This is a genomic window from Betaproteobacteria bacterium, from assembly GCA_016194905.1.
GTDB lineage: Bacteria > Pseudomonadota > Gammaproteobacteria > Burkholderiales > JACQAP01 > JACQAP01.
Genome location: JACQAP010000012.1, coordinates 57672 through 114925, shown reverse-complemented (window position 1 = coordinate 114925; position 57254 = coordinate 57672). Strand labels below are relative to the sequence as shown.

Here is a 57254-nt window from a genome sequence, read left to right as displayed (position 1 = left end):
GCTTGGCCTCGACGGGCAGATACACATCCACGCGGGAACCGAAGCGAATGAAGCCGAAACGTTGTCCGCGCTTCAACCGGTCCTTCGTCTGCACATAACAGAGGATGCGGCGCGCGATCAGCCCGGCGACCTGCACGCAGGTCACTTCCGCGCCGCTATCGGTATGGATCCACAATGCGTTGCGCTCGTTTTCGAGTGAAGCCTTGTCGAGCGCGGCATTGAGGAACCGGCCGCCGAAATACCAGCCCTTCCTGACCTCGCCATCGACCGGGCTGCGATTCGAATGCACGTTGAACACGTTCATGAACACGCTGATCTTCAGCGCATTGCGATCCAGGTACGGGTCCCTCGCCTTATCCACGGCGACGACGCGTCCGTCGGCCGGCGAGATCACTGCGTCCGCATCGGCGGGCGCGGATCGCGGCGGATCGCGGAAAAATTGCAGGATGAAAAGCGTTGCCAGCCAGAATGGAATCGACCACCAGCCCCAGCCGCCGGTGACGACTATCGAGAGGACGAGCGCAACCCCGAGGAATGGCCAGCCCTCTTTGGCAATGATGGGGTGGGGATAGTCAGTTCTCACGGCGTAAGGGGCGAGGGGCGAGCGGGAAAAAACGCATTTCTCTTCATCCCTTTTCCTATGACCCCACTCACTAGTTTTTGGACTGGTCGACCAGGCGGTTGGCCTTGATCCAGGGCATCATTTCGCGCAGCTTGCCGCCGACGATTTCGATCTGGTGTTCGCGACCGATGCGGCGCATGGCGCCCAGCTTGGTGGCGCCGGTCTTGTTCTCAAGCAGGAATTCCTGGGCGTATTGCCCGGTCTGGATTTCCTTGAGGATCTTGCGCATCTCCTTGCGCGTGTCCTCGGTGATGATGCGCGAACCGCGGGTGAAGTCGCCGTACTCGGCGTTGTTCGAGATCGAATAACGCATGTTGGCTATGCCTCCCTCGTAAATCAGGTCGACGATCAGCTTGAGTTCGTGCAGGCATTCGAAGTATGCCATTTCCGGAGCGTACCCCGCTTCGACCAGCGTCTCGAAGCCCGCCTGGATCAGCGCCGTGGTACCGCCGCACAGCACGACTTGTTCGCCGAACAGATCGGTCTCGGTCTCTTCGCGGAAATTGGTTTCGATGATGCCGGCCTTGCCGCCGCCGATTGCCGCGGCATAGGACAGCGCCAGATCGCGCGCCTTTTTCGAGGGATTCTGGTGGATTGCAATCAGCATGGGCACCCCACCTCCCTGGGCATACGTTGAACGCACCGTATGTCCCGGCGCCTTTGGCGCCACCATCACGACATCGAGATCGGCGCGTGGCGTAACCTGGCCGAAATGGATGTTGAATCCGTGCGCGAAGGCCAGCGCGGCTGCCTTTTTGATGCTGCTTTCGATTTCGCGATACACCTCGCCGATATGTTCGTCCGGCAGCAGAATCATCACGAAGTCCGCGTTCTTCACGGCGTCGGCCAATTCCTTGACTTCCAACCCGGCCTTTTTCGCCTTGTCCCAGGACGCGCCGCCCTTGCGCAGGCCGACCGTAACCTTGACGCCGGAATCCTTCAGATTGAGCGCGTGGGCATGCCCTTGCGAGCCGTAGCCGAGGATGGTGACTTTCTTGCTCTTGATCAGACGCAGGTCTGCGTCCTTGTCGTAGAAAACTTTCATGTTCGCCTCTTGTGGTAAATGCGTGAAGGGGTGAGGGTAAGGGATGAGGGATCAAAACGCTGTTTTCCTCCTCACTCCTCCCCCTCACTCCTCACTCAGACTTTAAGGATGCGCTCGCCCCGGCCGATACCCGAGGCGCCCGTTCGCACCGTTTCCAGGATGACGCCCTGTTCGAGCGCTCCCAGAAAGGCATCGAGCTTGCTGCCGGTGCCGGTGAGCTCGATGGTGTATGCCTTGTCCGTTACATCGACGATGCGGCCGCGAAAGATGTCCGCCATGCGCTTCATTTCTTCGCGGTCCTTGCCCGAGGCACGCACCTTGACCAGCATCAGCTCGCGCTCGATGTGATCGCCGCCGGACAAATCCACGACCTTCACGATGTCGACCAGCTTGTTCAGTTGCTTGGTTATCTGCTCGATCACATCGTCGGAGCCGGAGGTGACGACAGTCATGCGCGACAACGACGGATCCTCGGTGGGAGCAACGGTCAGCGACTCGATGTTGTAGCCGCGCGCGGAGAACAGGCCGGCCACGCGCGACAGCGCACCCGGCTCGTTCTCCATGAGTAGGGAGATGATGTGACGCATGTTGGGTTAAACCAGGATCATTTCCGACAGGCCTTTGCCACCCGGCACCATCGGAAAAACGTTCTCGGTCTGATCGGTGATGAAGTCCATGAACACGAGGTCGTTCTTGCGGCTGAACGCCTCCCTGAGCGCCGGCTCCACGTCCTCCGGCTTGTCGATGCGCATACCCACGTGGCCGTAGGACTCGGTGAGTTTGACGAAGTCGGGCAATGCGTCCATGTAGGATTCCGCGTAGCGGTTGCCGTGAAAGAATTCCTGCCACTGGCGAACCATGCCCATATAACGGTTGTTCAGGTTCACGATCTTGACCGGCAGGCGATACTGCTTCGCCGTGGACAGTTCCTGGATGCACATTTGAATGCTCGCCTCGCCGGTGACACAGGCGACGGTTGCATCCGGATGCGCAAGCTGGACACCCAGCGCGTAAGGCAGACCGACCCCCATGGTGCCCAGGCCACCCGAATTGATCCAGCGCCGCGGCTTGTTGAACTTGTAGAACTGCGCGGCCCACATCTGATGCTGGCCGACGTCCGAGGTCACGTACATGTCCATGTCCTTGGTCAGTTCGTAAAGCTTCTCGACCACGGACTGCGGCTTGATGATTTTCGAGTTGCGGTCGTACTTCAGGCAATCGCGGCCTTTCCATACGCCGATCTGATCCCACCAAGTCTTGACCGCCACCGGGTCCGGCCGCTCCTTGCCCGCGGCCAGTTGGCGGTTCATTTCCTGCAGAACTTCCCTGACATCGCCGACGATGGGCACGTCCACTCGCACGCGCTTGGAAATCGAGGAGGGATCGATGTCGACGTGGATGATCTTGCGATCTTCCTGGAAGAAATGCTTCGGGTTGCCGATCACGCGGTCATCGAAGCGCGCGCCGATGGCAAGCAACACGTCGCAGTTCTGCATCGCCATGTTGGCCTCAAAGGTGCCGTGCATGCCAAGCATGCCGACGAACTGCGGATCGGTGGCCGGATAGCCGCCCAGTCCCATCAAGGTATTGGTGCAGGGAAAGCCCAACGCATGGACCAGATGAAGGAGTTCCGCCGCCGCGTTGCCGAGCACGACGCCACCGCCGGTGTAGATCATCGGGCGCTTGGCTTCCAGCAACAGCTGCAACGCCTTCCTGATCTGGCCGCTGTGGCCCTTGACCACCGGGTTGTAGGAGCGCATCGACACCGATTGCGGATAGAAAAAGTTCGTCTTCGCGGTCTGCACGTCTTTGGGGATATCGACCAGCACCGGACCGGGACGGCCGGTGGCGGCGAGGTAGAACGCCTTCTTCATCGTGACCGCGAGGTCCTTGACGTCCTTGACCAGGAAATTGTGTTTGACACAGGGACGCGTCACACCGACGGCGTCCACTTCCTGGAATGCATCCTGACCGATGGCGTGAGTCGGCACCTGTCCGCTGATGATGACGACCGGGATGGAATCCATGTACGCGGTCGCGATTCCGGTGACCGCGTTGGTAACGCCGGGGCCGGATGTCACCAGCACGGCCCCTACCTTCTCGGTCGAGCGCGCGTAGGCATCGGCGGCATGCACCGCCGCTTGTTCGTGGCGTACCAGGATGTGTTTTACCTTCTCCTGCTTGAAGATTTCGTCGTACAGGGGCAGGACCGCACCGCCGGGATAGCCGAACAGGAATTCGACGCCTTCTGCCTGAAGACATCGCATCGTGATCTCGGCACCGGACAACTCGGTGGTAACGCCGGCAGTCAATTCCATGGAAACACCCGAAAAAAACAACTAGTTGAGATTGTGCTGCGAAAACTTGGCAAGATACCGGCATCGGGAATGTCGGTCAAGGAAAGGTCCGGCGGCGCAACACCAGCGGCTTTGGCCGATCGGCCGCCGGGCTACTGGCGGGCGCGGATCCAGCGCTTCCAGGCGTCGAACAACCGGGCTTCGCGCGCTGCAATGGCCGAACGCTTCCACAGCGTGTCCGCCCAGAAATCGTCCTGGTCGAGGGTGCACATGAAGCCGCCGGCTTCTTCCAGGATCAACGAACCGGCAGCGTAGTCCCACAATTTCTGTCCGCCATGCAGGTAGACGTCGAAGCGCCCCGCCGCGACATAACACCATTCCAGGGTACTGGCGCCGAAATTGCGCTGGGACGAATAGGGCGGCTCAGCCACCAGTTCGCGCGCAAGCCCGGGCGGGAGACGCTTGAAGTCGATCTGCGCCATGGCATTGCGCAGATGCGGCACATGCTCCTTGATCGGCAGGCGCTCGCCGTTGAGAAAGGCCCCGCCGGCCTTTTCGGCGTAGAACACCTCGTCGGCGATCGGGTCGTAGACCACACCGAGCACGCTACGCCCGTTGATCATCAGCGCCACCGAGACGGCGAAGTACGGCAGTCCGTTGACGAAGTTCGACGTTCCGTCGATCGGATCCACGCACCACAGCCCTTCCGTGCCGGCCAGCCAGTACTCCGCCTGCTGCTCCGGCGTCATTTCCTCGGCCACGATCGGACCGGAATAGATCTTCGGCAGGACGCGCGACAAAGCTTCCTGCGCGGCCAGATCCGCCTCGGTAAACAGACTGCCATCGGATTTGCGTTGTTGCGCCACCTTCAGGTAGCGCGGCATGACTTCCTTCGCCGCAACTTCCCGCACGCAGGCGATGACCTGCTCCAGCATGCCCCGGATGGGCCGGACTACCGCTTCCATTTGATGGAGCATCCCTGGCTTGGAATCTGCCCGGCCGGACCGCTGCCGGTTTCGGCAATCGTCTTCATGGCCTCGAACAGGTCGCGTCTGGCATTCGCCACCGGCGTAGTCTTCGACGCATCCAGGCGGCCTCGATACTGCAATTCGAGGTTCCTGTTGAAGCCAAAAAAGTCCGGCGTGCACACCGCGTCGTAGGCGCGCGCGACTTCCTGGGTTTCATCGAAAAGATAAGGGAAAGGAAATTTGAAATCGCGGGCCACGTGCTGCATGTTCTCGAACGAATCTTCCGGATAATCGTCAGGATCGTTGGAGCTGATCGCAATGGCATTGACGCCGAGGGCCTCGAGTTCGGCGCAATCGCGGATCAGGCGCTCGCGTATGGCTTTGAGGTACGGGCAATGATTGCAGATGAACATCACCAGCAACCCATTGGGCCCGCTCGCGTTCTCCAGTGTGTACCGCTTGCCATTCGTAGCGGGCAGATCGAACACACGCGCCTTCCAGCCGAAATTGCAGACTGGCGGTTGAGCCCCCATTCGTCAGGCCCCCGGGCCGCTTGAAGGCCCTGCAGAAGCGCTTGAAGCCCTTTTATAAACTCTAAGACAGACCCGATTGTGCATGGCAAAATCTTAGCATGGATAAAGACTTAGATAGAAAACTCACGGCAAAATCGGGGGCTCGGTTCCATTTTGAGGGCAAGCTCGGCAATGGCTCGGAAGTGCGCCTGCACCCGGCCGCGGCCCATCATGCGGTGCGTGTGTTGCGGCTCGCCGTGGGCGAGCCTGTGGTGATGTTCGACGGGCTGGGCGGCGAATTCGAGGCGCGCATTACGCGCATAGACCGAGGCGATGTATCGGTCAAGACCGGCGCACATCTTGACGTCGAGCGCGAATCCCGGTTGCACGTCCGGCTGGTGCAGGGACTGTCGAGCGGCGATCGCATGGACATTACATTGCAGAAAGCGGTCGAACTCGGCGTGGCGGCAATCCAGCCCGTCGCCACCGAGCGCAGCGTCGTAAAACTCAAGGATGAACGCGCGCAACGCCGCGTCGAGCACTGGCAGAACCTGGTGATCTCGGCGTGCGAACAATGCGGCCGCAATCGCGTGCCGGAAGTCTCGCCATTGATGAGCCTGCCTGACTGGCTGGCGCAACTCGATATGCCCGCAGCCGATGACGAAGCGAGATTGCTGCTATCTCCGACGGCCTCCGTCCCGCTGAAGGCCCTTGCGCCGAAGGCACGCATGACACTGTTGATCGGTCCCGAAGGCGGCCTGTCGCCGGTGGAAAACCAGCTTGCCCAGTCGCGTTGGTTCAGACAGGTTCGGCTCGGCCCGCGCATCCTGCGCACGGAGACAGCGGCGCTGGCCGCGCTATCTGCAATCCAGGCGCTGTGGGGCGACTTCTAGAGAGGCGCTGCTATACTTCGCGTCCAATTTCCCCAAAAGACCGGACGCTCGAACCCGGACGCATAAACATGGAAATCAAGAACAGCACCTTCATCGTCACCGGCGGCAGTTCCGGCCTCGGTGCGGCCACAGTCGAAATGGTGGTCGCAGCCGGCGGCAACGCGATCATCGCCGACGTCAACAAGGCGCAGGGCGAGGCATTGGCAGCCAAGCTCGGCAGGCACGCGCGTTATGTCGAGTGCGACGTGACACGCGAGGATCACGGCAAAGCCGTTGTGGCCGCTGCGCTGAAGGAGTTCGGCGGTCTGCAGGCGCTGGTGAACTGCGCGGGTATCGCCATCGGCGAAAAAACCGTCGGCAAGGAAGGTCCGCATTCGCTGGAAAAATTCGCCAGGGTCATCAACATCAATCTGATCGGCAGTTTCAACATGATCCGCCTGGCCGTGGACGCGATGTCGAAACTGCAGCCCAACGCGGCTGGCGAGCGCGGCGTGATCGTCAACACGGCTTCGGTCGCCGCCTTCGACGGACAGATCGGCCAGGCGGCCTACTCGGCGTCCAAGGGTGGGATCGTCGGCATGACGCTGCCGATCGCGCGCGACCTGTCGCGCAGCGGTATCCGCGTCATGACCATCGCGCCGGGCATATTCGAAACGCCGATGCTCATGGGCATGCCGCAGGAAGTGCAGGACGCACTCGGCAGGATGGTGCCGTTCCCGCCGCGCCTGGGTCGTCCCGCCGAATACGCGCAACTCGTCAGGCAGATCGCCGAGAATGAAATGCTGAACGGCGAAGTGATCCGGATCGACGGCGCCATCCGCATGCAACCGAGGTAGCGAATTCGGGAGCCGACATGCAAGCCGCCCAGCAAGCCAACTTCGTACGCTGGTTCCGCGCTGCCGCGCCGTACATCCACGCGTTCGGCGGACGCACCTTCGTCATCGCCTTCGGTGGCGAAGTCGTGGCGGACGGGTCGTTCGTCGCGCTCACGCACGACCTGAATCTGCTCGCCAGCCTCGGGGTACGTCTGGTGCTGGTGCACGGTGCGCGGCCGCAGATCGAAGCGCAGCTGCGCTCGGCCGGCCTGAAAACGCAGTACGTAAGGGGAATCCGCGTCACGGATGAACAGGCGCTTGCCGGCGTGAAACAGGCGAGCGGACAAGTGCGCGTGGAGATCGAGGCGTTGCTGTCGATGGGACTGCCGAACTCGCCGATGGCGAATGCCGACATCCGGGTTGCGTCGGGCAACTTCGTCACCGCGCGGCCGCGCGGGGTCGTGGACGGGGTGGACATGTGCCACACCGGCGAAGTGCGTAAAGTCGACGCGGATGCGATCAACATTCGCCTCGACGATGGCGAACTGGTGCTGCTGTCCCCGCTCGGCTACTCCCCTACCGGCGAAATTTTCAACGTGACGCTGGAAGACGTCGCCGCGGAAACCGCCATCGCGCTGGGTGCGGAAAAACTCGTGTTCCTGATGAACGAGCCGGGGCTGAAGGGCAAAAGCGGGCGACTGCTGCGCGAACTCACGGTTTCCGACGCCGAGAAACTGCTGCGCAAGGAAGAGTCGCTGTCGGACGATGCCAGGCTGTATCTGCCGCTTGCGATCAAGGCCTCCAAAGGCGGGGCGGCCCGCGTGCACATGATCAGCCGCCATGCCGATGGTGCGCTGCTGCTGGAATTGTTCACCCATGACGGCATCGGCAGCATGGTCACGCGCGATCCGCTCGAGCAGCTGCGCGACGCGACCATCGAGGACGTCGGCGGTGTCCTGCGGTTGATCGAACCACTCGAGGCCGACGGAACGTTGGTCAAACGCTCGCGCGAACTGCTCGAGATCGAAATATCGCGGTTCAGCGTGCTCGAACACGACAAGGTCATCGTCGGCTGTGCCGCGCTCTACCCTTTTCCGAACGAAAAGTCGGCGGAGCTCGCCTGCGTGGCCGTGGATCCCGACTATCGCGACTTCGGGGCCGGGGAACAGCTGCTGAAGTGGATCGAGGAAAAGGCGAAGAAGCAGCGCGTCAAGCGGCTGTTCGTGCTGACCACGCGCGCCGCCCACTGGTTCATCGAGCATGGCTTCGTCGAGACCGGCGTGGGCAGCCTGCCGAAGCAGAAACAGGCTCTCTACAACTTTCAGCGCCGCTCCAAGGTCTTGATCAAGTCGATCTAGCGCCGTGCTGCCGCAACACATCGACCGGCCTATAATCGTCCGAGAATTTCCGCGGTTGCCGCTTGTCACAAAGATGTAACCAAATCGCGACGAATTCAATCTAACCTGTTGAACCATAAAAAATGGCAAGAACGGTGAAGTGTGTAAAGCTTGGCCGGGACGCGGAGGGGCTGGATTTTCCTCCCTTCCCCGGGGAACTGGGCAAGCGTGTATTCGAGAACGTTTCCAAAGAGGCCTGGAAGGGCTGGCTCGAGCACCAGAAAATGCTGGTCAACGAGAACCGCCTCAGCCTCGCGGATCCCAAGGCACGCAAATACCTTCTGCAACAGACCGAGAAGTATTTCTTCGGTCAGGGGGTCGATGCGGCTACGGGCTATGTTCCGCCACCGAAGGGCTAGCTCAAGTCACTAGTCGCGCCGGCCGGCATGTCCGGCGCCGCCCTTCTCCGTTTGCCTGTCAGACCGGGGAGCTGAAAATTACCAAAGCGGGTCACACCAAGGCGGAGTCGGCCGACCGCGCAGCTACGCTCGCGCCGGAGAAGGCCGCCCGCAAGCGGGCCGCACTCGTTGCCGACAAATCGGGCAAGGTCAGGCGATCCAATCCCCAGCTCTATCTCAACCGGGAATTCGCCCAACTCGAATTCAACCGCAGGGTGCTGGCCCAGGCTAAAGATGCCGAGGTACCGCTGCTCGAGCGGCTACGCTTCCTGTGCATTGTGAGCAACAACCTCGACGAGTTCTTCGAGATCCGCGTGGCCGGCCTGAAGGCTCAGATCGAACTCGGCGCCGATTTCACGGGCCCGGACGGCGCCTCGCCCTCGCAGGTATTCCGTGAAGTGTCGCTGCGGGCGCACGTGCTGGTCGCGCGCCAGTATCAACTGTGGAACGAGGAACTCCTGCCGCAGCTCGCGCGCGAGGGCATCCGCTTCCTGCGACGGCACGACTGGGGCGACGCACAGAAAGCATGGATCAAGGCTTTCTTCCTGAAGGAGATCATGCCGGTGATGACGCCGATCGGCCTCGACCCGGCGCATCCTTTTCCGCGCATCCTCAACAAAAGCCTGAACTTCGCGGTCCAGCTTTCGGGCAAGGACGCATTCGGCCGCAACTCCGGTTTCGCGCTGGTGCAGGCTCCGCGCGTGCTGCCGCGAGTGATCATGCTCCCGCGCGAAATCGCCGGCACCGACCACGGTTTCGTGTTCCTGTCGTCGATCATTCATGCGCATGTCGACGAGCTGTTCGCCGGAATGGAGGTGCAGGGCTGCTATCAGTTTCGCGTCACCCGCAACAGCGACCTGTTCGTAGACGAAGAAGAAGTGAAGAACCTGCGCCTTGCATTGCAAGGCGAATTGCCGCAGCGGCATTTCGGCGACGCGGTTCGGCTCGAGGTCGCCGACCTGTGTTCGCCGGTGATTTCGGATTTCCTGCTGCAGCAGTTCAATTTGACCGCCGATGATCTCTATCGGGTGACCGGGCCGGTCAACCTGGTCCGTCTCATGCAGGTGCCCGACTGGTTGGATCGGCCGGACCTCAAGTTCCCGCCTTTCGCACCGGGCGTTCCTGCCGCACTCACCAAAGTGCCGGACATCTTCGCCGTCATCCGCAAGAGTGACATCCTGCTGCATCATCCTTTTCAGTCGTTCAAACCGGTAATCGGTTTCATCCAGCAGGCGGCCATCGATCCCAACGTCGTCGCCATCAAGCAGACTGTTTATCGCACCGGCGCCAATTCCGAACTGATGCAGGCGCTGCTCGAAGCCGCCCGCAACGGCAAGGAAGTCACCGTCGTGGTCGAACTCATGGCGCGCTTCGACGAAGAGGCCAATATCAACTGGGCCGCGAAGCTGGAGGAAGTCGGCGCCCATGTGATCTACGGCGTCGTCGGGCACAAAACCCACGCCAAGATGTCGATGGTATTGCGCCGCGAAGAGGACGGGCTGCGGCGTTATGTGCATCTGGGCACCGGCAACTATCACGCCCGCACCGCCATGTCCTATACGGACTTCGGCCTGTTCAGCTGCCACGAAGAGATCGGCGCCGACGTGAACGATATATTCATGCAGCTCACGGGACTGGGCAAGGCAGGCAAGCTCAAGCACCTGTGGCAATCGCCCTTCACGCTGCATTCGCAGATCCTGGCGGCAATCCGCCAGGAAGCGGAGCACGCCAGGGCGGGAAAGGAAGCCGGGATCATCGCCAAGATGAACGCACTGCTCGAGCCCGAGATCATTTCCGCATTGTACGAAGCATCGATGGCCGGCGTGCAAGTCGATCTCATCATCCGCGGCGTGTGTGCGCTGCGGCCCGGCATCCCCGGGCTTTCGGATAACATCCGCGTGCGTTCGATCATCGGTCGTTTTCTCGAACATCACCGCGTGTTCTATTTCAAGAGTGCCGAAAGGGTGCTGCTGTCGAGCGCGGACTGGATGGATCGCAATTTCTTTCGCCGCGTCGAAGTATGCTTTCCGGTGCTCGACGACAGGCTCAAGAAGCGTGTGATCGACGAGTCGCTGAAAACCTACCTCGCCGACATTGGCGAGGCATGGGAGATGAACGGCGACGGTCGCTACGAGCGCAAGAAGTCCGCGCACGGCAAGCGTGCGGCAGCCCAGGCGGCATTGCTCGCCAAGCTTTCGTCCGGCCCGGCGCCGGCCTGAGTTGCGTGCGTTGATTTCGCTCCAAATGGCTCAGGAGATCGAAATCAAATTGTCGGTGGAACCGGAGCACGCACGGCGCCTGTGGGGCGTACTGAAACGGCACCCTCATCGCAAGCCCGCATCCCGCCGGCTGTTCTCGGCTTACTACGACACTCCGGATCGCCGCCTGCAAAGCGGCGGCGTGGCGCTGCGGCTGCGGCGCGAGGGAAAACGCTGGATCCAGACCGTCAAGAGTGCCGGGATTGCCGCCGGAGGCCTGCACCGACGCGCCGAACACGAGACCGAAGTGCCGGCACAACTACCGAACTTTCCGGCGATGATCGAAGCCGGCTTCGGCAAACTGGTGGCCGACAAGCAAACGCGTGAAGCACTCCAGGTCGCGTTCACAACCGAATTCAGACGTAGCTCGACGCTGATACGGCCACGCGCCGGAACGATCATCGAAGTCAGTCTGGATCGCGGCGCAATAGCCGCAGGCGGGCGACGCGACCCGATTTGCGAAGTCGAACTCGAACTCAAGGCGGGAGAAACCGATGCATTGTTCGATCTGGCGCTCGAGATTGCTCGGGGGTTGCCGGTAAGACTCGACAATCGCAGCAAGGCGCAACGCGGTTACGCGCTTGCGGCGCGCATCGAATCCTCGCCGATGAAAGCGTCGACGCCACCATTGTCCACGGACATGTCGGTCGACGACGCCTTCGTCGCCGTCGCATTCCATTGTCTCGCACATCTGCAGGATAACGAGATCGGCCTCCTCGCCGGTCGCAACCCGGAGTATTTTCACCAGGCACGCGTCGCGTTGCGGCGTCTGCGCTCGGCATTTCGCGTGTTCGATGCGGCGATACCCAGGTCGCATTTCGCGCGAACATTGGATGAACTGAAGTCCGTAGCGCGATTGCTGGGCGATGCTCGCGATCTGGACGTCTTTGCCGTCGAAACGCTGCCGCATGCGGGGTCCGGGCGGCATGGCGGTGTCGCGGCGTTGCGCCAGCGGACCCAGAATGCCCGGCAGCGGGCCGCTCGTGCCGTGCGCACGGCGGTCGCGGCACCGGAATACACGGCGATGCTGCTGCGGTTGACGCAGGCGCTTTGGGTCGGACAATGGCGTGGCGAGACGGCCCGGCCGGTCGCCGCGAACAGGACGCTGCTGAAGTTTGCGGCGAAAATTGTGTCGCGCAGATACGCGGGCGTGAAGAAGCGCGGACGCCCTATTTCGCAACTCGGCTTCGCGGATCTTCACCGACTGCGCATCCAGGTCAAGCGCCTGCGCTATGCGATCGAATTCTTTCTGCCACTGTTCGAAGACAAGGCGGCGGGCACGCTGCGGGCACTGGTTGATCTGCAGGAATCGCTCGGACAGCTCAACGACGATGCTACCGCGTGGAAATTGCTTGACGCCCTGGCAGCCGAAGATTCGTCAACGGATTACCAGCAGGCCGTGGGCTTTCTGCGCGGCTGGTGCGCGCGCGATGGGGAGCAATGCCACGACCAGCTCGAAGATATCTGGAAACGCTTCGACGAATTGCATCCATGGTGGGAGTCTCTTTGATCGGCACGGATTTCCCGGGAGGATGGTGGCATGGATTTGATCTTATGGCGTCATGCAGAAGCCGTCGACGGCACGCCCGATCCGGCGCGGAAACTGACCGCCAAGGGCGTGAAGCAGGCGCAGGAACTCGCACACTGGCTGCGTCCCAGACTGCCGAAACGCACGCGCATTATCGTCAGCCCGGCCGAGCGCGCCCTGCAAACCGCGAAGGCGTTGACGGAGAATTTCGAAATCGTGCGCGACCTCGCCCCCGGCGCATCGCCGGCCGCGGTGCTCGCCGCTGCGGGCTGGCCGGAGCACAAGGGTGCGGTATTGGTGGTCGGCCATCAACCCACGCTTGGGCTGCTGGCTTCACTGCTGATCGCCGGCGAACCGATGCCCTGGAGCATCAAGAAAGGCGCAGTCTGGTGGCTCTCGCACCGGGAGCGCGACGAACAGCCGCAAGTGGTGCTACGCGCGGTGATCGGTCCTGATTTCATCTAAGGGGGTTTCGATGTTCGAATCGGCGGAACTGGGGCACGCGATCACCAAGCAGACTTATGCGCGCCAGGTACCGAAGCTGCGCGAATCCCTGCTCGATGCGCAATACGATCTGTTCGAGGACGGGCGCTTCCCGGTCATCGTCCTGATCGGCGGCATGGACGGCGCCGGCAAGGGCGAGACCGTCAATCTGCTGAACGAATGGATGGATCCGCGCCATATGCGCACCGTGGCCTTCGGAGAACCGTCCGACGAAGAGCGGGAGCGGCCGCCGATGTGGCGTTACTGGCAGGCGCTGCCGCCCAAAGGGAAAATCGGCATTCTGTTCGGCCATTGGTATACGCAACCGATCCTGGACCGCGTCAAAGGCGAGGCCAGGCACCCGCAACTGGTCCAGCGCATCGAGGACATCGTGCGCTTCGAGAGAATGCTCGGCGACGAAGGTGCGCTGATCCTCAAATTCTGGTTTCACTTGTCCAAGGCCGCACAGAAAAAGCGCCTGAAGTCGCTGCAAAAGGACCCGAAGACGCGCTGGAAGGTCAGCGACACGGAATGGGCGGATTTCAAACTCTACGACAAATTCCGCAAGGTGTCGGAGTTCACGCTGCGCCAGACCAGCAGCGCGACCGCGCCCTGGATCGTAGTCGAAGGCGTCGATGCGTGTTATCGCAGCCTCACGGCCGGCCGCACGCTGCTCGCGGCGATGCGCGAACGCCTCGACCGGAAGCCGGCCAAGGTAAAGGAAGACCGCATTGCGCCGCTTCCGCCAGCGATAGACCACCGAAACATCGTGAGATCCCTGGACCTGAATCTGAAGCTCGAGCGCAGCAAATACGAAAAGCTCCTCGATGATTATCGGACCAGGCTCAACCTGCTTTCGCGTCATCCCCGATTCAGGAATCGCTCGGTCGTCCTCGCGTTCGAAGGCAACGATGCCGCCGGAAAAGGCAGTGCCATCCGGCGTGTAGCGCAGGCGCTGGATGCGCGCCAATACCGTATCGTGCCGGTCGCAGCGCCGACGGAAGAAGAACGCGCGCAACCTTATTTGTGGCGTTTCTGGCGTCAGGTGCCCAGGCACGGGCGCTTCGCGATCTTCGATCGCTCCTGGTATGGCCGCGTACTGGTCGAGCGCGTGGAAGGGTTTGCTTCCGAATTCGACTGGATGCGCGCTTATCCGGAGATCAACGACTTCGAACAGCAGCTCGAGGACAACGGTGCGATCGTGATCAAGTTCTGGCTGGCGATCAGCAAGGAAGAACAATACCGGCGCTTCAAGGAACGCCAGAAAACCGCGTTCAAGCGCTTCAAGATCACGCCCGAGGACTGGCGCAACCGCAAGAAGTGGGACGCCTATGAAAAGGCCGTGTGCGATATGGTCGATCGCACCTCGACCGACATCGCGCCGTGGACACTGGTGGAAGCCAACGACAAACTCCACGCCCGGGCCAAAGTGCTGAGAACGATCTGCGACCGGATGGAAGCCGTCCTGAAGCGGCCCTGGTGAGTTTCAGTCGGTCGCCAGCATTTCCGAGGACTCGACTTCCGCCAGTTGCGGGACCGATAGTTCGACGCCGAGCCCGTTCCAGTCCTTGATCTCGTCGCGCAGCTCGGCTACGGTGAGTGGATTGGCGGCCAGCCATTTCGCGTCCACCTCGACGGTGAACGTGGATTTTTTCCGGAATGTGCGGATCGCCGGCAGGCGGACATCCGACCGGCTGCGATGCAACAGCGCCGCCAGCCGCAGCGCGACCAGCAACGACCAGTCGTAGTCCGCTCTGACGAGGCCATGCAGCTTGCCGAGCGAACCGCGATGCGCCAGGACCAGCATGGAAAGCTGCGCCTGCTCCATCTTGGAAAAACCCGGCATGTCGGCGTTGGCGACGATATAAGACGAATGCTTGTGATAGCCGCTGTGTGCCACCGTCAGGCCGATCTCCTGCAAACGCGCGGCCCACGACAACATGTGCATCGGGTACTCGTACTCTTCCTTGCCGCTTTCGACCAGTTGTTCGTACAGCTTGAGCGCCAATCGCTCGACCCGGTGCGCCTGGCCGGCGTCCACGTGGTAGCGCTTCATGAACTGGCGCACGGTCAGTTCGCGCATGTCGCGCCGGTGCGCGCGGCCGATCATGTCCCACAAGATGCCCTGGCGCATGGCGCCGGTCGCGAGCGCCAGGTGCTCGACGTCGAGTTCCGCAAAAATCGCGCTCATGATGGCGAAGCCGCCGGGCAGTACGGCGGTGCGGTCGTCTTTCAATCCCGGCAGGTCCAGCTTTGCCGTATCGCCTGCCTTCAGCAGGGCCTGCCGCAGACGCTCCAGCCCCTCGCGAGTGATGCCTGAAGTGCTCCAGCCGCTGGCCTCGACGATGTCTGCTATCGCGCGTGCGGTGCCGGAGGAGCCGACTGCCTGTTGCCAGTGCTTGCGCGAGAACTGCTTCTTGATGGTCTCCAGCTCGATGCGTGCGGCGGTTTCGGCGTGCTTCATGCTGGACTTGGCAAGCTTGCCATCGGCAAAGAACTTCAGGCTGTAGCTCACGCAACCCATGTACAGGCTTTCCAGCCGGTGCGGCTGGTTGCCGGCCCCGACGATGAACTCGGTGGACCCGCCACCGATATCCACTACCAGGCGTATCTCCGGGCTGGCGGGCAGGCTGTGCGCGACGCCGAGATAGATCAACCGCGCTTCCTCCCGTCCGGCGACAACTTCGATCGGAAATCCGAGCGCAGCCTCGAATTGCGGCACGAATTCGCGCGCGTTCTTGGCCACCCTCAGCGTATTGGTGCCGACCGCGCGCACCGCGCCGGCCGGCAATCCGCGCAGGCGCTCGCCGAAGCGCTTCAGACACTCGATAGCGCGGCTCTGTGCCGCGTCGTCGAGATGCTTGTCCGCGGTCAGCCCGGCGGCGAGCCGCACCGGCTCGCGCAACGAATCGAGGGGATAGATCTGATCATCGACCACGCGGCCGACCTGGAGCCGGAAGGAGTTGGAGCCGAGGTCAACGGCCGCAATGGTGGAGAAAGTTTCCATTGCGGTCATTTTGCCTCAAAACTCCTGCGGATCTTAAGTCGCTTACCGCAAGGACGCGGAGGACGCAGAGGACGCAGAGGAAAATCAAAGGGAGAAGACATTCGGCAGAGAACTCCGATGTCCGCTGCCATTGGCTCAAAGAGGGAATTCTGCCTCCTTTTCGCCCTTGCACTTCCTTTGCGTCCTCTGCGCCTTAAGGTGAAACACTTACGGCTGAAGCTGCTGCGGTGAGAGTGTTGGTGGAAGGCGTGAGGTGGGATCAACCCATGACTTCGCGCTCGATCTCCTCGAGCGTGACATGGCGTACGTCCTTGCCCTTTACCATATAGATGACGTACTCGGAGATGTTCTTGGCGTGGTCGCCGATGCGCTCGATCGCCTTGGCGATGAACAGGATTTCGATGGAAACCGAAATGGTGCGCGGGTCTTCCATCATGAATGTGATCAACTGGCGCAGCACGCCGCGGAATTCCTCATCGACGTGCTGGTCGCGACGCACGACTTCGGCGGAGGTGGCAAGGTCCAGGCGCGCAAACGCGTCCAGCGACTTGCGCAGCATTTCCAGCGCAATGGTGGACATGCGGCGGATCTCCACCGTGCGCGGCTGCTGCAGGCGATCGGTCGAATAGATCAGTTTGGCCATGCGCGCGATTTTGGCGGCCTCATCGCCGATGCGCTCCAGGTCGGTGATGGTCTTCACCACCGTCATCAGCATGCGCAGGTCGCTGGCGGCGGGTTGGCGGCGCGCGATGATGGTGCTGCAGTCCTCGTCGATGCCGACTTCCTGCGCGTTCACCAGGTGATCGTTGTTCTCGACCTTCGTGCACAACTCCAGATCGCCCGATATCAGCGCATCCAGCGCCAGCCTGATCTGCTCTTCCACCAGTCCGCCCATCTGCAGTACGCGCGCGCGCACCGCCTCGAGCTCGGCTTCAAACTGCTTGGATGTGTGTTCGTTGTTCATCATCACCGCTGACCCCCCGAAACCCTGGACGACCCATTGAGACAGATAGTTTAAGTCCGCCAAGTTACAAAAAGGTTTCACCTGACCATGGTCTGGACGCCGCTTCCGGTGCCCAGCAACAGCACGTCGGCCCCGCGCCGGGCGAACAACCCGTTGGTCACCACACCGACGATCTGGTTGATCGCCGCCTCCAGGCCGACCGGGTCGGCGATGCTCAGGCCGTGTACGTCCAGGATCAGATTGCCGTTGTCGGTGGTGAAGCCCTGCCGCAACTCCGGCTTTCCGCCCAGCCTTACCAGCTCGCGGCCGACGTGGGAACGCGCCATCGGAATGACTTCCACGGGCAGCGGGAAGGCGCCGAGCACATCCTTGAGCTTGGATGCATCGGCGATGCACACGAATTTCCGCGCCACCGCCGCAACGATTTTCTCGCGGGTCAGCGCGCCACCGCCGCCCTTGATCATGTGCAACTGGCGGTTCACTTCGTCGGCACCATCCACGTAGACCGGCACTTCGGTCACCGCGTTCAGGTCGAACACGCGGATGCCGGCGTTCTTCAGCCGCGTCGCGCTGGCTTCCGAACTCGCCACCGTGCCCTCGATGCGGCCTTTGATTCCCGCCAGTTCATCGATGAAGTAGTTGGCTGTCGACCCGGTGCCGACGCCGACAATGCAATTGTCCGGTACGTGGGCGACGGCGGCTTTTGCCACCGCCTTCTTGAGCTGGTCCTGGTTCACGCTGGGCATATCGGGCATTTCGCGTAAGCATAGCGTCAACGCCCGGACGGTACAAACCCGGCGGCCCAAACCAGCCGCGGCGGTTGCGCGGTCGGCCCGCCCGCTGCTACGCTCGACCGACACGGGAGAAGCCATTGAAGATCGACTACCTGGAAAAAATCCTGAAGGCGCGCGTCTACGACGTGGCCATCGAATCGCCGCTGGATATTGCCCCTGCGCTGTCGAGACGGCTCGGCAACACCATTCTGCTCAAGCGCGAGGACATGCAATCCGTGTTTTCCTTCAAGCTGCGCGGCGCCTACAACAAGATGGCGCACCTGGGCGCCGCGCAGCTCAAACGCGGTGTGATCGCCGCCTCGGCCGGCAACCACGCCCAAGGCGTGGCGCTGGCGGCGCAGCGGCTCGGCTGCCGCGCCACCATCGTCATGCCGGCCACCACGCCGCGGATCAAGATATCGGCAGTAGCGGCGCGGGGTGCCCGCGTGGTGTTGTTCGGCGATTCCTACGATGATGCCTATGCGCATTCCCTGCAGATCGCCAAACGCGAGAAGCTCACGTTCGTGCATCCCTATGATGATCCCGATGTGATAGCCGGCCAGGGCACGGTCGGCATGGAAATCCTGCGCCAGCATGGCGGTCCGATCGACGCCATCTTCGTCGCCGTGGGCGGCGGTGGATTGATCTCGGGCATCGGCGCTTACGTCAAGCGGCTGCGGCCGGAGATCAAGCTGATCGGCGTGGAACCAATCGATGCCGACGCGATGACGCGTTCGCTGGCCGCCGGCCGGCGGGTGAAGCTGGCGCAGGTGGGGCTGTTCGCCGACGGCGTGGCGGTCAAGCAGGTCGGCGCGGAAACCCTGAGGCTGTGCCGCGAGTTCGTCGACGAAATGATCCTGGTCGACAATGACGCGATCTGCGCGGCGATCAAGGATGTTTTCGAGGATACGCGCTCGATCCTCGAACCCGCCGGCGCGTTGGCGATCGCCGGTGCCAAGGCCTGGGTCGAGCGCCGCAAGGCAACAGATCGAACGCTGGTCGCCGTCGCCTGCGGCGCCAACATGAACTTCGATCGCCTGCGTTTCGTCGCCGAGCGCGCCGAACTGGGCGAGCAGCGGGAGGCCATCCTGGCCGTGACGATTCCCGAGCATCCCGGCAGCTTCAGGCGGTTCTGCACGTTACTGGGACCGCGCAACGTCACCGAGTTCAACTACCGTTATTCCGATCCGCGGCAGGCGCATGTATTCGTCGGCGTGCAGGTACGCGATCGCGGCGAAATTCGCGCGCTGGTCGCGCGGCTGCGCAGGCACGGGCTGTCCACGCAGGACTTGAGCGATAACGAAATGGCCAAACTGCATGTGCGCCACCTGGTCGGCGGCCGCGCACCGTCGGTGAGGAACGAATTGCTGTACCGCTTCGAGTTTCCGGAACGGCCCGGCGCGTTGATGAACTTCCTGAAGAGCATGGGCCACGACTGGAACATCACGCTGTTCCACTACCGCAACCACGGCGCCGACTTCGGACGCGTGCTGGTCGGCATGCAGGTGCCGCCGCGCGACAAGCCTGCATTCCGGCGCTTCCTGGCGCAACTCGGTTACGCAAGCTGGGACGAGACCCGCAATCCCGCGAATTCCCTGTTCCTGTCATAAGCGGCTCTTGTCGTAAGGCGCCCGTTTCGTCACCGGCAGCAACGCTGCGCGCCTATAATCAAGACTGCAGCTTTTTGCCTTGCCCCGTGTTGACCGAACACCGTTGAAAACCGCTCACCTACTGCTTTTGTTGGCGTCCTGCAGCGCATTCGCGGCGCCGCAGGACGAGCTCTTCCTTGAGGCCCGGGAAGCGTTCCAGCGCGGCGACATCGCCAAGCTCGACGAGCGCGCGTCGAAACTCGACGACGACTATGCACTGACGCCCTATGTACGCTACTGGCAGTTGCGCTCCCGGCTCGCCGACACGTCCGCTGGCGATGTCCAGAACTTCCTTGCCCGCCACGAGAACAGCCTGGTCGCAGACCATCTGCGTGCCGACTGGCTGCGGCAACTGGCCAGGAATAGCGACTGGCCCGGTTTCCTGCGCGAATATCCCAAGCTCGGCACGGCCGATACCGAGCTCGCCTGCTTTGCTTCGCAAGCCAGAATGGCGCGCGGAGAGTCCGGCGTACTGAGTCAGGCGCGGCCGCTGTGGTTCACCGCACAGGTCCTGCCGGAAAGTTGCCTGCCGATCTTCAAAGCGATGTTCGACAAGCAGATGCTCACGCCCGAGGACAGTTGGAGCCGCGTGCGTCTGGCCCTGGAAAACGGCAGCCTCACCGGCACGAGAACGCTGCTGGTGTACCTGCCTGCGGGCGAGCGGCCCGACGCAAAGGCACTGGAATCGATATCGAAGCGCCCGCAGCGCTATCTCGATAAAACCCCCCTGCTGCTGAAGACGCGCGGCCAGCGCGAACTGGCGATCTACGCACTTTATAAAACGGCGGAGTCCTGGCCCGAAATCGCCGCCGACCGGCTGGGCCGGATCGCCGGCAAACTACCCGAGGAGGAGCGGGAGTACGCCTGGGCGCAGATTGCCTCGGTCGCCTCACGCAATCTACACCCCGGTGCACTGGCATGGTTCAGGAATGCTGGCAACGGCATGAACGACCGCCAGCTGTCCTGGTATGGGCGCGCCGCCTTGCGTGCCGGCAATTGGAACGAAACGCTGGCGGCCGTTAACGCCATGTCGAGCGCCGAGCGGCTGCGTCCGCAATGGCGATACTGGCGCGCACGCGCACTGGCGGCGGTCGGCCAGCCATCGGAGGCCAATGTGCTGCTGGCACCGCTTTCCAACGAATTCAACTTCTACGGCCAGCTCGCCGCGGAAGATCTCGGCACGTCGATCAGCTCGGCGCCACAGACCTATCATCCGTCCAGCGATGAAGTGGACGCCATCGCCGCCGACCAAGGCATCCGGCGCGCGCTGGCGCTGTACCGGGCTGGCTTGCGCTACGAGGGCGCGCTGGAATGGCAATGGTCGGTCAAGGATTTCGACGACAAGCAGTTGCTCGCCGCGGCGGTGCTGGCCGTGCGCAACGACTGGTACGAGCGCGCGATCGACACAGCCGAACGCACGGTGATGCTCCACGATTTCGGCCTGCGCTACCCGGCGCCCTACCGCAAGCTGGTGCAGGACTATGCGCAGCAGCTCGGCCTCGACGAAGCCTGGGTGTACGGACTGGTACGTCAGGAGAGCCGCTTCGTGCATACCGCGCGCTCGTCCGCGGGCGCCAGCGGGCTGATGCAATTGATGCCGGCCACGGCGCGCTGGGTGGCGAAGCGCCTGGGCATGAACGGCCATCACACGACATTAACCGAAACGATCGACACCAACATCGGATTGGGCACCTACTATCTGCGTCAGGTGCTCGATTCCGTCGACAATCACGTTGTGCTCGCATCGGCCGGCTACAATGCCGGCCCGCGCCGCGCGCGCGACTGGGCCGCCAGTCGTCCACTGGAAGGCGCGATCTACATCGAGACCATTCCGTTTGCCGAAACGCGCGAGTACGTCAAGAAAGTGATGAACAACACGCTTTACTACGCCCGGCTGTTTCACCAGTCCAGCCTGAGTCTGCGCGACAGGCTCGGGGTCGTGCCGGCCAAGTCGACGCAAAACAATTGAGTGGCGCGCTTTATAATTCCCTGCCTGCGGTGACACGCGGCAACCCGGGTTCGCATGGAACCATGAAAGTCAGATCGGTTTGCGTCATAGGCGGCGCCGGATTTGTCGGCAGTCACGTCGTGCAACTGCTTGCTGCGCGCGGAATTCGCGTGCGCGTGCCGACGCGGCGCCGCGAACGCGCCAAGGCGTTGATCGTGCTTCCCACCGTGGACGTGGTGAACGCCGACGTGCACGATCCGGCGACACTGGACCGCCTGGTTGCCGGGACCGACGCCGTAGTCAGCCTGGCCGGCATCCTGCACGAAGGCCGGACTGGCGACTTCGCACGCGTTCATACCGAATTGCCGCGCAAGATCGTCGATGCCTGCCGCGGGCGCGGCGTGCGGCGCCTGCTGCATGTATCGGCGCTGAAAGCGGCGCACGACGCCCCCAGCGAGTATCTGCGCACCAAAGCCGGCGGCGAACAGCAGATCCGCGTCGCACAGGCGAGCGGGATGCGCACCACCATCTTCCGCCCATCGGTTATCTTCGGCCGCGAAGACCGTTTCCTGAATCTGTTCGCTCGCCTGGCACATGCCCTGCCTGTCATCGCTCTGGCCTGCCCGAAAGCGCGTTTCCAGCCGGTGCATGTCGAAGATGTGGCGCGCGTCATGGTCGAGAGCCTGGAACTGTCGCGGACTTACGACGAAAGCTTCGACCTGTGCGGGCCCGCGGTCTATACGCTGCAGGAGCTGATGGAATACATCTGCAAGCTGCTGCAGATGGAGCGTCCGATCCTGCCGCTGAACGATGAAATGTCCTATCTGCAGGCCTGGCTGATGGAATGGCTGCCGGTGAAGCTGATGTCGCGTGACAATTATTATTCGATGAAGGTCGACAGCGTCTGCGCTTGCGCGTTTCCGGAAGTCTTCAGCTTCCACCCGTCGTCGCTGGAGGCCGTGGTGCCCCTGTATCTGGCGGACAATACCCCGCGATCGCGTTATCGCCGGTTCCGATTCCGCGCCCGTCGGTAGGTTTTTCTCATCTTGGTCCACGAGGATCCTATGCCCAACCCCATTCTGGTGATCGGCAACAAGGCGTACTCGTCATGGTCACTGCGCCCGTGGCTGCTGATGAAGCAGGCCGGTATCGGCTTTGAGGAGATCCGGCTGTCGCTGTACGAGGATGGCGCCAAACAGAAGCTCCTGCAATACTCCGCCACCGGTAAAGTGCCGGTGCTGAAGGACGGCGACCTGACGATCTGGGATTCGCTGGCGATTTGCGAATACCTCGCCGAAAAATATCCTGAAAAACGGCTCTGGCCGCCGGAGACCGCCGCACGTGCCTGCGCACGCTCGATCAGCGCGGAGATGCATTCCGGATTCACCCATCTTCGCACCCAGATGCCGATGAACGTACGTCGCGAAATAACCGGGCGGGCCAGGACAGCCGAGGTACGCGCCGAAATATCGCGCATCGAGGCCATCTGGAACGATTGCCGCAGCCGGTTTGGCGCGCGAGGCCCGTTTCTCTTCGGAGTATTTTCCATTGCCGACGCGATGTATGCGCCGGTAGTATCGCGGCTGCGCACCTACGGCGTAACCCTTGCTGAAAAAGCCGGAGAATACGCCGCTTCGATTCACGTCTTGCCGGCAATGCAGGAGTGGATCGCCGGCGCCCACGCCGAAACCGAAGTCAATCCGCAATACGAATCGTGAAGATCTACGCGGTCGGAGGGGCGGTGCGCGACCGACTGCTCGGCCGGCCGGTCGCCGACCAGGATTACGTCGTGGTCGGTTCCACCTCGGAGCAAATGGAGCAGCTGGGCTATCGCCCGGTGGGCAAGGATTTCCCCGTATTCCTGCATCCGCAAACGCACGAGGAATACGCGCTCGCGCGCACCGAGAGAAAGACGGCACGTGGCTACAAGGGTTTCGAGATTCACGCATCCCCCGAGGTTACCCTCGATCAGGATCTGGCGCGCCGAGACCTCACCATCAACGCGATCGCCCGCGACGAGATCGGCAACATCATCGACCCACATCATGGCGTCGCCGATCTGAAGGCCGGCATCCTGCGCCATGTCAGCCCGGCATTCGTGGAAGATCCGGTACGCGTGCTGCGTGTGGCTCGCTTCGCCTCCCGCTTCGGGTTCGGAATAGCGCCGGAAACGCTGGAACTCATGCGGGAGATGGTGCGCAACGGCGAGGTCGACCATCTCGTGCCCGAACGCGTCTGGCAGGAGTTGTCGCGCGGGCTCATGGAAGACAAACCCTCCCGGATGTTGCTGGCGCTGCGCGACTGCGGGGCGCTGCAGCGCGTTCTGCCGGAGGTGGACGCCTTGTTCGGCGTGCCGCAGCCGGCGCAGCATCATCCGGAGGTGGATACGGGCCTGCATATTCTGCTGGTCGTGGATTACGCCGCGGCGCAGAACTACCCGCTGACGGTGCGTTTTGCCGCGCTGACCCACGATCTGGGGAAAACGATCACTCCGAAGGAACATTGGCCGACACACCACGGCCATGAGCACAAGAGCGTCGATCTGGTCGAGCGGCTATGCGAACGGTTGCGCGTTCCGGGCGAATGTCGCGATCTGGCGGTGCTGGCGGCGCGCTATCACGGCGACGTACATCGCGCGGAGGAACTGCGGCCGGTGACCGTACTCAAATTGTTATCGGCGGCGGATGTCTATCGCAGGCCTGCCCGTTTGGAGGAGTTGCTGGCCGCCTGCAGTTGCGACTATCACGGCCGCGGCGGGCTCGAAACCCGCCCGTATCCGCAGGCGGACCTGCTGCGGGCGGCCGCAAACGCGGCCCGCGAAGTGGATGCGGGCGCCATAGCACAAAAGGTCAATGGCGATCCCGGTCGGATCGGCGTCGCCATCGAGGCGGCGCGACTGGAAGCCGTATCGAAGGTGCTTTCGGATCTGCGTCAACGCTGAAACGACACGATCGTTATGACAACGTGCAAACTTCAAGGAGATTCAAATGATCAGGCAACTTGCACTCTGTATGCTGATTGCGTCCGCCACCCTCATTGCACCGTATGCTTCCGCGGCCGATCAATCCGGCGGCAAGCTTGAAGCGGCCTTCAAGAAGGCCGATACGGACAACGACGGTACCTTGACCAAGATCGAAGCCAAATCCATGCCGCGCGTGGCGAAGAATTTCGATGCCATCGATACCGACAAGGATGGCACCGTCTCGCTGGACGAAATCCGCGCATCGATGAAGAAGGCGAGCAAGGCAATGCATGATCGCGGTGTCGAACGCTTCAAGTCCGCCGACAAGGACAACGACGGCACGCTGACGAAAGACGAGGCCAAATCCCTTCCGCGGGTCGCGAAGAATTTCGATGCCATCGACACCGACAAGGACGGCACGGTCAGCGAGAAGGAAATCCACGACTACATGAAGGCGCAACACTCGAAGAAGTAAGTTCTGCGCGCCGGGAAAGAACAGACGGACAGGCGAGCCTGTCCGTTTTTTATCTGAGCATCCAGAAAATCAGACTGGCCAGAAGCGACAACATGATGGTCGAACCGATCGGGAAAGAGTATTGCCTGCCGTCACGCTCGATAGTGATATCGCCCGGCATGCGACCGAATCCCATGCGACGCAACCAGGGGGTCAGCGCGCCCATCACCAGCAGGGCTATCACCAGCGTCAACAGCCATTTCAGCACAATGATTTCTCCGCCGCGGTTTCTGCGCCCGAACCTGTGTCCGATTATACCGGCGCACTTCTCGCGTTCGATTAGAATTCGAGGCTGCTGCGGTAAACATTCATCAGGAGGTGTCGTTGATCGACTTGTATACGTGGAGCACACCGAACGGCCGCAAGGTCTCCATCATGCTGGAGGAACTGGCGCTTCCCTATAACGTACATCCGATCGATATCGGCAAAGGCGATCAGTTCGAAACCGCCTTCGTCGCCAACAGTCCGAACAGCAAGATTCCGGCGATCGTGGACAGCGAAGGCCCGGAGGGTAAACCTTATTCCCTGTTCGAATCCGGCGCGATCCTGTTGTACCTGGCGGACAAGACCGGGCGCTTCCTGCCGAAGAAGAAGACCGAGCGCTTCGAGGCGATCCAGTGGCTGATGTTCCAGATGGGTGGCGTCGGCCCGATGTTCGGCCAGGTGCATCACTTCCTGCGTGCCGCACCGGAACGGGTGGAGTACGCGATCGAGCGCTATGGCAAGGAAACCCGTCGACTCTACGGGGTGATGGACAAGCATCTCGGCGGTCGCGACTGGCTGGCTTCGGAATACTCCGTGGCGGACGTTGCGACGTATCCGTGGGTGGCTCGTCATGAATGGCACAAGGTCGATCTTGCGGATTTCCCCAACGTCAAGCGCTGGTACGACGTCATCGGTGCCAGGCCGGCAGTACAGCGGGGAATGAAAGTGCCTGCGCCGCGTTGAGGCGAGCAGGCCAGGAACATGAACGAGCCCCTTCCAGCCAAAGTCGGCAAGTATCCGGTGATCCGCGAGATCGGACGCGGCGGCACCAGCCGCGTCTATCTGGGACACGATCCGTTCGCCAATCGCGACGTCGCGATCAAGCTGGTGAGCGCGGCGGACGGCGTCGACGCGGACCTGCGGCGTCGTTTCCACAAGGTGTTCCTGAACGAGGCCTCGCTGGTGGGAAAACTCATCCACCCTCACATCATGGCGATCTACGATGCCGACGCATTCGACGAATACAGCTACATCGTCATGGAGTATGTGGATGGTCCGACACTCGAGCACTTCTGCAGCGTCGCCAATCTGCTGCCGGTGAATCGCATAGTGGAAATCGCATTCAAGTGCAGCCTGGCGCTGGAATTCGCGCATCGTCACGGCATCATCCACCGCGATATCAAGCCGGCAAACATCCTGATCGGCGCGCAAGGCGACATCAAGATCAGCGATTTCGGCGTGGCGCTGCATGCAGGGGGTGAACACACTCACCTGCAAGGCGTCGGTTCGCCAGCCTACATGTCCCCGGAGCAGGTGCAGGACAAGGAGCTTTCACACCAGACCGACATTTACTCGCTCGGCGTGGTGTTGTATCAGCTGTTGACGGGAAAGCTGCCTTTCATCGCCGCCAACAAGGCCAGCCTGCTCTACCAGATCATCAACATCGAACCTTCGCCGCCTTCCACGCACCGCACGGACATTCCGCAACCGCTCGATAAGGTGGTAATGCGCGCTTTGAACAAAAATCCCCGTGAGCGGTACCAGACGTGGGGGGAATTCAGTCGCGAGCTGACCCAGACCTACCGCCATCTCAAGCTGCCGCCGGATTCCATTTCGGACACGGAGAAATTCAACGCCATCAAGGCGCTGGCATTCTTCCGCGGTTTTCGCGACGTGGAGATCTGGGAGACCGTGCGCATCGCCACCTTCCGCCGCATCCAGCCGGAGAAGATCGTCATCCGCGAAGGCGACGTCGGCGAAAATTTTTATGTTATCGCCGGCGGTCAGGCGCAGGTGACCAAGGCCAGTAACCCGCTGGATAACCTGGATGCCGGCGACTGTTTCGGAGAAATCCTCTACTTCGAAGACACCAAGGCAAAGCGCATCACCACGATATCGTCGATAACGCCGCTGACCGTGATCGAAATCAAGGCCCTCGCGCTGCAAAAAGCAAGCGACGCCTGCCAGAAGCAGTTCAACCACGCCTTCCTGCGGATTCTCATCGACCGGTTAACCACGGCCAACAGCCGCCTGTCCACGCGCGGCTGAGCGATTTTTCGACAATAGAGAAGCGCGTCATTGCACCTCTTCCGCGCTTCAACAGGGCCCTAGCTTGGAAGCACTCCTGACGTCCATTGTCCTGGTTGCAGTCGCGGAAATAGGCGACAAGACGCAGCTACTCTCGTTCGTGCTGGCCGCGCGGTTACGCAAACCCTGGCCCATCATCGGTGGCATTCTCCTCGCCACCTTGGCCAATCATGCGCTGGCCGGATGGGTCGGCAACCTGCTCGCCGGATGGGTGCCATCCACAACGCTCGCCTGGATCGTGGGACTCTCGTTCATCGTGTTCGGGTTGTGGGCGCTGCATCCGGATTCGCTCGACGGCTCGCCGCGTCTGCACAAAGCCGGCGCCTTCGTCACGGCCTTCGTGGCATTCTTTCTGGCCGAGATGGGCGACAAGACCCAGTTCGCCACGGTCGCGCTGGCTGCGCGCTTCGACTCGCTCGCCCTGGTGGTGATCGGCACGACCATAGGCATGATGCTGGCAAACGTTCCGGCAGTATGGATCGGGGAAAAACTGGCGCTGAAAATCCCGATGAAGGCGGTGCGAATAGTCGCCGCTGCGCTATTCATGGCAGTGGGTGCGGTCACGTTGTGGAGCGCATCTGCGCCCATACCATGAGTCTAGCCACGCCATCGCAGAAACACTGTTCCGACTGCGGCGCTGCTTTCGAGTGCGGCATGGGGCAGGACACGCCGTGCTGGTGCAGCCGGGAATTCGCACCGGTCATGCCGCTGCCGGACCCGGACGCGGACTGTTACTGCGCCGATTGCCTGGCGAAGCGCATTGCGCGTAGTCAGCAAGAAAAGTTGAAAAATCGGCTGTGATCATTTGATGTCGTCAACGATAAGATAGTCGCGCGATTTTTCCGACGCGTTCCTGCTATTGCCGGTTTTCTCCCGCCGCGACCGCAGTATGACGGCGACGTTTGGCGTCGATCCTCGCCGCCAGCCAGGCTCCGATTCCGATCACCAGCAACGCGCCGACCCAGGGAATCAGTACGTGAACAATCGCTGCCTGGTCGTAAGCGTCCAGCACCGGTTCCGCCAACAGCATTTCACCGGCAACGTAGCCAAGCAATCCAGCCCCGAGTTTGATCACGACCGGAAAGCGGTCCATCAGCTTGAGGATCACGGTACTGCCGAACACGATCAGCGGAATGCTGATCGCCAGGCCCAGAATCAACAACACGAGATCGCCGTGCGCGGCGGCGGCAACGGCGATCACATTGTCCAGACTCATCACCAGATCGGCGAACAGGATGGTGCGCACAGCCGCCATGAGATGGCCGGCAGCCTGCGCTGCGGAGCCGTCGTCTTCATCTCCGGGCAGCAGGAGCTGAATGCCGATCCAGAGCAGCAGAAGCGCGCCGACGAGTTTCAGATAGGGCAGCGCGAGTACGCGTGTCGCCACCGCTGTAAGGATCACCCGCAGGACGATGGCCGCGCCGCTGCCGATCACGATGGCGGCACGCTGCTGGCGTTGCGGCAGCGAGCGCGCGGCAAGCGCAATGACCACGGCGTTATCACCGCTCAAGACGATGTTGACGCCGATGATCTCGAGCAGACCGAGCCAGAACTGGCTGTCCATGGCTAGGCCGATTGATCGAGACCGTGCCGGCTTGACCGATTCATTCGTTGCAACGCCGGACCCATCGCGCAGATCAAGTGCGCTAGCGCAACACCGACTTCAGCAGCTTTCCCATCTCCGCGGGATTCTTGGTGACCTTGATGCCACACTCCTCCATGACCGAGAGCTTCTCCGCGGCGGTGCCCTTGCCGCCGGAGATGATTGCGCCGGCATGGCCCATGCGTTTGCCCGGTGGCGCGGTCACGCCTGCAATGAATCCGACCACCGGTTTCTTCATGTGCTGTTTGGCCCACAGGGCCGCATCCTCTTCGTCGGAGCCCCCGATCTCGCCGATCATGACCACCGCCTCGGTGGCCGGATCGTCGTTGAACAGCTTGAGTATGTCGATATGCTTGAGTCCGTTTACCGGATCGCCGCCGATGCCGACTGCTGAGGATTGTCCGAGTCCAATTTCGGTGAGCTGGCCGACCGCCTCGTAAGTCAGCGTGCCGGAACGCGATACCACGCCGATCGGACCTTTGCGATGGATGTGCCCGGGCATGATGCCGATCTTGATTTCATCGGGCGTGATCGCGCCGGGACAGTTCGGACCGAGCAGTAGTGTCTTCCGGTTCTGCTTGCGCATGCGATCGCGCACTTCGATCATGTCGCGCACCGGGATGCCTTCCGTGATGCAGATCACCAAATCCAGATCGGCTTCGACGGCTTCCCAGATCGCAGCGGCCGCGCCGGGCGGCGGAACATAGATGACCGAGGCATTCGCGCTCGTCTGCTGCTTTGCTTCGCGCACCGAGGCGAAAATCGGAATGCCCTCGAAATCCTGACCGGCCTTGGTCGGATGAACGCCGGCGACAAAACAATTTTTCCCGTTGGCGTAGTCACGGCAGGCCCGGGTATGAAACTGGCCGGTCCTGCCGGTGATGCCCTGGGTAATGACCTTGGTATTTTTGTTGACGAGGATGGGCATCAGCGTGCTCCCTTTGCTGCGGACACGACTTTTTCCGCAGCCTCCGCCATGTTGCCGGCCTGGATGATCGGCAAGCCGGACTCGGCGAGGATTTTCTTGCCGAGATCTTCGTTGGTGCCTTTCATGCGCACCACCAGCGGAACGCCGAGCTTCACCTGCCTGGCCGCTTCGACCACGCCGGTGGCAATCACGTCGCATTTCATGATGCCCCCGAAAATGTTTACCAGGATGGCGCGCAGATTCGGATTGCGCAGCATCAGCTTGAAAGCCTCGGTGACTTTCTCGGTGGTTGCTCCGCCGCCTACGTCGAGAAAATTGGCCGGCTCGCCGCCGAAAAGCTTGATGGTGTCCATGGTCGCCATCGCCAGGCCGGCACCGTTGACCAGGCAGCCGATGTTGCCGTCGAGTGAAATATAGGTCAGGCCGTGCTTGGATGCTTCGATCTCGGCTGGATCCTCTTCGTCGAGATCGCGCATGGCGACGATGTCTTCGTGCCGGTAGAGCGCGTTGTCGTCGAAGTTCATCTTGGCATCGAGCGCGACCACGTCGCCGTTGCCGGTTAGAATCAGCGGATTGATTTCCGCGAGCGACGCGTCGGTTTCCCAGAACGCTTTGTACAGACTTTTCAAGATCGCTCGCGCTTTCGGCACACTTTCTTCGGGAATGCCGATCTTGCGCGCCAGGTGGTCGGCTTGCGCATCGGTCAATCCCTTCTGCGGATCGACGAATATCTTGTGGATTTTTTCCGGCGTGTGCGCGGCAACCTCTTCGATGTCCATGCCGCCTTCCGAGGAAGCCATCACGCAGACCTCCTGCGTGCCGCGGTCCACCACCAGGCCGATGTACAACTCCTTGCGGATATCGGCGCCCTCTTCGACCAGCAGGCGCCGCACCTTCTGGCCCTCGGGTCCGGTCTGATGGGTCTTGAGCTGCATGCCGAGGATTCTGGACGCCCACTCGCGCACTTCATCGACGGACCTGGCGACCTTGACCCCGCCACCCTTGCCGCGTCCGCCGGCATGGATCTGGGCTTTCACCACCCATACCTTGCCGCCGAGTTTGCTCGCGGCAGCCACCGCTTCGTTGACGTCGAAACAAACCACTCCGCGAGGCGTAGTGACGCCGTAATTCCTGAGGATTTCCTTCGCCTGGTATTCGTGAATTTTCATCGCTGACCTTCGCTTCTTGTCGGACCCGCATTTACACCGGCACGCCGCTTTCCCGCATGCAGCGCACGCCGGAGCAAGCCAATAGGATAGCCAGCAGAAGATCGGCAAGGAGTGCCGACCGCAGGAAGCGCGGGAAGTATACCGCATGCATCGCCGTACGCTGCAGCGAAAACCCGGAAAGAAGCCGAGCCGCGGCTAGGCAGAATTACCGCTGCTTGTTCGATTCCTGAAAGGCGTCGTGGGCGCGCTTGAGATCCTGGTAGGCCTGATCATGCCGCTCGCGCGCCTTGGCGACTTCCGCTTGCGCTTCCTGAAGCTGCTTTGTGGCCTGTTCTGCCTCTGCCTTGGCTTCCTCGAGACGCTTTTGCGCCGCTTTTTCCTTCTTCTCCGCCGCCTGCACTTTGCCTTCCGCGGCGGTCATCTGGTCCCGCGCAAACCGGGCGCGCTGCTGGGCCACCTCGAGCGAAAGCGGCGCATTGCTGGTTTGCGCCAGCGCACCTGCGGCGATCATCGTCAACACAATCGTGAGAGTGGTCTTGAGCATTTCGTTGTCGCGCCCGGATTTGCGGCGCACCTGAAGATGATGAGAGAACGAAGAATCAATGGTGCCGACAGCAGGAATCGAACCCGCGACCTTTTGATTACAAATCAACTGCTCTACCAACTGAGCTATGCCGGCCTGTGCGAAATTATAAGCCGGCACCGGGTAACGCGGGATTACTTGATGACCTGAAGGCGTGGCCGGCCGCCTGACGGGGGTGCCGGATGATCGTCGTCGGGTGGCACGACATCAGCTTTCGTCGGCGCAACCACCTGGGCTGGCAGCGAGGGCGAAGTCTGGAACGAAAGGCCTTGGCCGGTCTCCTTCGCAAAGATGCCACCGATGGTATTGATCGGCACGGAAATCTCGCGCGAGACGCCGGCGAACCTGGCGGAGAATTGCAACAGATCGTTACCGATCTTCAGATTGTGCGTGGCGTCCGGACTTACATTGAGAACGATTTCGCCGTTCTTGACGTACTCCATCGGCACCTTCGTCGTCTCGTCGACCTTGACGGCGATATAGGGCGTGAGGCCGTTGTCACAACACCACTCGAAGATCGCGCGGATCAGATACGGCGTGGTGGATGCCTCTTTCACTTGCGCATCACCTTCTCCGAAGCCGTGAGTGCTTCGATGAAAGCCGGGCGGCTGAACAGCCTCTCGGCATATTTCATCAGCGGCGCCGCCTGCTTCGGCAACTGGATGCCGTAGAAATCCAGACGCCACAAAAGCGGCGCGATGGCCACATCGAGCATCGAAAATTCCTCGCCGAGCATGTACTTCTGTTTCACGAACACAGGGGCAATCTGCGTCAGGTTGTCGCGGATTGCCAGTCGGGCCTTCTCCGCCTGCTTCTGCGTGCCGCTATCGATCGCATCGATGTTGGAGAACAGTTCATTCTCGAAGCGAAACAGGAACAGGCGCGCCCGTGCCCTCATCACCGGATCGGCCGGCATCAGTTGCGGATGCGGGAAGCGATCGTCGATGTATTCGTTGATGATGTTGGATTCGTAAAGAATCAGATCGCGTTCGACCAGCACCGGGGTGCGGTTGTACGGATTCATCACTGCCAGGTCTTCCGGCTTGTTGAACAGATCGACATCGATGATCTGGAAATCCATCCCCTTTTCGAAGAGGACGATCCGGCAGCGTTGGCTGAAAGGGCAGGTGGTGCCCGAGTAAAGAGTCATCATTGGCTTGTTACCTGGGTTGGTCAGTGCACGTCTTTCCAGTACTCCCTCTTGAGCAGCCACGCCGGCACCAGGAGGAGCAACAGGAAGAACAGCACGACGATGCCGATTTGCGAACGTTTCGTTTTTTCAGGCTCGCCCATATAGGACAGGAAGTTCACCAGATCGCGGGTGAGCTTGTCGTATTCGAGCGTGGACAGGCTGCCGGGGTGTTCCAGCACGAGCATCTTGTGCTCGACCTTGTTCCCCTCGTGTTCTTCGCTTTCGGTCTTCAAGACCTGAGAGCCTTGCAGCTGCCACAGCGCGTGCGGCATGCCGACGTTGGGAAAGGCCAGATTATTCCAGCCGGTCGTGCGCTTCTCGTCGCGATAGAACGTGCGCAGATAAGTGTAGAGCCAGTCCGTACCGCGTGAGCGCGCGACGACAGACAAGTCGGGCGGCTCGACGCCAAACCACTGACGCTGGTCCTTGCGACTGGCGCTGATAGTCATCGGGTCGCCCACCTTGTCGGCCGTGAACAGCAGATTTTCCTTGATCTGCTGTTCGGTCAGGCCCAGATCCGTCAGGCGGTTGTAGCGCATCGCACTCGCAGAATGACAGTTCAGGCAGTAATTGACGAAGACGCGGGCTCCGCGCTGGATCGAAATCGCATCGTTGGGATCGATGTCGGCGCGATCGAGCTGCAGTTCGTCTCCCGACGCAAATACGGCAAACGGCGCGAACAGCACTGCGAAAAACAGTTTTCTCACGATGTCACCCTCTCAGGCTCCGGCTTGGTCTTGTCGATCCTGGTGTACCAGGGCATCAGCAGGAAAAACAGGAAGTAGATGACCGTGAAGATGCGTGCCACCACGGTGGCGCGATCCGCGCCGCCGAGCCACGAGCCGAACTGGCCCCAGAGATTGGTCGGCTCGGTGCCGAGATAGCCAAGGATCAGGAAGGCGACAACGAATAGGGCGAGCGCGCCCTTGTAGATCGGGCCACGATAGCGGATCGACTTCACCGCGCCGCGATCGAGCCACGGCAACAGGAAGAAAATCATCACCGACAGCCCCATCGCCATCACGCCAGGGAACTGCGAGCCCAGCAACGGCGGCACGGCCCGCAGGATCGAATAGAAGGGCGTGAAATACCAGACAGGGGCGATGTGCAAAGGCGTTTTCAGCGGATCGGCGGGAACGAAATTGTTGTGTTCCAGAAAATAGCCGCCCATCTCAGGAGCGAAAAATACGATCGCGCTGAAGACCATCAGGAAGACCACCACCCCGACGATGTCCTTGACCACGTAGTAGGGGTGGAAAGGAATGCCGTCGAGCGGAATCCCGGTCTTGGGGTCTTTCTTCTTCTTGATCTCGATGCCGTCCGGATTGTTGGAGCCGACTTCGTGCAGTGCCAGCAGATGCGCCGCCACCAACCCGAGTAGCACCAGCGGAACGGCGATAACGTGGAAGGCGAAGAAACGGTTCAACGTGGCATCCGAAACAACGTAATCGCCTCTGATCCAGAGCGACAGATCCGGCCCGATGAACGGCACGGCGCCAAAAAGATTCACGATCACCTGCGCGCCCCAGTAAGACATCTGACCCCACGGCAGCAGGTACCCGAAGAAGGCCTCCGCCATCAGGCACAGATAGATCAGCGTGCCGAACAGCCACAGCAACTCGCGCGGCTTGCGGTAGGAGCCGTAAAGCAGCCCGCGAAACATGTGCAGGTAGATGACAATGAAAAACAGCGAGGCGCCCGTGGAATGCATGTAGCGGATGAGCCAGCCCCAGGGCACATCGCGCATGATGTACTCGACGGAAGCGAAGGCCTGGCTCGCATCCGGTTTGTAGTGCATGGTCAGCAGAATGCCGGTGACGATCTGCATCACCAGCATCAGCAATGCGAGCGATCCGAAGAAGTACCAGAAATTGAAATTCTTCGGCGCGTAATATTCCGACAGGTGCGATTTCCAGTTCGCCGTCAGCGGAAAGCGTTCGTCGATCCAGTTCAGCAATGCTTTCACTTTGTTCATCGCGTCATGCCCCCTTGCCGTCCGAGCCGATAATCAGCCGGGCATCGCTCAGATAGGCGTAAGGAGGAACTTCCAGGTTGTTCGGTGCGGGCACTCCCTTGAACACGCGGCCGGCCAGGTCGAACTTGGAACCATGACAGGGGCAGTAAAATCCGCCCGGCCAATCACTGCCCATGCCGCTGTCTAAGCCAGCCGCGAGTTTCTGCGAGGGCGAACAGCCGAGGTGCGTACAGATACCGACAAGAACAAGATATTCGGGCTTGATCGAACGCACTGCGTTCCTGGCATAGTCGGGCTGCATGGGCGCCGAGGATTTAGGGTCCGCTACTATGGAATCGTTCTTCGGCAGGCTGGCGAGCATTTCAGGCGTGCGACGCACGATCCACACCGGTTTACCGCGCCATTCGATGGTAATCATCATTCCGGGTTCGACCTTGGAGATATCCACCTCCACCGGCGCCCCCGCTGCCCGCGCCCGTGCACTGGGGTTCATGCTCATCGCGAACGGCACGGCGACCGCCACCCCCGCCACCCCGCCCATCACGCTCGTTGCGGCAACAAGGAAACGCCTTTTGCCACGATCGACAATGCTGTCAGCCATGTTCGAACCCGTAAGGTTTCAAAAAGGTGGCATTTTATCGCAAGTTTCCCCGAAAATCACAGCGTTTTGACCTTAATCCCTTGTAAAAACGGGAAAAATCGTCGCTGTCACAAAACAGGTAGAGATCCTTGGGTCGTGGAAAATATTGCGTTGCACAGTGAATCTGCAACAAACCTGGCAGCATTTTCGATATCGGTGCCGCAGGCACTCTTCAGGAAAGAACACGGATTCTTATGAATTTCATCTCCCTTAAAGCCTTGAGTTCTGCGTTGCTCCCGCCCCTCAATCTGCTGCTGCTGGCGGTTCTGGGATTGGCCCTGCTTTTTTTTCGTCGAAGGACAGGCGTGGCGTTGCTCGTGGCCTCTCTGGCGGGACTTTTTCTGCTTTCCATGCCAGTCGTCGGGACCACGCTGGCCGGACTGCTCGAAAATCGCCCCCCAGACGGCACCGGAAATCTGGGCGATGCCCAGGCCATCGTCATTCTTGGCGCCGGCAGCTATCCGGTTGCGCCCGAATACGGCGGCGATACCGTGGGGGCGGCTACGTTGGAAAGAGTGCGCTGGGGAGCGCGACTGTATCGGTTGTCCGGATTGCCGATTCTGGTGTCAGGCGGCAGTCCGTTCGGCACCCGTACAACCGAAGCCGCTCAGATGAAGGCTGCACTCAACCAGGATTTCCGCGCAGATGTGAAATGGCTGGAAGAAAAGTCTTTCAACACATTTGAAAGCGCACGTTACGCGAGACAACAACTCGGCGCGGCAAAGATAGATCGCATCGCGCTGGTCACGCATGCCATACACATGCCGCGGGCGCGGCTGGTTTTCGAACAAGCAGGATTCCACGTCATCGAGGCGCCGACCGGTTTTTCCACTTTGCATCCGCCCGGCATTCTGAATTATCTGCCTTCCTCGCAAGGACTCGAGTTGAGCGGCGCCGTCCTCCACGAAGTCATTGGATTGGGCTGGTACCATGTGCGCCTCGCCGCGCGCGGACAACGAGGACAGCAATGAAAGTCAGGGTGAAATGGATCGAAAACGTCGCCTTCGTCGGTGAAACCGAAAGCAGCCATGCCATCTTGATGGATGGTGCCCCTGAAGGCGGAGGCCGCAATCTGGGTCCGCGCCCCATGGAAACGGTTCTGGCCGGCACCGGTGGCTGCACGGCTTATGACGTGGTCTCCATACTGAAGAAAGCCCGGCAGGACATCAGTGATTGTGTACTGGAAATCGATGCCGATCGCGCGCCCACCGATCCGAAAGTATTCACGCGCATTCACTTTCATTTCACGATTCATGGGCGCAACATCAAGCGGGAGCACGTCGAGCGGGCGATCCATCTGTCCGCGGACAAATACTGCTCGGCCTCCATCATGCTCGGCAAGACCGCCGAGATCACCCACGATTTCGAGATCGTGGAGGAATAGCCGTCAAATCCAGTAGGTGGAGTGGGTCATTAGCCGGGAGGCCGCACGCATCGCCTGCCTGGCTGGCGCCGGAAGTTCGGCGCCCCCGTGTGCCATCGCCGACCGCGCATGTTCGGCTTCGTCTTCTTTCATCTGTGCGACGATCGCCCGGCTCTTACGATCATCTTCCGGCAGGCGCCCGAGATGGTCGTCGAGATGTCCCTCCACCTGCTTCTCGGTTTCCGCCAGGAAGCCAAGATTCCATTTGTCGCCGAACAGCCCCGAGATTGCCCCGATCGTGAACGACCCCGCATAGAGGAGTGGATTCAGCAGGCTCACCCTGCCGCCGAGTTCGTCGATGCGCTGCTCGGTCCAGGCAAGATGTTCGGTTTCCTGCGCTGCCGCGTGTTCGAGCGCCTGTCGCACATCTTGATTGCGCGCCGTCATGGACTGGCCATGATAGAGCGCTTGTGCGCAGATTTCGCCGGCATGATTGACGCGCATCAGCGCAGCGGCATTGCGCTTGTCGCGCTCGTCAAGCCTGTTTTCTTCCAGGTCGCCGCCCGGCAGAGGCCGCACCGACGTGGCCCGCGCGCACAACGTGCGCAAGGCGCGATCGAAATTGACAATCAGACTGTCTATGTTCGGCATCGGGATCATTTTTTGCGCATCATGAACAGATATTCCCCGCCGCTTTCATTCGAAAGCAAGAGCTGGTTGCCGGTCTGTTTGGAGAACGCCTGGAAATCGCGCACCGATCCGGGATCCGTCGCGACGATTTTCAGCACCTGGCCAGGCGTCATGTCATTCAGCGATTTTTTCGTCCGCAGAATCGGCAGCGGGCAATTCAGTCCACGGGCATCCAGCTCGCGATCGAATCTGATTTCGGTTTCAGCGCTCATTGAGTCTGGTCTTCAAAAAGATAAATTTCGGCTTTTCCACGATCAGTTCCGCACGACCGGAAACCCGCGCGCGGCCCAGCCACTGAATCCGCCGGCGAGGTTGTAGACCTGCTCCCACCCGTTGTCTGCAAGAAAATGGCTCGCCTGAGCGGAGCGAGCCCCGGATTGGCAGTAAAACACGATCGGACAGCCGTGCTCGATCTCCTCCATACGAGAAGGCAACATGTGCAGGGGAATGTGCAGCGCGCCTGGAATCAGGCCGCGCTCCACTTCCCGATCGGTGCGCACATCGATCAGCACGAGCGCGCCACGCCGCAATTCCTGCAGACCGTCGGGATCGAGATTTAAGTAAGCGCCCATCAACGGAACCTGACAATGAAACGAATGATAACGCCTGGCGCGCGCCTTCAGAAGAGGCTGATGTTGCGATCGAGCAGCAATTGCGACAAGCGGGTATTGGCGGCCTCCAGTCTGCCGACCAGTAATTCGAGAAACGCCGCGTTGAAGGCATGCTTGCAACCCTCGGTGGCTTGTGCGAGAGCTTCCGCGCTGATTTCGATCGCCGTGATGTCGTTGACGGCCGTGACACTCGCCGTGCGCTGGAACGCGCGTTTGCCGAGATAGGCCATTTCCCCGAAACATTCTCCGGCGCGCAGGATGTTCAGCAGCTTGCCCTGTTTGGTGATTCTCACCTCGCCGGCTGCGAGCACGCAGAACGCCGTGCCGACTTCACCTTCCTTGATGACCGGATCGCCGGCCGAATAGCGCACCCAGTTGGATATGCGCAGCACCTGCCACAAATCGACATCCTGGAAGGTCATGAAAAATTCGAGATTGCGCAGGATGCTGAATTTTTCGGTTTCCGGGACGATTTGCTCGGGCTTCTGCAAATTGTTGAAGGTGTCCCCCAGCGCTTGCGCAAATTCCTCCCAGGTCCGAAAGCGCTTGGCAATGTCTTTTTCCAGCGCGCGTTTCACGATCACATCGACGGCGGCAGGCGTATCCGGCCGCAAGAGGCTCGCCGCAGGCGGATCCACATTGATGATCTGATACACCATGCTGTAGTTGTTGGTCGCCCTGAAAGGCAGTGCCCCGGTCAATAGCTGGTACATCACCACGCCCAGGGAAAAGATGTCGGTCTGATGGTTCAACGTCCTTTCCTGCAGTTGTTCAGGCGACATGTAAGCCGGGGAACCGATTCCCGACACCTGCGTAGTTTCAGCGGATATCGAGAGCGCGGCACCGAAATCGGAAATCTTGATGTCCGTCTCGCCCGTCAGAAGGATGTTGGCGGGCTTGATGTCCCGGTGGATGATGCCGTGCCGGTGCGCATAGTCGAGAGCTTTGCAGCATTTGAAAATAATCTCGACGATGGTGTTGATCGTCATCAATTTGGCGGGCAGGGTGTAGGGTTCAAGCGTGCCCCCCGGCACGTATTCCATGACGAGGTAACTGCCTTCCTCGTCGGAGACAGCATCGAATATCGCTACAAGATGCGGATGAGAGAGTTTGCCGGCGAGAGACGCCTCTACCAGGAAGAGCTTCTGAAAGCGCCTGCCCTGCTCTTTGTCGCCGAGCGCATCGGCCCGCACCAGTTTGATGGCCACCTGGCGTCCCGCAAAGGCATCGTTCGCCAGATAGACCGCACTGGTCGCCCCCCTGCCGAGCTCCCTGATGATCTGGTATTTGCCGATCTTGTCCATGAGCGATGCCCCGGGGTTCAGACCGCCAGCCGGAGAGCTTCGGTATGATAGAAAATTCGCGGAAGCAAGGCGAGGTTTTTAAGTAAATTCAATGGCTAGCACCCAACCAGAGTCGGCCGGCGTGGCTAGTTGGGTGGCCGACGGTGTTCCTCCAGGTCTCTGAAGTCAGGGTTTGCGCCGGTTTTCAGTATCGACTGCCATCAATTCCTTGAGGCGTGCCTCCACGCTGGATTTTTGATAGAAGTCGCCATCTCCGGCTTTTTGCGCAATCTGGAGTTGTTCGATTGCCGCAGGAAAATTGCCGCGTAATGCATAGACTTCCGCAAGAGCACGATGCTGCAAGAGCCGCTTGCCCAGGGCCGTATATGCCCGCGCCTGAAATTCGTAAAGTTGCGGATCCGCGGGCCGCCCGTCCATTCGGCCATTGAGGAACTGTACCGCATCGGCGGCCTTGTTGGCGGTGATCAGCGCATCGACGTAGCCGTAGATCAGTGCCCTGCGATTGGGATTGGCTCTTAAAACATCCCGGTAGGAGGCGAGCCCCTTCTCGATCTCCCCGCCTGCGATCAAGGTTTGCGCCCCCAGTGCATCGATCATCGGACTTTTTGCCTTCAATTCCTGCAGCAATGCCATTTCCTTGCGCGCGCGAGCCTTGTCGCCAACCCGCAGCAAGGCCACGACCAAGCCATAGCGGGCTGCGGCTTCGGTACCAAACTTGTGCGCGTCGATCATCCTGTCGAAATTTGCCACCACTTCGCGGGCATTGCCTTCCTGGGCCGACAAGCGGGCGCGGACCAACTGGAATTCGAGGCTGTCGGGAACCTGACGGAATGGAACGTCCTGGATACGGCTCTGAATATCCGCAATGCGCTCGAATGTGAGCGGGTGAGTGCGAAGATAGGAGGGCGCTCCGCTTTCGTACACCCGCGTAGCCTTTTGCAGCCGTTCGAAGAAGACCGGCATGGCATGCACGTCGAAGCCGGATTTATCCATGATCTGCAAACCGATGCGGTCGGCCTCGCGTTCGTGTTCACGCGTAAAGTTCAGTTGCGACTGGATCGCCCCCGCCTGGGCGGCCGCGATGGCTGCCGCGGATACCTGTGAATTGGAGCGCGCGGCGAGAATAGCCACCGCGAGCGCCGCCATCGAAGCGAGGCCGACGCGTTGCTGAGCGGCGATCAGGCGCGCAATGTGGTGCTGCGTGACGTGCGCAATTTCGTGCGACAACACGCTTGCCAGTTCCGATTCGCTCTGCGCAGTAAGCAGCAATCCGGAATGCACGCCGACGAATCCGCCAGGTAACGCAAAGGCATTTATGCTGCTGTCCGCAATGGCAAAGAACTCGAAAGGTCCAGCGGGATCCGGGCTGTTTGCCACCAGCCGATAGCCAAGCGTATTGAGATAGTCAATGACCTCAGGATCGTCGAGGTAAGCGGGATTTGAACGAATCTGCCCCATGATCCCCTCGCCCAGCTTGCGCTCCTGCGCAGGCGACAGCGCGCTTTGCGAAACGTCTCCAAGGTCGGGCAGTTCGTCGGCAAATGCAATACTCGAGACCAGGAACGCTACCATGAGTGTCTGAAATTTCATGATGCTATGATAGCGCCACTGTCGGACGAGTTCCGCGGGCGCAGTACGGCCCGCTCACAGAGTCAGGGCTACGGATGGGCGAACTCACTCATTTCAATTCCGCCGGCCAGGCGCACATGGTCGACGTGGCTGCAAAGCAGGATTCCCATCGCATCGCCATCGCGGTCGGCAGAATTGTCATGCGCCCCGAAACGCTGCAAAAGATCCTGCAAGGCACCGCCAGCAAGGGAGATGTCCTGGGGATTGCACGCGTGGCAGCGATCCAGGGCGCCAAGCGGACCTCCGAGCTTATTCCGCTTTGTCATTCAATTTCGCTGAGCAGCGTAACTATCGAATTCAAGGTACTTGTGGAAGATAATACGGTGGAATGCTCGGCACGAGCCGAGACAGTGGGCCGCACCGGCGTCGAGATGGAAGCACTCACCGCCGTCAGTGTCGCGCTACTCACGATCTACGACATGTGCAAGGCGGTGGACCGGGGCATGCATATCGAAGGTGTGCGGCTGATGGAAAAACGCGGCGGCAAATCGGGGCACTGGCAGGCAGGGCCGGAAACCTGATCGGGCACGAACCGTTTGCCGCGCGCGCGGTCTGACGGATTATTGCGACTATCGATGAAACCCGCTACGGCGCTAGGATTGTTGGTTTTGGGCACTGCTCTCGCAAGTGCCTGCCCTGCCTTCGCGGACCAGGCGGAAAAGATAGCCGCAGGGGCGCGACTGGCCCAGGACGTGGCCAGAGGTAACTGCCTTGCCTGTCACGCGATACCGGAAGATGCCAGCGCAGTTACGTCTGCCAATATCGGTCCGCCGCTGGTAGCGATACAGGCGCGCTTTCCAGATCGTGAACGGTTGCGGCGCCAGATCTGGGATGCCGGGCTGACCAATCCGGATACGGTCATGCCACCGTTCGGAAGGCATCAGATTCTGACGCCCGAAGAGATCGAACTGATCGTCGATTACCTCTACACGCTTTGAAGGAGTGCGTACTTGGGCATGAATGCGCAGCCATTAGGAAGAACATTGTTGCGAAGAAATTTTCTGCGTACGCTCGCGGTCGGCAGCGCCTATGTCGCGACCTTTGCCGCGGGATGGTTGCACCCTGTCCAGTTGCTGGCTGCGGAATGGAACAAGGTGGCGTTCGACGCCAGGATGCTGACGGATGCTCTAAAGAGCATCGGTGCGACCGCCGCAGCCGATTCCGACCAGATCCAGCTAAAAGCGCCGGAGATCGCGGAAAATGGCGCGATCGTCCCCGTGGAGATCATCAGCCGGATTCCCGGTACGCAAACGATCTACATCATTGCGGATAAGAATCCGCAACCCCTCGTCGCCATTTTCGACGTCACTGGGGGCATGGAACCCTTCATTTCCACCCGGATCAAGATGGGCGAGTCGTCCAAGGTCAGGGTTCTCGTCAAGGCCGCTGGCAAGTTCTACGTTGCCACTCAAGAAGTGAAGGTGACCATTGGCGGCTGTGGCGGTTGACGCGGACAAGCAATCAGGAAAAATCAGAGATGGCTGATGCAATGAAAATTCGCGCCCAGCTCCAGGGCGATGTAGCCGACGTAAAGGTATTGATGTTCCACCCGATGGAGACCGGGCTGCGCAAGGATCCCGTTTCCGGCGAAGTCATACCGCTGCATTTCATTCAGCGCGTAGTCGCCACGCACAATGGCAAGACGGTGATGGATGCGCAGTGGAGTCAGGCCGTGTCGAAAAATCCTTTCGTCAATTTTCGGATACGCGGCGCGAAGCCGGGTGACAAGGTCACGGTGAATTGGGAAGACAACAAGGGCGAGAAGGCGAGCATCGAGACGACGCTCAATTGATTCCAATGCGACGGACAAATGCCCTGAAAAGTTTCTTGATGGCCGGCTTGGCGCTGACATGCGCGGCCGGACAATCCTTTGCATCACCCGAACAGGATCGTGCAGTGTTCATCGCTCTCTATCACGAGAAATTTCCGACTGTGCCGCTGGAAAACTACGTCAACGGTGCATTGATGCTCTCCAGCGACGCCAAGACACAGTTCGACAGTATCATGGGATTCCCCCCCTTCCAGGGCGACATCGACAGAGGAAGAAGTTTGTGGGAAACGCCCTTCAGGAACGGTAAAACTTTTGCCGACTGCTTTACCGATGGCGGCCGCAATGTCGCCGGCAACTACCCCTACTACGATTCAGGCGGCGACAAGGTTGTCACGTTCGAAATGGAGATCAATCGCTGCCTGCGCGCTAACGGCGAAGCGGAATATAGATTCAACGACAAAGCGACAATGGGTATCGTCACCGCCTATGCTCGCACGCTCTCCGACGGCATGCGCGTCGACGTGCGGGTGGAAGGCGCCGGGGCGCTTGCAAAATATGAGCAGGGCAAGAAGCTTTATTTCACACGCATCGGCCAATACAATTTCGCCTGCGCTTCCTGTCACATGGCCAACGCGGGAAAGATTCTGCGCACCGAGATTCTCTCTCCTGCCGTCGGCCAGACCACGCATTGGCCGGTTTTCCGCGGCGGCGACAATTTGAACACATTGCACATGCGCTACCGGCGTTGCATGGAACAGATGCGTGCATCTCCGTTTCCGGCGGGCAGCGAAGAACTCAACAATCTCGAGTACTTCCAGTCCTATCTCAGCAACGGCTTGTCGATGCGTGCGTCGGTTTACCGCAAGTAAGCAGCGAACGGCATTTCGACCAATTCCCGCTTTACAAGACAGATGCACCGCCGTGAATTTCTGCAGGCGCTGGCGCTCGCCTCGATCTCCGGGAGTCTGACTGCACCCGCACTTGCCAGCAACGCCTCGCCGCTATATCGCCTACCGGAACGCAAGCGTGTTGCCAGTCTGATCCATCTCACTGATTGCCACGCGCAGTTGCTGCCGGTCCATCATCGCGAGCCCAGCATCAATATCGGCGTCGGCGAATCAGCAGGCAGGCCGCAGCATCTGACCGGCGAAGCGCTGCTGCGACACTACGGACTGCGGCGCGGCTCCCGCCTCGCCCACGCATTTACGCACCTCGACTTCGAGGAACTGGCGAGGCGATACGGCAAGATGGGCGGCTTCGCTCACCTCGCCACTCTGGTGAAATCAATCCAGTCGCAGCGCCAGGGAGCAATACTCGTGGACGGCGGGGACAGCTGGCAGGGTTCGGCCGCTGCATTGTGGACACGCGGCGCCGACATGGTCGCGGCCAGCAAGTTGCTTGGCGTCAAAGTCATGACGGGGCACTGGGAATTCACCCTGGGCGCTGAACGGGTCATGGATTTGATCCAGCATGACATGCTGGGTTCGATCGATTTCATTGCCCACAATGTTTTCACGCGCGATTTCGGGGATCGCGTGTTCTCGCCGTTCATCATCAAGGAGATCGACGGCATGGATGTGGCAATCATCGGGCAAGCCTACCCGTATACCCCGATCGCCAATCCTCAGCATTTGATCCCGGACTGGACCTTCGGCATTCATGAACAATCTTTGCGTGAAACCATAAACGAAGTTCGCCGGTTCAAGGTGGCGGCCATCGTGCTGCTTTCGCATAACGGTGTTGATGTCGATTTGAAGCTAGCCAGTCGTGTCGAAGGCCTGACAGCGATTCTGGGCGGCCATACTCATGACCCGCTGCCAAAACCAATCCGGGTCAAAAACAACGGGGGCGAAACACTGGTCGCCAATGCAGGATCGAACGGCAAGTTCATCGGGGTACTCGACATCTTTTCCAGCCACGGCAAAACCGCCTGCGACTATTCACTGATGCCGGTATTTTCCGGTCTGCTGGAGCCCGATACCGAAATGACCGCACTTGTTGCCCGGATCAGACAGCCTTTCGAACGGTCCCTGGGGCAGGTTCTGGCGGTCACCGACGATCTGCTTTATCGCCGCGGCAATTTCAACGGTTCCCTCGACGAAATAATTCTCGGCTGTCTCCAGCAATCGCAGGATGCGGAGATTGCGGTGTCGCCTGGATTTCGATGGGGCACAACCTTGTTGCCCGGATCTGAGATTACGGTCGAGGATGTGATGGCGCAGACGGCCATTACTTATCCTGGAATCACGGTGCGCAATCTCACTGGCGCGGAAATCAAGGATGCGCTGGAAGATATCGCCGACAATCTTTTCAATCCCGATCCCTACTATCGTCAGGGCGGCGATATGGTACGTACAGGCGGACTCAGTTATACGTGTATTCCGCGTGCCTCCATCGGCAAACGGATCGAGAACTTACGAATCGACGAAATCCCGATGGACGCCGACCGGACCTACCGAGTCGCCGGCTGGGCATCGGTCGTCGAGACGGAATCCGCAGGCGCGCCGGTATGGGAACCGCTGCAGGACTATCTCATCCGGAGGGGCACGGTGAATATCAAGTCTGTCAACATCCCGAAGCTGCGCTAACCGCCACTGCCGGCGGCATTGTCGGCGCGGCAGGAGGCAAACACCCCGCTTCTTACCATTACCAGTTATAGAAGCGTCCGTATTGCCAGAAATGCGGATTCCAGCGCGGCAACCAGGCCGGAAGGTCGCGCGCCAGCGGAAGATATTCGAGCGCCAGAATCGTGGTTATCGCGACCGCGCCCAGTCCGGTCGAAACAATCGCGAACCTGTGCGTCCGAAAAGCGACGGCTCCCGAATATACTGTGGTCCCGACCGGCAACGACCGGCCCGCTATCCATCCTGCTATCACGCAGAACAATACCTGACTCTGGGGCATTATCAGATTGCCGCTGAATAACGAGTCGGTCATTCCCATCAGCAATGCAGCAATGAGACTGGGGCCGATTGCATCCGTTGCTCCAGATGGCTGTTCTCTCAGTGTCCGAATGACGAATATGAACAATAAGGCACCAAGCCAGATTCCTGCCGTGCCCGCAATCAATCCATATTCCGCCAGTAATTGCAGCGGAACATTGTGTGGATGCGCGGCATTCATCGGATAGGGTTGAAGGCCGAACTGGCCGGGGCCCACGCCAAGCAGCGGATGTTCCCGAACTAATTGCAACGCGGTCCGGGCGAGCGCGATTCTTTCATCGATGCTGCCCTGCCCGCGTTCGACAATCGAGTTCACACCGGGGACCGGAGCGATATCCGGCAGGACTTGGACAAAATGGGAAAAAACAAGATAGATGATTGCTCCGGCGAGAATCGCCGTCGCGTGCCACCGCAGCCACGTCAATTTTCCTTTCCGGAGAAACGCCGGCACCACGACAACCGCAACGAAAAGCCCCAGCCAGGCCGCACGCGTGCCGACCATCCAGTGCAGCGCCCAGAAATTGGCCGCGACAAAGAAAAACAAAAGCCGCCAGCCTTTGCCGATGTTCGGAATGAACATCGGAATGACGGCCAGAAAAAGAGCATAGGCCTGATACTGACTGAAGAAGCGAACGTTGGCGAACTCCAGAAATGGGCTCACCCAGGGAAATGCCTTCCCCTCGAACGCGTAAAGGATGTAGATCACCCAGAACTTCAGCGCGCATAGCGCCGCACCAGCGAAGACGGAAACAGTCAAAACCATTTCCGCCTGTACCCGTCCCTCACGTACTGCGCACGCAACGACTCCAACCAGGATAATGAGCTGTGCCGTCAATGCGATTTCGAGCAATCCAAGATTCACCGCAGGGGACACTACCGCTGCTACCGTGCCGCCCGCAAGGAACAGCAGCACCAGAAAGCGGAATGAAACGCTCATGGAGAGCCATGCGCCGGTGAGCGCATCGGCAATCGCGAGGCGACACAGTTGGGGTATGACAAACGCAAGCAGGCCGAGTTCTACGTAGCGGGCGTCGTCGTAGAGCCTGGGCGCCAGCCCCGGCATCCACACTGCAGCCAGAATCAAGTAACAGCAGATGCCCACCAATGCCGGCGCGAATACCAGGCGGCCATTATCAAATCGAAATTTCGTCTGAATTTTTACGGGGGCTGGGAGCACGATCGAGGCGGGTAATTTTTGCGGAGTCGGCGTAACGTCAAGCAAACGATTGTAGTCAGCAAAAAAGAAGGCGCCCGGGAGGCGCCTTCTCGATACGGTTGGGTTTCGAAAACTTCCCAACTATCACAGTACATTAGGTGCTTGAAGCGAAATCGTTTGCGTACACCGCTATACTCGCACGGCAGGAGCCCGGCAGGTACTTGCCAATATCCTTCGCGTTCGCCGGATCCGGGCCGCACAACCAGCTGGAAACCGCAGCTCCAACAATCGGCGCCACGGCGCTTGTAGGAGCCTGCGAGGGCTGGAGAACGATGGACATGCCATCAATGCTGGTCGCATTGATGCCCGTTACTTTCACTTGAATTTCACCTTTGGAACTGGTCTTGATCGAGGTCACATACTTGGAGACCTGAGGCGTGAGAGTAGCGCTCGACTCGCAACCCCACAGACCGGGACCAGGCAGCGCGCTGGCCGATTGGACGGTCTCGGTGATGCTGGTACGGCAGGCCGACGCAGCCAGAATGGCTTCAGACATCTTGGCACGCGCGGTGTAGTCCTGGTATGCCGGCAACGCAACCGCTGCCAGAATACCGATGATCGCGACAACGATCATCAGTTCGATAAGGGTAAAACCCTTTTGTACGGCCTTCATGGCTAAACTCCTTGATGGTTAGTGAACAAACACGCTGAAATTCAGGTGTTCGACACCGGTATCGCAAACCCTGTGCCAACGCGGCAAATCTCGCGGTCAAATCACGCAACTCATTTCAAGAAAACAATAAATACACTAATTAACAGATGGTTAGAGGATCCATTTGAAGTCGCCGTAACAGGAAAGAAGTCCACGTTCGTTTATGCTCCGGTGTTAACGAGCCCCCCTCTTATTAACGCGGACATAAACCAACATGGGCCAATCGGCAGTAACTGACGCAGTTCGTCACCGAGAGTGATAACCCGGGAGGGCCGCTTCGTCTACCTCATCGATCTGATCGGCATCCAAAAACTGTTCCGCATACTTCAAATAGACCCTCTTGCGCACGAATATGTCGAACAGATCCGGATCGATGTGGCCGTTAAGTTTGAACTTGCCGAGGATTTGCAGCGATTCGGTAAGCGTCTTGCCCTTCTTGTAAGGCCGGTCCTTTGCGGTAAGGGCCTCGAAAATATCGGCGATCCCCATCACCCGCGCCTGCACCGACATCTGTTCGCGGCTCAATCCTCGTGGATAGCCTTTGCCATCCATGCGCTCATGATGTCCCCCGGCATACTCGGCGACGTTTTTCAGATGCTTGGGCCAGGGCAGCGACTCCAGCATCTTGATCGTCACCTCGATGTGATGATTGATGATCTGCCGCTCCTCCTGCGTCAGGGTTCCGGAACGAATGGTCAGATTGTTGACTTCGTCGGCGGTCAGGAAATTCGCCTCATTGCCGTCGACGTCACGCCAGCGATACGTCTTCGAGATATCGCGCACCCGCTGCTGATCTTCCGCGCGCATCGCTTCGGATCCAAAATTGCAGAAGCGCAGGAACTGCCGGTCTTCCTCGATCTGGCGCAACCGTGCTTTCAATTCACGGTCGGCCCTCTCCCATTCGCCGGCCCGGTTGTCCGGCGAGTTGAGCTTGGTCTTCAATCTCGCGATCTCGGCGTCGCGTTTGAGTATTTCTAACCGGGTATCCACCAACGTGATGCGATCGAAAATAGTTTGCAGTTTGGTCGCCTTGTCCACCACGTGAACAGGGGTTGTGACCTTGCCGCAATCATGCAATAACCCGGCGATCTTCAGTTCGTAACGGTCCTTGTCCGTCATCCTGAAGCCGGAGAGAGGCCCCTCGTCGGTTTCATTCACCGCTTCGGCCAACATCATCGTCAACATGGGAACGCGCTGGCAATGTCCGCCGGTGTAGGGAGACTTATCGTCGATCGCGGCGTTTATCAAGCTGATGAAGGATTCGAACAATCCTTCCAGCTGGTTGATCAACTGGCGGTTCGTGAGCGCTACGGCCGCCTGGGACGCCAGGGATTCCGCGAGACGCTGATCGGCTTCGGAGAACGGCACCGTTGCGCCGTTTTGGCGATCCTTGGCGTTGATCAGTTGCAACACACCGATGACTTCGTCTTCATGATTTTTCATCGGCACCGTGAGAAAGGATTCCGAACGGTAGCCGGTCTTTCCGTCGAAGCTCTTGGTTCCGGTGAAATCGAAACCCTTCGCGGCGTAAGCATCCGCGATGTTGACCGTCTCGTCGCGCAGAACCGAATAAGCGACGACCATCGAATTATTCGGCCGCCCGTCATCGTCGAAAAGCCGCACCGGATAGAACGGCACCTCCACTCCCGTCGTGCCACCCATGGCGATATTCAATGAGTCGGTGCGCAGGATCTCGAAGTGGACGAGCTTCTTGTCCGCATCCACACGGTAGAGCGTTCCACCATCGGCATTCGTGATTTTCTTTGCCGCCACCAGAATCGCCTCAAGCAGGCGATTGGTATCTTTTACCTTCGACAACGAAATGCCGATCCCATTGAGTTCCTCCAGTCGGCGGAACAGTTCTGTGGAGGTCGGTTCACTCATCGTGGTTTTTTCCGGGCCGGAATGCCCCGAAGTGTCGTGACTTACTTTATGCAAACGGCCCTGACTTGGAGCATATCCGTCACACCCTGCAGCACCTTCTCGATACCATCCTGCTTGAGCGTGCGCATGTTTTCCGCCAGCGCGGTGGCAACGATCTCGGCAACACGCGCATGCTCCTGAATATGCTTCTTCACCGCATCGCTGCCGACCAACAATTCATGCAAACCGACGCGGCCCTTGTAACCGGTCCCTCCGCAGGTATCACAACCGACGGGTGTATAAAGGGTGAATTGCCCCTTGTCGTCCGCGAACATTTTCACCCACTCGCGATAGACAGTCTCATATGCCGCTTTGGGATCGCGCTTCCAATTGTCGGTATTCCGCAGTTCGGCGGTGTACTCTTCGAGAATCGACTTGAGTTCTTCCTGGGTCGCAACATGCGAAGCCTTGCACTTCGAGCACAGCCGCTTTGCCAGCCGCTGGGCAAGAACTCCCAGCAGTGCATCGGCAAAATTGAATGGATCCATGCCCATGTCGAGCAGACGGATGATCGATTCCGGAGCGCTGTTGGTATGCAAGGTTGCAAACACCAAATGGCCTGTCAGCGAAGCCTCGATACCGGTGGAAGTTGTTTCCTTGTCGCGCATTTCACCGACCATGATGATGTCCGGGTCGGCCCGCAGGAAAGCCCTCATCGCAACCGCGAAAGTGAGCCCGGCCTTTGGATTCATCTGGACCTGCCGCAGGCCTTTCTGCGTGATTTCTACCGGATCCTCTGCCGTCCAGATCTTGGTTTCGGGCGTATTCAGATAGCCGAGGACGGAGTGCAATGTAGTGGTCTTGCCTGAACCGGTAGGACCGCAGACGAAGAACAATCCATACGGCTTGCTGACCGTTGCCTTGAGGATGCCGACATTACGCTGGGATAGGCCGAGTTTGTCGATCGGAATGGGTTCGCCTGCTGCGAGAATACGCATCACGATGTCTTCGACACCGCCGGCTGAAGGGATCGTGGCCACCCGCAACTCGATGTCTAGCGGTCCGAATTTCTTGAATTTGATCTTGCCGTCCTGCGGTTTTCTTTTTTCGGAGATATCCAGGTCGCACATGACCTTCAAGCGCGCAGCGATCGCATTTCGATAGCTGGCCGGCACCGAGATGTAGTTCTGCAAAGTACCGTCCTTGCGGAAACGCACTTCGGTCTTGCCCTTACCCGGATACGGCTCGATGTGAATGTCGGACGCGCCCTGATGGTAGGCATCGACGATGATCTTGTTGACCAGTTTGACCAGTTCGTTGTCCTGGGCCAGCGAAGCGTCGTCCGCGCCACCCCCGCCTTCTTCGTCGCCCTCTTCGTCCATGGTGGACAGCAATTCGCCGATTGAGGAGGTATCGCCCGACTCCGCGCCGAAGAACTGGTCGAGCGTTGCGCCGAATTCCCGGTGCGTGCAGACCTTGAAAACGATCTTGTGCTTCGGAAATATATTGCTTACCACCTTCGACGCACGCACTTTTTCGGGATCGGTCGTAAGTACGATCAGCCCTTCCTTGACGTCCTCAATGGGAACCCAGAGGCTGCTTTCCACGTAGTCGCGCTTGAGGTTCTTTAGCAGATCCAGCGGTTTGACCCGATCCTGCTTGAAGGACTCGTAGGGCACCTTGAAGAACTGTGAAAGCGCTTCGCCGATAGCCGGGGACTTGACCTGGAACTCGTCGATCAGCACGTCCTCGATATCCAGATTTTTGCGTCGCGCAGACCGCGTAGCCAATTCCATTTCCTCGGCCGAAAGCACGGCATTCGTGACGAGATGGTCATACTTCCCGCGCAGCATCGCAGCCGGTCTGCTGCGCTGACGCAGTGCGATCTCCAACGTCTCGCCCAGATGCGCCGCGCCTTCCTCGGCTATGGTCGAAAACGGCTGGCCGCTCTTGGAATTGATGACCTGAATTACGCCGATCAATTCGTTTGCTCCACTATCGACAACCGGCGCCACCAGCATCTGCTTGGTGCGGAATCCGGTGCGTTTGTCGACTTCCTTTAGGAATTTCAGATTGGGGTTGTAGCCGCGCAACTCGCTATCATCGTAAACATCCCGAATGTTGATCAACTTCTTCGATAGCGCCACGAATCCGGCAATGCTCTGCTCGTTGATCGGCAGCTTGAGGTCCTTGAATGAAGACAACCCGGTCTTGACCTTGGAGATGATCGAAGTTCTGTCTTCCGAGAGCACGTAAATCGTCAGTCGTTCGGCTTCGAACAGCGAGCAGATGTCCTGCGACAACTCCAGCATGATCTCGTCGATGTTGGTAGTCGCATGAATCTTGTTTGTCACCGCCTGGAGTCTCTTTTGAAACTCCAGTTTGTGACTCATCTCCGCCAGATTCTGGCCGGCTTGTGGCTTGGTTTCAAAGACTGTGCTCATGGCCTGCTTCCTTCTTCCATTTGCGAGCGCGACTTTCCGATACTAACTCAGCCGCCGCGTGGCTGCTAAACCACTTTGGTTCCCAATGGCCGGATTCAAAACTTGAAAACCTGGCCGTTGGACAGCATGCGCGGGTTATAGCGCTCCGCGCATTCCTCGACCTCCTGCATCGTGAGCGTGCCGGCGCCAGGCTTAAGATGTGTAATGAACACCCGCGTGGAACGCTGCAGCTTGGCCAGCTCCTCCGCGAGCATGCTCGGACAGAGATGCTTGGAGGCGATTGCCAGTTTCTTCTCCATGTTGGGAAAGGCTGTTTCGATGATGAGATAGCGCAAATTACCGATCTTGTTGACCTCCGCCCACAACGCGTCGTTCACCGTGGTATCGCCGGTAAACACCAGGCTGGCTTCGCCGCTGTCAAACTGAAAACCGACTGCAGGTACGACATGGTTGGCCGGCAGGACATTGATCGTGCGCCCATCAAGATCGATCCTGTCGCCCACGGCAAATGTCGAATAGCGCAGGCAAGGAGACGACTTGCTTGGGATCTCGGTGAAGTCGGGCCAGACCTTCCAGTTGAAAATGTGCTCCTGAAGAATTTTTCGCGTGGCCTCCGCACAATGCACGGTTATCGGCTTTTCCCGCATCGGGCCCACGGTATCCACGAGAAACGGTAACGACGTGACGTGATCGAGGTGAGAATGCGTCAGAAAAACATGGTCGATCTTGAGCAGTTCGGTGATGGTAAGGTCGCCCACCCCGGTACCAGCGTCCACCAGCACGTCATTGTCGAGCAGCATCGAGGTCGTGCGCAGATTTCCGCCGATGCCTCCGCTGCAACCGAGTATCCTGATCTGCATGGCTATTTGGTTTCGAATTTCCAGGAACCGTCCCAGCCGTCTTCCGGCGGGTTCTTGCGCAAACGCGCAATTCGTTCGAGAAACAGCCTGTAAAGCCCGCTATCCGGAGCAACCTTCATGAGGTTGATCAACTGCAATTCTGCCATATCCCAGTCACGAGCCCGGTACAGCCTGAGCACCTGGCCCCACAGCTTCAATTCATCCTGCACGGCCTTTTCGATCTCATCGAACAGTCCGATTGGCTCAAAAATGGCGACCGGGGCCTCCTTGCCCTTAACTTTGACCTTGTCGAGCTCGCGAAATACGACTTCGGGCACTTCGGCGCGCGTCGTTTCACCCACTATCATATTCACGCCGTATTGCTTGGTAATGCCCTCCAGGCGCGACGCCAGATTCACTGCATCGCCCATTACCGTGTATGCCAACCGGATTTCCGAACCCATGTTGCCGACGCTCATACGGCCACTGTTGACGCCCACGCCGATGTGAATCGGCGGCCAACCCCTGTCCTTGAAGTGAGGCTGCAATTCCGCAAGGATCCGGTGCATTTCCAGACCCGCCATTACCGAGTTGCGCGCGTGTTGCGGATCGTTGAGCGGGGCGCCCCAGAAGGCCATGATGCAATCGCCCATGTACTTGTCGATCGTGCCGCGATGCTTGTAAATTATTCGCGTGAGCGGCGTCAAAAATTCATTCATCAGCTTGGATAACTCTTTCGGGTCCAGGCCCTCCGAGATGGTGGTGAATCCGCGCACGTCCGTAAACAGCACCGACAACTCCCGGCTCTCGCCTTCCATCGAAAAGGCTTCCGGATCCTTGCTCATTTCGTCGACCAGTTCGGGTGGGACATACTGCCCGAACAGACCGGTAATCTGACGTTTGGCGCGAGATTCCACGAAGAAACCGTAGGACATATTGAGCGCGAATAGCATGGTTATCATCAATAGTCCGGAAGCCAGCGGAAGCACCAGGTTGCCCTCGGTCCATACCAGCACATTGGTCGCGAATACCGCGACAATGATTACAACCGTCAGTACCGTGGCCCGCAAGGGATTCACCATTGGCAACAGCAGCGCCATGCCTATCCCGGAGAACAACAGCAAAACTACTTCCGCACCCAGCACATAGGGTGGTCGTTGCTTGATGCTGCCATCGAGCATGCCGGCAATCAGGTTGGCATGCATCTCCACTCCCGGATATACGCTGGCAACAGGCGCTGCGCGCAAGTCATATAGGCCCGGGGCGGTCGTACCGACCAGCACGATCTTGCTTTTGAGGTCGCTCAGCGGCGCGTTTCCGTGCAGCACGTCGGTGGCGGATACGTATTGGAAACTACCCTGCTTGCCGCGATAGGGGACCAGTGCCGTGACGAGATTATCCACCGGGATACGCACGGATCCCATGTCTACCCATTCGAGTCCGGGATAGTTTTTTGACCAGGGCTTGTCCTGCGGAAAACCGGGCACGACCGGAGGCAGGCCCAGCCCCAACCTGATCATCGCCATCGACAGCGATTCGTAGTAGGCGCCGTTGTACTCCGCCAGCATGGGGACGCGCCGGATCACGCCATCGTCGTCGGGCAAGGGATTGAAATGGCCGCCACTGGCGGCCGCCTGCTGAAATTCCTCCAAGTTGGCTCCATAGCCTACCCAGCTTGTAAAGAGGATGTTCTTGCCTTTGAAGGTGCCCGCCGGCATTACCGGCTTGGGAAGCGCACCGGACGCGCGCCCTTTTCCGTCTTCCGACCTGACGTCGGAAAAGTAGTATCCGAGCACTATTGCGCGGTTTTTCAATTTTTCAGCGAAGACGCGATCGTATTCGAGCTGCGGCGCGACATCCTTCAGCACAGCCTGGTACTGGGCGTTGCCCTTCAACTCCTTCTGTCCCAACTCCCGCAGGATGCCCAGTCCGGAACTTTCGTCGCGCTCGGCAAATACGATGTCGAAGCCAACGATGCCTACATTGTAATGATCGAAAAGCTGGTCAAGCATCGTGCCGAGTTTGTCGCGACGCCATGGCCAACGGCCCTCTGCGGCAAGGCTTTTCTCGTCGATATCGATGATGACAATTCGCGGATCGACATTGTTGGCCATCGTCAGGCGCAGGCGCGCGTCATAGACGATATTTTCGAAGCGGTCGATGAACGGGATTTTGTAGCGGCCGGCGGCGTGGCCAACAAAAACAAGGACCACCACCAGCCCGAGCGCAATGCGCACCAGGTGCTTCTTCAAACCGCCTCCCTTGTCGTGTTGCGTGCCGCGAGCACGCCGCAGGCCGATGCGCCCGGTAGTTGTTGGAAGCTATTCCGCGCAGGGTTTGACGCGTTACCGTTCTCAGGGTTTTAGGAAGAACTCCATCTTTACCCCGGCCAGCTCGATGATGTCGTGATCGCCCAGCTGATGTGCCTGGGCGTCGAGCGTCTTGCCGTTGACCACCGGGAAGTTGGCGCCTTCCACGTGGGTAATGAAGTGGCCCTGCGGCCGCTTGGCGATAACCGCGACTTGAACACCAGGTTTGCCCAGCGTGGTAAGGGGCTTCGCCAGCGGCAATTCCTTGCCGGCATTCGGGCCAGACAGGATCTGGATGGTGCCAATGCCCTGCGCCATCGCCCCTGCGGTGGCAGGCGGTGGCGGCGCTGCCGCAGGTGACGCCGCAGTCTTCGATGGCGCGGATGCGGGCGGGGCAGCCGGTGCAGTAGCGGCCCCAGACTGAACGTTGGCGCCTGCCTCGCTTAAATTAGGGGTCACCTGAAGATTCGTCTGGGTGTCGGTGGGGCTCCTGACTTCCTGCTTGGGGGCTGCGGCAGCCGGCGCTCGCAACACCATGGTCTTCTCAAACTCGGACTGACTCATGCTGGCCGGCGCTTCATTCATGTACTTGAGCTTGTATTTGCCGATCTCAATCGTGTCACTGCTCTGCAGAAAATGCTTCTTGACCGGCTGGCCGTTGACCAGCGTGCCATTGGTGCTGCCGAGGTCTTCCAGAAAGGAGTCGTTCAGGATGGTCATGATGATGGCGTGCTCACCGCTGACCGCGAGATTGTCGATCTGAATGTCGTTGTGCGGTTTGCGGCCGATGGTAGTGCGCTCCTTGCTGAGCGTGAACTCCTTGATCAACTGACCATCGAGACTCAATATCAACTTCGCCATAGCAGCGTCCTTTTATTTGAACCAGGAAAAGAACTTCGCAAACAAGCCCTCGTCTGCCGGGAAGTCCTTCTTCACCTTGATCAGCACTACCGAGATATTATCGCGCCCGCCGTTGTCGTTCGCCATCTGCACCAGTTGTTCGGCTGCAAGCTGCAGGTTGGCGCCCAGCGCTTCGAGCGTCATCTCGATGTCTTGGTCCTCGACCATGTCGTTGAGGCCGTCCGAGCATATTAGATAGATATCGCCTTCCTGCGCCGGATAGGTATGGATCTCCGCTTCCACTACCGGCTCGATCCCCAGCGCACGCGTTACCAGATTCTTGTTCTGGGAGCGCTTCGCCGCCTCTTTGGTGAGCAGACCGCTGTCGATTTGCTCCTGCAGCAGCGAGTGGTCCCGGGTAACCTGCTCCAGCTTGCCGCCACGCTGACGATAGCAGCGCGAATCGCCGATGTGTGCAACCGTGATCTGATTGTTACAGAACAACGTAACAACCAGCGTGGTACCCATACCGGCATATTGGGGCTGGCTGTTGGCCGATTGGAATATCGATGTGTTGGCCTTAGCGATGATATCCGCGAGCAGCTTCGTAGCAAAAGGCGAACCGGTCGCCCTGTCTACTTCGTGCGGCGCCTGCCGCACGAGCGCTTCACGGGTTTCGCTCGAGATCAGGGCAGTCGCGATACCGCTGGCTACTTCGCCGGCGTTATAGCCACCCATGCCATCGGCCAGAACCGCGAGGCCGATTTCGGCGTCGGTAGCCATGCTGTCCTCGTTATGCGAACGCACCATTCCGGTGTGAGTCGCTTTTGCCATCTCGAGAGAGGCGATCAGGCTCATGTCGGGTATCCGCTAGAGAGTAACGTCCACGGTATCGAACTGAGCCGCGCATGCGCGGATGGCTTGCGCGAACTCGTCACCGCTTTGATAGCGCTCCGCCATATTCTTGGCGAGCGCCTGGTTGATAATTTCCACTACGCACTCCGGAAGTGCAGGATTCACCCCCAGGATGTCGATCGGCGGTTCATTGGCGATCTTGAACATCAGTTGCGTCATCGAGTCACCCTGAAAAGGCAGGCTGCCGCATGATAGTTGATACAGCGTGACACCCAGCGAGAACAGGTCGGATTGCCCATCGATCTTTTTGCCGGCCAGCTGCTCCGGCGACATGTAGGAAGGCGTGCCGAGCACCATCCCCGTCTTGGTTTTCGACGAATCGGTAATGCGCGCAATGCCGAAATCAGTGACCTTGACGGAATCGGTCTGCGGGTCGTACATGATATTGGCGGGCTTGATATCCCGATGAACCACGTTCTGCAGGTGCGCATAGGCAAGCGCCTCCGCGACC

Annotated in this window: 59 protein-coding genes and 1 tRNA gene (2 of these 60 cut by a window edge); 26 read left to right on the top strand and 34 right to left on the bottom strand. The window is 59.8% G+C overall.

Annotation, left to right across the window (positions count from 1 at the left end):
• The 6 genes from HY067_07215 to HY067_07190 form a co-directional block, all read right to left on the bottom strand.
• Positions 1–583: the 5' portion of a phosphatidylserine decarboxylase gene (locus HY067_07215; GenBank protein ID MBI3527742.1), read on the bottom strand. Its footprint begins 71 nt before the window's first position; only the first 583 of its 654 coding nucleotides appear in the window; it begins with the start codon at positions 581–583; its stop codon lies off the left edge, out of view.
• A 70-nt stretch (positions 584–653) separates the two neighbouring features.
• Positions 654–1667 carry a ketol-acid reductoisomerase gene (gene ilvC / locus HY067_07210; protein ID MBI3527741.1) on the bottom strand — a complete coding sequence of 338 codons (1014 nt, stop codon included), beginning with the start codon at positions 1665–1667 and terminating at the stop codon, positions 654–656.
• 95 nt (positions 1668–1762) lie between these two features.
• A complete protein-coding gene (ilvN, locus tag HY067_07205; protein MBI3527740.1) occupies positions 1763–2254 on the bottom strand; it encodes an acetolactate synthase small subunit in 492 nt (163 codons plus the stop codon).
• Positions 2255–2260: 6 nt separating this feature from the next.
• On the bottom strand, positions 2261–3985 hold the full coding sequence (locus HY067_07200) for an acetolactate synthase 3 catalytic subunit (protein MBI3527739.1): 1725 nt from the start codon (positions 3983–3985) through the stop codon (positions 2261–2263).
• 131 nt (positions 3986–4116) lie between these two features.
• Complete coding sequence (locus HY067_07195) at positions 4117–4899, bottom strand: inositol monophosphatase family protein (protein ID MBI3527738.1); 783 nt, start codon at positions 4897–4899, stop codon at positions 4117–4119.
• Positions 4900–4916: 17 nt separating this feature from the next.
• Positions 4917–5465, bottom strand: coding sequence for a thioredoxin family protein (locus HY067_07190; protein MBI3527737.1), 549 nt, complete (start codon positions 5463–5465; stop codon positions 4917–4919).
• 98 nt (positions 5466–5563) lie between these two features.
• Between HY067_07190 and HY067_07185 the strand changes: the two genes are divergently transcribed.
• The 8 genes from HY067_07185 (at position 5564) to pap (ending at position 14699) form a co-directional block, all read left to right on the top strand.
• Positions 5564–6337 (top strand): 16S rRNA (uracil(1498)-N(3))-methyltransferase, encoded by a 774-nt coding sequence (locus HY067_07185; protein ID MBI3527736.1) that lies wholly within the window; start codon positions 5564–5566, stop codon positions 6335–6337.
• Between the two features lie 68 nt (positions 6338–6405).
• On the top strand, positions 6406–7173 hold the full coding sequence (locus HY067_07180; GenBank protein ID MBI3527735.1) for a 3-hydroxyacyl-CoA dehydrogenase: 768 nt from the start codon (positions 6406–6408) through the stop codon (positions 7171–7173).
• A gap of 17 nt (positions 7174–7190) precedes the next feature.
• Positions 7191–8510, top strand: a complete 1320-nt coding sequence (gene argA, locus HY067_07175) for an amino-acid N-acetyltransferase (protein MBI3527734.1) — start codon at positions 7191–7193, stop codon at positions 8508–8510.
• 122 nt (positions 8511–8632) lie between these two features.
• Complete coding sequence (locus tag HY067_07170) at positions 8633–8908, top strand: oxidative damage protection protein (protein ID MBI3527733.1); 276 nt, start codon at positions 8633–8635, stop codon at positions 8906–8908.
• Between the two features lie 77 nt (positions 8909–8985).
• Positions 8986–11166, top strand: coding sequence for a polyphosphate kinase 1 (gene ppk1, locus HY067_07165; GenBank protein MBI3527732.1), 2181 nt, complete (start codon positions 8986–8988; stop codon positions 11164–11166).
• Positions 11167–11191: 25 nt separating this feature from the next.
• Positions 11192–12715 (top strand): CHAD domain-containing protein, encoded by a 1524-nt coding sequence (locus HY067_07160; protein MBI3527731.1) that lies wholly within the window; start codon positions 11192–11194, stop codon positions 12713–12715.
• 30 nt (positions 12716–12745) lie between these two features.
• Complete coding sequence (locus HY067_07155; GenBank protein MBI3527730.1) at positions 12746–13198, top strand: histidine phosphatase family protein; 453 nt, start codon at positions 12746–12748, stop codon at positions 13196–13198.
• Between the two features lie 10 nt (positions 13199–13208).
• Entirely contained in the window at positions 13209–14699 is a 1491-nt protein-coding gene (gene pap / locus HY067_07150) for a polyphosphate:AMP phosphotransferase (protein MBI3527729.1), read from the top strand.
• A 3-nt stretch (positions 14700–14702) separates the two neighbouring features.
• On the opposite strand, the gene ppx is transcribed toward pap, so the two are convergent.
• From ppx to rpiA, 3 genes are all read right to left on the bottom strand, one after another.
• Positions 14703–16223, bottom strand: a complete 1521-nt coding sequence (gene ppx / locus HY067_07145) for an exopolyphosphatase (protein MBI3527728.1) — start codon at positions 16221–16223, stop codon at positions 14703–14705.
• Positions 16224–16482: 259 nt separating this feature from the next.
• Positions 16483–17190: a phosphate signaling complex protein PhoU gene (gene phoU, locus HY067_07140; protein ID MBI3527727.1), complete on the bottom strand. Its 708-nt coding sequence runs from the start codon at positions 17188–17190 to the stop codon at positions 16483–16485.
• A gap of 74 nt (positions 17191–17264) precedes the next feature.
• Positions 17265–17924 carry a ribose-5-phosphate isomerase RpiA gene (gene rpiA / locus HY067_07135; GenBank protein MBI3527726.1) on the bottom strand — a complete coding sequence of 220 codons (660 nt, stop codon included), beginning with the start codon at positions 17922–17924 and terminating at the stop codon, positions 17265–17267.
• A 134-nt stretch (positions 17925–18058) separates the two neighbouring features.
• Here rpiA and ilvA point away from each other — a divergent pair, with 134 nt between their 5' ends.
• The 6 genes from ilvA to HY067_07105 all read left to right on the top strand — a co-directional run bounded on the left by ilvA (position 18059) and on the right by HY067_07105 (position 24994).
• Positions 18059–19570, top strand: coding sequence for a threonine ammonia-lyase, biosynthetic (ilvA, locus tag HY067_07130; GenBank protein ID MBI3527725.1), 1512 nt, complete (start codon positions 18059–18061; stop codon positions 19568–19570).
• Positions 19571–19673: 103 nt separating this feature from the next.
• Entirely contained in the window at positions 19674–21578 is a 1905-nt protein-coding gene (locus HY067_07125) for a lytic transglycosylase domain-containing protein (GenBank protein MBI3527724.1), read from the top strand.
• Between the two features lie 62 nt (positions 21579–21640).
• Positions 21641–22591, top strand: a complete 951-nt coding sequence (locus HY067_07120) for a complex I NDUFA9 subunit family protein (protein MBI3527723.1) — start codon at positions 21641–21643, stop codon at positions 22589–22591.
• Positions 22592–22621: 30 nt separating this feature from the next.
• Positions 22622–23275 (top strand): glutathione S-transferase family protein, encoded by a 654-nt coding sequence (locus HY067_07115; GenBank protein MBI3527722.1) that lies wholly within the window; start codon positions 22622–22624, stop codon positions 23273–23275.
• On the top strand, positions 23272–24498 hold the full coding sequence (locus tag HY067_07110; protein MBI3527721.1) for a multifunctional CCA addition/repair protein: 1227 nt from the start codon (positions 23272–23274) through the stop codon (positions 24496–24498). The genes HY067_07115 and HY067_07110 overlap by 4 nt, the downstream gene beginning before the upstream one ends.
• A 46-nt stretch (positions 24499–24544) precedes the next feature.
• Complete coding sequence (locus HY067_07105) at positions 24545–24994, top strand: EF-hand domain-containing protein (GenBank protein MBI3527720.1); 450 nt, start codon at positions 24545–24547, stop codon at positions 24992–24994.
• 49 nt (positions 24995–25043) lie between these two features.
• Here the strand turns inward: HY067_07105 and HY067_07100 are convergent, their stop codons facing one another.
• Positions 25044–25241 (bottom strand): DUF2905 domain-containing protein, encoded by a 198-nt coding sequence (locus tag HY067_07100; GenBank protein MBI3527719.1) that lies wholly within the window; start codon positions 25239–25241, stop codon positions 25044–25046.
• A 116-nt stretch (positions 25242–25357) separates the two neighbouring features.
• Here HY067_07100 and HY067_07095 point away from each other — a divergent pair, with 116 nt between their 5' ends.
• From HY067_07095 to HY067_07080, 4 genes are all read left to right on the top strand, one after another.
• Complete coding sequence (locus tag HY067_07095) at positions 25358–25981, top strand: glutathione S-transferase N-terminal domain-containing protein (protein ID MBI3527718.1); 624 nt, start codon at positions 25358–25360, stop codon at positions 25979–25981.
• An 18-nt stretch (positions 25982–25999) separates the two neighbouring features.
• The gene (locus HY067_07090) at positions 26000–27286 is read left to right on the top strand and encodes a protein kinase (protein ID MBI3527717.1); all 1287 of its coding nucleotides are present in this window, start codon (positions 26000–26002) and stop codon (positions 27284–27286) included.
• A 64-nt stretch (positions 27287–27350) separates the two neighbouring features.
• Entirely contained in the window at positions 27351–27920 is a 570-nt protein-coding gene (locus tag HY067_07085; GenBank protein ID MBI3527716.1) for a TMEM165/GDT1 family protein, read from the top strand.
• Positions 27917–28126 carry a cysteine-rich CWC family protein gene (locus tag HY067_07080; protein MBI3527715.1) on the top strand — a complete coding sequence of 70 codons (210 nt, stop codon included), beginning with the start codon at positions 27917–27919 and terminating at the stop codon, positions 28124–28126. The genes HY067_07085 and HY067_07080 overlap by 4 nt, the downstream gene beginning before the upstream one ends.
• Positions 28127–28181: 55 nt before the next feature.
• Here HY067_07080 and HY067_07075 read toward each other — a convergent pair whose 3' ends face one another.
• The 10 genes from HY067_07075 to petA form a co-directional block, all read right to left on the bottom strand.
• A complete protein-coding gene (locus HY067_07075) occupies positions 28182–28889 on the bottom strand; it encodes a TerC family protein (GenBank protein MBI3527714.1) in 708 nt (235 codons plus the stop codon).
• Positions 28890–28971: 82 nt separating this feature from the next.
• On the bottom strand, positions 28972–29856 hold the full coding sequence (sucD, locus tag HY067_07070) for a succinate--CoA ligase subunit alpha (protein ID MBI3527713.1): 885 nt from the start codon (positions 29854–29856) through the stop codon (positions 28972–28974).
• A complete protein-coding gene (sucC, locus tag HY067_07065) occupies positions 29856–31025 on the bottom strand; it encodes an ADP-forming succinate--CoA ligase subunit beta (GenBank protein ID MBI3527712.1) in 1170 nt (389 codons plus the stop codon). Before sucC ends, sucD begins: the two co-directional genes overlap by 1 nt.
• 205 nt (positions 31026–31230) lie before the next feature.
• Positions 31231–31599, bottom strand: a complete 369-nt coding sequence (locus HY067_07060) for a hypothetical protein (protein ID MBI3527711.1) — start codon at positions 31597–31599, stop codon at positions 31231–31233.
• 29 nt (positions 31600–31628) lie between these two features.
• Positions 31629–31704: transfer RNA gene (locus HY067_07055), tRNA-Thr, on the bottom strand.
• Positions 31705–31742: 38 nt separating this feature from the next.
• Complete coding sequence (locus tag HY067_07050) at positions 31743–32165, bottom strand: ClpXP protease specificity-enhancing factor (GenBank protein ID MBI3527710.1); 423 nt, start codon at positions 32163–32165, stop codon at positions 31743–31745.
• Positions 32162–32761 carry a glutathione S-transferase N-terminal domain-containing protein gene (locus HY067_07045; GenBank protein ID MBI3527709.1) on the bottom strand — a complete coding sequence of 200 codons (600 nt, stop codon included), beginning with the start codon at positions 32759–32761 and terminating at the stop codon, positions 32162–32164. The genes HY067_07050 and HY067_07045 overlap by 4 nt, the downstream gene beginning before the upstream one ends.
• 20 nt (positions 32762–32781) lie before the next feature.
• Entirely contained in the window at positions 32782–33507 is a 726-nt protein-coding gene (locus tag HY067_07040) for a cytochrome c1 (protein ID MBI3527708.1), read from the bottom strand.
• Positions 33504–34775 carry a cytochrome bc complex cytochrome b subunit gene (locus HY067_07035; protein MBI3527707.1) on the bottom strand — a complete coding sequence of 424 codons (1272 nt, stop codon included), beginning with the start codon at positions 34773–34775 and terminating at the stop codon, positions 33504–33506. The genes HY067_07040 and HY067_07035 overlap by 4 nt, the downstream gene beginning before the upstream one ends.
• Before the next feature lie 4 nt (positions 34776–34779).
• Entirely contained in the window at positions 34780–35376 is a 597-nt protein-coding gene (gene petA / locus HY067_07030; protein MBI3527706.1) for a ubiquinol-cytochrome c reductase iron-sulfur subunit, read from the bottom strand.
• A 233-nt stretch (positions 35377–35609) separates the two neighbouring features.
• Between petA and HY067_07025 the strand changes: the two genes are divergently transcribed.
• Positions 35610–36386 (top strand): YdcF family protein, encoded by a 777-nt coding sequence (locus HY067_07025; protein ID MBI3527705.1) that lies wholly within the window; start codon positions 35610–35612, stop codon positions 36384–36386.
• Complete coding sequence (locus HY067_07020; protein ID MBI3527704.1) at positions 36383–36799, top strand: OsmC family protein; 417 nt, start codon at positions 36383–36385, stop codon at positions 36797–36799. The genes HY067_07025 and HY067_07020 overlap by 4 nt, the downstream gene beginning before the upstream one ends.
• A gap of 3 nt (positions 36800–36802) precedes the next feature.
• Here HY067_07020 and coq7 read toward each other — a convergent pair whose 3' ends face one another.
• From coq7 to HY067_06995, 5 genes are all read right to left on the bottom strand, one after another.
• Positions 36803–37429 (bottom strand): 2-polyprenyl-3-methyl-6-methoxy-1,4-benzoquinone monooxygenase, encoded by a 627-nt coding sequence (gene coq7, locus HY067_07015; GenBank protein MBI3527703.1) that lies wholly within the window; start codon positions 37427–37429, stop codon positions 36803–36805.
• 5 nt (positions 37430–37434) lie between these two features.
• Positions 37435–37662 carry a sulfurtransferase TusA family protein gene (locus HY067_07010; GenBank protein MBI3527702.1) on the bottom strand — a complete coding sequence of 76 codons (228 nt, stop codon included), beginning with the start codon at positions 37660–37662 and terminating at the stop codon, positions 37435–37437.
• Positions 37663–37722: 60 nt separating this feature from the next.
• Positions 37723–38040 (bottom strand): rhodanese-like domain-containing protein, encoded by a 318-nt coding sequence (locus HY067_07005; GenBank protein MBI3527701.1) that lies wholly within the window; start codon positions 38038–38040, stop codon positions 37723–37725.
• A gap of 47 nt (positions 38041–38087) precedes the next feature.
• A complete protein-coding gene (locus tag HY067_07000) occupies positions 38088–39383 on the bottom strand; it encodes a protein kinase (protein ID MBI3527700.1) in 1296 nt (431 codons plus the stop codon).
• A 165-nt stretch (positions 39384–39548) separates the two neighbouring features.
• On the bottom strand, positions 39549–40973 hold the full coding sequence (locus HY067_06995) for a M48 family metallopeptidase (protein MBI3527699.1): 1425 nt from the start codon (positions 40971–40973) through the stop codon (positions 39549–39551).
• Between the two features lie 74 nt (positions 40974–41047).
• Here HY067_06995 and moaC point away from each other — a divergent pair, with 74 nt between their 5' ends.
• Genes moaC through soxB form a run of 6 tightly spaced genes read left to right on the top strand, consistent with a single transcriptional unit; the run spans position 41048 to position 45371 of the window.
• The gene (moaC, locus tag HY067_06990) at positions 41048–41533 is read left to right on the top strand and encodes a cyclic pyranopterin monophosphate synthase MoaC (protein MBI3527698.1); all 486 of its coding nucleotides are present in this window, start codon (positions 41048–41050) and stop codon (positions 41531–41533) included.
• Positions 41534–41587: 54 nt separating this feature from the next.
• Positions 41588–41950, top strand: a complete 363-nt coding sequence (gene soxX, locus HY067_06985; GenBank protein MBI3527697.1) for a sulfur oxidation c-type cytochrome SoxX — start codon at positions 41588–41590, stop codon at positions 41948–41950.
• Positions 41951–41968: 18 nt separating this feature from the next.
• Positions 41969–42460, top strand: coding sequence for a thiosulfate oxidation carrier protein SoxY (soxY, locus tag HY067_06980; protein ID MBI3527696.1), 492 nt, complete (start codon positions 41969–41971; stop codon positions 42458–42460).
• A gap of 29 nt (positions 42461–42489) precedes the next feature.
• Entirely contained in the window at positions 42490–42804 is a 315-nt protein-coding gene (gene soxZ / locus HY067_06975) for a thiosulfate oxidation carrier complex protein SoxZ (protein ID MBI3527695.1), read from the top strand.
• Between the two features lie 5 nt (positions 42805–42809).
• Complete coding sequence (soxA, locus tag HY067_06970) at positions 42810–43652, top strand: sulfur oxidation c-type cytochrome SoxA (GenBank protein MBI3527694.1); 843 nt, start codon at positions 42810–42812, stop codon at positions 43650–43652.
• A gap of 42 nt (positions 43653–43694) precedes the next feature.
• On the top strand, positions 43695–45371 hold the full coding sequence (soxB, locus tag HY067_06965; protein MBI3527693.1) for a thiosulfohydrolase SoxB: 1677 nt from the start codon (positions 43695–43697) through the stop codon (positions 45369–45371).
• A gap of 58 nt (positions 45372–45429) precedes the next feature.
• Here the strand turns inward: soxB and HY067_06960 are convergent, their stop codons facing one another.
• The 9 genes from HY067_06960 to HY067_06920 all read right to left on the bottom strand — a co-directional run.
• Entirely contained in the window at positions 45430–46809 is a 1380-nt protein-coding gene (locus tag HY067_06960) for an O-antigen ligase family protein (protein ID MBI3527692.1), read from the bottom strand.
• A gap of 226 nt (positions 46810–47035) precedes the next feature.
• Positions 47036–47554, bottom strand: a complete 519-nt coding sequence (locus HY067_06955) for a pilin (GenBank protein ID MBI3527691.1) — start codon at positions 47552–47554, stop codon at positions 47036–47038.
• A gap of 285 nt (positions 47555–47839) precedes the next feature.
• Positions 47840–49477: a GAF domain-containing protein gene (locus HY067_06950; GenBank protein ID MBI3527690.1), complete on the bottom strand. Its 1638-nt coding sequence runs from the start codon at positions 49475–49477 to the stop codon at positions 47840–47842.
• Between the two features lie 41 nt (positions 49478–49518).
• The gene (gene tadA / locus HY067_06945; GenBank protein ID MBI3527689.1) at positions 49519–51900 is read right to left on the bottom strand and encodes a Flp pilus assembly complex ATPase component TadA; all 2382 of its coding nucleotides are present in this window, start codon (positions 51898–51900) and stop codon (positions 49519–49521) included.
• A gap of 95 nt (positions 51901–51995) precedes the next feature.
• Entirely contained in the window at positions 51996–52760 is a 765-nt protein-coding gene (locus HY067_06940) for a 3',5'-cyclic-nucleotide phosphodiesterase (protein MBI3527688.1), read from the bottom strand.
• A 2-nt stretch (positions 52761–52762) separates the two neighbouring features.
• Positions 52763–54991 (bottom strand): adenylate/guanylate cyclase domain-containing protein, encoded by a 2229-nt coding sequence (locus HY067_06935; GenBank protein MBI3527687.1) that lies wholly within the window; start codon positions 54989–54991, stop codon positions 52763–52765.
• A 102-nt stretch (positions 54992–55093) separates the two neighbouring features.
• Positions 55094–55909: an FHA domain-containing protein gene (locus HY067_06930; protein MBI3527686.1), complete on the bottom strand. Its 816-nt coding sequence runs from the start codon at positions 55907–55909 to the stop codon at positions 55094–55096.
• A 12-nt stretch (positions 55910–55921) separates the two neighbouring features.
• Positions 55922–56746: a Stp1/IreP family PP2C-type Ser/Thr phosphatase gene (locus tag HY067_06925; GenBank protein MBI3527685.1), complete on the bottom strand. Its 825-nt coding sequence runs from the start codon at positions 56744–56746 to the stop codon at positions 55922–55924.
• A 12-nt stretch (positions 56747–56758) separates the two neighbouring features.
• Positions 56759–57254, bottom strand: the end of a protein-coding gene (locus HY067_06920) for a CHASE2 domain-containing protein (protein MBI3527684.1). 2048 nt of this gene lie beyond the right edge of the window; 496 of the gene's 2544 nt are visible here — the last part of the coding sequence; its start codon lies off the right edge, out of view; the stop codon is at positions 56759–56761.

Excerpts from the sequence above, each read along its gene's own strand:
- soxY (MBI3527696.1), top strand. The coding sequence starts at position 41,969 with ATGAATGCGCAGCCATTAGGAAGAACATTGTTGCGAAGAAATTTTCTG.
- ilvC (MBI3527741.1), bottom strand. The coding sequence starts at position 1,667 with ATGAAAGTTTTCTACGACAAGGACGCAGACCTGCGTCTGATCAAGAGC.
- soxB (MBI3527693.1), top strand. The coding sequence starts at position 43,695 with ATGCACCGCCGTGAATTTCTGCAGGCGCTGGCGCTCGCCTCGATCTCC.
- HY067_07155 (MBI3527730.1), top strand. The coding sequence starts at position 12,746 with ATGGATTTGATCTTATGGCGTCATGCAGAAGCCGTCGACGGCACGCCC.
- HY067_07200 (MBI3527739.1), bottom strand. The coding sequence starts at position 3,985 with ATGGAATTGACTGCCGGCGTTACCACCGAGTTGTCCGGTGCCGAGATC.
- HY067_07195 (MBI3527738.1), bottom strand. The coding sequence starts at position 4,899 with ATGCTGGAGCAGGTCATCGCCTGCGTGCGGGAAGTTGCGGCGAAGGAA.
- HY067_07115 (MBI3527722.1), top strand. The coding sequence starts at position 22,622 with ATGCCCAACCCCATTCTGGTGATCGGCAACAAGGCGTACTCGTCATGG.
- ppx (MBI3527728.1), bottom strand. The coding sequence starts at position 16,223 with ATGGAAACTTTCTCCACCATTGCGGCCGTTGACCTCGGCTCCAACTCC.
- argA (MBI3527734.1), top strand. The coding sequence starts at position 7,191 with ATGCAAGCCGCCCAGCAAGCCAACTTCGTACGCTGGTTCCGCGCTGCC.
- HY067_07035 (MBI3527707.1), bottom strand. The coding sequence starts at position 34,775 with ATGAACAAAGTGAAAGCATTGCTGAACTGGATCGACGAACGCTTTCCG.
- HY067_07180 (MBI3527735.1), top strand. The coding sequence starts at position 6,406 with ATGGAAATCAAGAACAGCACCTTCATCGTCACCGGCGGCAGTTCCGGC.
- HY067_07120 (MBI3527723.1), top strand. The coding sequence starts at position 21,641 with ATGAAAGTCAGATCGGTTTGCGTCATAGGCGGCGCCGGATTTGTCGGC.
- HY067_06930 (MBI3527686.1), bottom strand. The coding sequence starts at position 55,909 with ATGGCGAAGTTGATATTGAGTCTCGATGGTCAGTTGATCAAGGAGTTC.
- HY067_07090 (MBI3527717.1), top strand. The coding sequence starts at position 26,000 with ATGAACGAGCCCCTTCCAGCCAAAGTCGGCAAGTATCCGGTGATCCGC.
- HY067_07045 (MBI3527709.1), bottom strand. The coding sequence starts at position 32,761 with ATGATGACTCTTTACTCGGGCACCACCTGCCCTTTCAGCCAACGCTGC.
- ilvN (MBI3527740.1), bottom strand. The coding sequence starts at position 2,254 with ATGCGTCACATCATCTCCCTACTCATGGAGAACGAGCCGGGTGCGCTG.
- HY067_07185 (MBI3527736.1), top strand. The coding sequence starts at position 5,564 with ATGGATAAAGACTTAGATAGAAAACTCACGGCAAAATCGGGGGCTCGG.
- HY067_06925 (MBI3527685.1), bottom strand. The coding sequence starts at position 56,746 with ATGAGCCTGATCGCCTCTCTCGAGATGGCAAAAGCGACTCACACCGGA.
- soxZ (MBI3527695.1), top strand. The coding sequence starts at position 42,490 with ATGGCTGATGCAATGAAAATTCGCGCCCAGCTCCAGGGCGATGTAGCC.
- HY067_07170 (MBI3527733.1), top strand. The coding sequence starts at position 8,633 with ATGGCAAGAACGGTGAAGTGTGTAAAGCTTGGCCGGGACGCGGAGGGG.
- soxA (MBI3527694.1), top strand. The coding sequence starts at position 42,810 with ATGCGACGGACAAATGCCCTGAAAAGTTTCTTGATGGCCGGCTTGGCG.
- HY067_07190 (MBI3527737.1), bottom strand. The coding sequence starts at position 5,465 with ATGGGGGCTCAACCGCCAGTCTGCAATTTCGGCTGGAAGGCGCGTGTG.
- sucC (MBI3527712.1), bottom strand. The coding sequence starts at position 31,025 with ATGAAAATTCACGAATACCAGGCGAAGGAAATCCTCAGGAATTACGGC.
- HY067_06955 (MBI3527691.1), bottom strand. The coding sequence starts at position 47,554 with ATGAAGGCCGTACAAAAGGGTTTTACCCTTATCGAACTGATGATCGTT.
- HY067_07105 (MBI3527720.1), top strand. The coding sequence starts at position 24,545 with ATGATCAGGCAACTTGCACTCTGTATGCTGATTGCGTCCGCCACCCTC.
- HY067_06995 (MBI3527699.1), bottom strand. The coding sequence starts at position 40,973 with ATGAAATTTCAGACACTCATGGTAGCGTTCCTGGTCTCGAGTATTGCA.
- HY067_07075 (MBI3527714.1), bottom strand. The coding sequence starts at position 28,889 with ATGGACAGCCAGTTCTGGCTCGGTCTGCTCGAGATCATCGGCGTCAAC.
- HY067_06940 (MBI3527688.1), bottom strand. The coding sequence starts at position 52,760 with ATGCAGATCAGGATACTCGGTTGCAGCGGAGGCATCGGCGGAAATCTG.
- HY067_07000 (MBI3527700.1), bottom strand. The coding sequence starts at position 39,383 with ATGGACAAGATCGGCAAATACCAGATCATCAGGGAGCTCGGCAGGGGG.
- HY067_07080 (MBI3527715.1), top strand. The coding sequence starts at position 27,917 with ATGAGTCTAGCCACGCCATCGCAGAAACACTGTTCCGACTGCGGCGCT.
- moaC (MBI3527698.1), top strand. The coding sequence starts at position 41,048 with ATGGGCGAACTCACTCATTTCAATTCCGCCGGCCAGGCGCACATGGTC.
- phoU (MBI3527727.1), bottom strand. The coding sequence starts at position 17,190 with ATGATGAACAACGAACACACATCCAAGCAGTTTGAAGCCGAGCTCGAG.
- sucD (MBI3527713.1), bottom strand. The coding sequence starts at position 29,856 with ATGCCCATCCTCGTCAACAAAAATACCAAGGTCATTACCCAGGGCATC.
- pap (MBI3527729.1), top strand. The coding sequence starts at position 13,209 with ATGTTCGAATCGGCGGAACTGGGGCACGCGATCACCAAGCAGACTTAT.
- HY067_07160 (MBI3527731.1), top strand. The coding sequence starts at position 11,192 with ATGGCTCAGGAGATCGAAATCAAATTGTCGGTGGAACCGGAGCACGCA.
- coq7 (MBI3527703.1), bottom strand. The coding sequence starts at position 37,429 with ATGCCGAACATAGACAGTCTGATTGTCAATTTCGATCGCGCCTTGCGC.
- HY067_06950 (MBI3527690.1), bottom strand. The coding sequence starts at position 49,477 with ATGAGTGAACCGACCTCCACAGAACTGTTCCGCCGACTGGAGGAACTC.
- tadA (MBI3527689.1), bottom strand. The coding sequence starts at position 51,900 with ATGAGCACAGTCTTTGAAACCAAGCCACAAGCCGGCCAGAATCTGGCG.
- HY067_07025 (MBI3527705.1), top strand. The coding sequence starts at position 35,610 with ATGAATTTCATCTCCCTTAAAGCCTTGAGTTCTGCGTTGCTCCCGCCC.
- HY067_07020 (MBI3527704.1), top strand. The coding sequence starts at position 36,383 with ATGAAAGTCAGGGTGAAATGGATCGAAAACGTCGCCTTCGTCGGTGAA.
- soxX (MBI3527697.1), top strand. The coding sequence starts at position 41,588 with ATGAAACCCGCTACGGCGCTAGGATTGTTGGTTTTGGGCACTGCTCTC.
- HY067_07005 (MBI3527701.1), bottom strand. The coding sequence starts at position 38,040 with ATGGGCGCTTACTTAAATCTCGATCCCGACGGTCTGCAGGAATTGCGG.
- petA (MBI3527706.1), bottom strand. The coding sequence starts at position 35,376 with ATGGCTGACAGCATTGTCGATCGTGGCAAAAGGCGTTTCCTTGTTGCC.